This is a genomic window from Gardnerella vaginalis 1500E, assembly GCF_000263595.1.
Classification (GTDB): Bacteria; Actinomycetota; Actinomycetes; order Actinomycetales; family Bifidobacteriaceae; genus Bifidobacterium; species Bifidobacterium vaginale_E.
On record NZ_ADES01000014.1, the window covers coordinates 173,015 to 230,685 of the forward strand.

The window sequence follows — 57,671 nt, forward strand, 5'->3', positions numbered from 1 at the left end:
ATTTACAGAAGCGTCGTAAGAGAATGAAGAACGATCCATAATAAATTCATTAGGCGTGTACTTAACTAAATTAAGCTTATTTCGCCACTGGCACTTACCTTTTTGCGCAACACCATTATTAGCATTAATAGACGCAGCGCATGTACTGTCGTGCACAGCGTAACTTAAGCCACCTTTGACAACCATAGGGTATTCGCCATTCCATGCGTCAAATTGCTTATTATCCGCCGCACTCATAGGAGTTAGCGAAGGCTGCGGATTATTTTCATCTTTCGTATTGATACTAGGCGTACCTTTTACAAGCTTTAGCACATCCTGAAGGTTTAACGCCTTACCATTACCGCCCTTGCGGTATGAGTTTATGTTCCACTTGTACACAAAGTATTGCGTGCCAAACTTTTGATTTCCATGCAAGCCGTTTTGCGGTCCGTCAAATCCAGGGTCATCTCGCCCGTCAACACTTTTCTTGTTGTTATTGACTAATCCCCACGTATAGTCCTTGCGCATATCAACGAAGCGCGTCACCTTATGCTCAATCGGGTTAAGCGTAGTCTCGTCATCAGCTTCCAACTTTTTGAAAGAAAGCTTCTTTATAGCGTGCTGCATTTCTCTAAGATTCTCGCCTAGCTTGCCAATACCAGTAACGCCATCTAAGCACAGCTTCCACTGCTGATCCTTCTCAGTAGCGCATGAGTATTGATGCTTATCTTCACCATAAGCATACTTTGCTTGAGTAGTTTTTGCAGGATTAAAACCATTATCGTACTGGTCATAAGTATCGTACTTATCTTCACCTTTAACGCCAATTTCTTCCTTGCGGTAGCCAAAGATTCGCTCGTTTCGCTTATCGTGCCTCATCCAAGAAAGCATTGCAACAATTTCGTTATTATTAAGCTCAAACGGGTTCACTTGCACTAAGCCGTTTGGCCACGCGATATCGAGTGGAAGCGGGTCTGACTCTTCGCGATCCTGGAAATTGCTTGGATCCATAAGCTTCCAAAGTTTATCCTGACGCCAATCTGGATTATTTTCCGGCACAGAGTAAGCGTCTACGTAAATTCTTGAACCAATTTCCGCAAAGTATTCCGGAATCGTAATATTTCCAGTTACAGGATCAAAAGTTATTTCGCAACTATCATCGCCGTTAGCAGTGCAGCCCTTGATATGGTCTCCAAGATTTGCTGTAATAATACGCTTACTAAATTCTTCACGCCATTGATCGTTAGATTTTGTAGTAGAACGATCTTCGTCTTCAGACTCTCGATCCTGACCCTTAGAATCTTTCGACTCAGCGTCTTTAGCGTCTTTGGAGCCTTTATTATCTTTGCTATCCTTACTTGCACTACCATTTTCTTCGGTATTAGTAGCATCACTCTGCCTACCGTTACTTACTTCATTCTTATTTACTTCAGATTTTTGCGGAGTTTCTTTATTAGAAGAATCACCTTCGTTTAGCACTGCAAGCTTTACGCTTCCGCGCTTTCCAGGAACATTGCGCTTCTTAGCATTCTTCTTAGTCACTTTTGAAATCTTCAAAGAAGCAGGCTTGTTGCTAGTTTGAGGCTTATTAGTCTGCTGCTCCTGCTGCTTATTTTCTGACTTCTGCTGATTTTGCGGCTTTTGCTGATTTTGGGTAGAGTTCTCCCCAGGTTCGGCATTATCAGTTTTTTCATTATCAGCTTTAGTCTTGTTGTCAGCATTCTTGCTTTCAGATTTAGCTTTGTCACCAGCCGCCTTATCGTCAGCTTTAGCTTTGTCGTCAGCTTTATTCTTATCGTTAGCTTTAGCCTTTTCGTCAGCCGTATCTCTGTCTTCTGAAGCAAACCTATCTTCAGCAGACCTATACCCATTCGGGCTTGCAGCATCATTATTGTGGTTATACGTATTAACCTGATGCCAAAGATCAGTCTTCCTATTACCATCTCGCTGAATAACAATGCCGTAGCAACTGCCATCTTTTGGACACATACTAGAGTAATTATGATCCTTCTTAGGAGCTTCCTTACCGCGCGCCCAAATGCGTACCATAATTGAACGCACGCGCTTATCTTCATCCCAAGGATTCACTCGCCCAACATAATGTCCATTCGGATTCTTATCCCACCAAACGTTTGGCAAACCATAACCAGGAGATACAATAATCAGCTTAATTTTCTTTATTACGGAATTACCTGCAGCATCCCAACCATGGAATATCAAATCATGCACACCGTGATTTCTATTCTGATCGCCCACTAATACTGTAGGAGAACCATCATCTTTAGAATTTTTGCTGTTAGTAACCCAGCCAACTTGATCCGTCTTACTATCAAATTCACCATTTTTATGAATGAATTGATCGTAGCTTATAGTAGTAAAATCGCCGCAACCGCGATTATTGCAATCATTCTTCCTGTCACGCGCAGTAGTAATCATATCGAAATCATTGCGCACAACGACTTTTTTACTATCAAAGAATCTCTTATTTTTATCGTTAGTAAAGTAGTCTGTAGCTTCCTTCGGCTTTACGCCAAGCAAAATCCTCTTATCGTCATGACCTTTAACCCAGAACTTAATTTTGCTATTGACAGGAATCTTCAAACCATCAGCTGGAACATCAACAGGAGTTGCGTTATTCACACTCACTTTTACATCCAACGTTGGCTTCTCGTAATCAACATACGGGAATACAACCGGTATAACAGTAGTCGAATTATCCCAGAACGTAATCTTTACGTACTTTACAAACACATAATTTGGCAAAACTTTAGGGTTCTTGCCATCCTGCAGCTGAGCACTATACTTGTTGCGCATCCAAGTTCTGTAAAGACGGTTTATTTTAGCCAAGACTTTGTCCTGCAAGTCTTGCTTTACAGGATCGCCAGGCTTCAACGCCTTACCATCATCACCCGCCTTAGGAGCGTTACTTACAAACCAAACATTACGCTTAGTAGCATTTTGCGCTTTAGGCCAGCATTCAGGCATGCTGTCTTCACGATCCTCACCAAGAGCTGCACGGTCGTTGTTTACAGCAGAAGCATCGTCACTATCTACGGATCTAAACGAAACAGAAGACCTAGACTTACCGTTAATTTTATCCTTGTATTCGTCAAGAATCTTAGAATGGCCGCAAGGATTTACAACGCTGACAATAGGCACTTTAGCAGCAACGCTTAAATCAGCATCCTGAAGAGTATTCGAGCGAGGCTCATCACCCCACTTATCCGTCCACTCAGCTTTATAAACAGCAAGATTCTTAAGCGGAGTATTAGAATCTCCATCCGGATCAGTATTCAAATAGCCAGCATCAAACGGGTAAGGGTTTGTCTTGGAACCCTTCTTCTGTTTTATGGAACCATACCTATTCCTTGAACCATACTCATCCTGATTAACAGGTGGGAACAAGTTAGGGTCGAAAGCCATTACCTGCTTATACAAGTCAGAACGTTTGCCAACAAAATTCACAAACCCAGCATTATTATCACGATCATCAATAATAAGAGGATTAGGAAGCGGCTGATCGTAAGAATAATACTTAGGAGTCTTGTTATTTTCGTCATATTCCTCAGTTTGCAAAGGCTTAAACACGTCTGCTTGCGTAATAACCCTATACCACAAATCCTGAGTTTCGCTCATGTGATACGTTCTATCGTTATATCTAAGCTCAAGCTTATGTCTACCAGGCTCTGAATCCTTCGTATTATGGTCGTTTACACCAGGATTACGGAACCACTGATTACCTCGAGCATAGCCGTTATTAGGAGAATAATAATCAGGCAATAAGCGTATATCCTGATTCTCATTCATAAGAGTTGAAGATCCCAAAGGCTTATTTACTATTCCAAGCAACACACTAGAGAATGAAATATGCCTGTGTTCAAGATAATTACCGATGTCACTGTTGTACGGTCCTAAACCAGTACCCTTAAGGAAGTGGTATCTAGGAGCCTGAATATCTATGATTCGCGGCGCACCATACCACTGCTGATGCATTACAGTGTACATGTAGTAGTTAGCGTCACGACCAAAATTAGTCATGGAATATTTACTTGCTTTAGTAACACCAAACGGGTCAGTAGCACCATAAAAACCTCTGCTTTTTCTCTTACCGTAGTAAGATCCTGCAGCGTAGAAGAATGAAAAGTTTTCGCAACCCGTGCCATCACCCACGTTATTACGAGAGCAATATGAGTCGTTTTTATTCGTAGAAGTTGTAGTAGTGAAGTGAATCTTATACGTATAAGCAATCTCGCCGGACTTAATATTGTTCACAAAACTAAATACGCGTTGTGTGTCATCTTTTATAGATCTATAAAGATTTTGCACGAGAGCAATATAAGCAGGACTATATCCTCCGCTATAGCTTCCTTCAACTTTAGGAACAACTTTAAGATCGCCTTCATCCAAAGCACCATAGCTACTGGAATTAATGCAGTCCAAACCTGTGCCATCATGGCACCAACCAATAGCGTCAGTACTACTCAAATCATCAGTTGTTATAGCATCCGGAAGAATCCTAGAATAATTGCCATTCTTACCGTCGTCAGTGCCGCGCATCTTATTCCAAGCTGCAACTAAGTCGTCTCCAGAATCAAAATCGTTACCATCGGTTTTAATGCTGCATAAACCGTTAGGATTATCCCACGAGAATGAGCAGGTTTCGCGAGGAGGATTATTGTTGCCTTGCTTCTTCTTATACAAAGCAGTAGCTTCCCTGCCGCTGTAAAGAACACGCTGAATATACTGCCTTCCGCCTTCGCTACCCTTGTCCAGAATCTGACCTTTTGGAATCGTAAAGTAATCAAGAGCAGCACCAGCGCCTTGAGTACGACCGCCAGCGTTAAAAATAACATCCCACACGAAGCCGCCGCCGGAAAGCTTAGGAGTACGCTTTACAAACACGAAATCTGCAGTGTCGTCTATAGGCAAGTTCATTCTGTCAACGCCGGAACCCTTATGGTTAAAAGCCATGTTGCGTAAACGGCCCATAATAAAAGTGCCCTTAGGGTATGGAGTGAAGTAAGTTGCGCCGTAATGATCCGTGTTGGAAGGATCTTCAGGCACAGGACCGTTCTCGTAGTGGCCGCGAGGCCTCGTTGCTGCACCATCAAACTGGTCGCCAGATTCCATGTTGTAGCCAAGACTATTAACATCCAAATCGTGGCCGTTCGTAGCGCGCAAACCAGCTCCGTCGCCGTCAGTAGTAATGCATGCGCCGCGAGCATAATCCTTGTTGCACCCAGGGCGATACACTTCGTAAGAATCACGGTCATTTGCGTCGCGGTTTTGCGCTTTGGCTTGAGCTTCTTTGACTGCGCGCTCAAAAATCGACGATCTTGATTTGGAGCCGAACGGCGAAGCAGACGGCATACTTGTGCCAGAGCCTGAGTAAGAGTCAAAAGATCGAGAGAATGGATTTCTTGGATCCATAAATCCTTGTGAATTGCCAAAACTCTGTAATGCAGAAGACTGAGAGGAAGAAGAATCTTGGTAGGAAGATAAGTCTGTGCCTGTGGATTCAGATGAGTCTGGATTAGAACCTGGATTGCTGAAATCAAACTTTTGATCAGTTTTAGAATCAGACTTTGCGGAATTACTTGCGGAATTATTAGTACTATCCAAAGCAACTGCTGTTTCAGCACTCAAGCAAACAGGCAGCAACATTGCTACCGAAAGAAAACAAACAAGAACAGTTTTAAGAGCACTGGCAAAAGAACTGCTGAACGCACGATATGCAGAAACAGACTCGCGTTTAGATGAACGTTTACTTGAAAGTTCAAGCACACAATTAGCTATACGATTAGCCAAACGCTTAGTCACACTTTTAGCCACACGGCACATATGCTGAGTCGCACGTTTAGCCGCACGAGTTGCGCACTGGGTCAATTGACCTATGCGAACAAGAACGTTTAGCATAATCGTCCAAATACTCTTCATTGTTTTCACCTGTTTTGCATTGTTTTACACTGCTTTGCGTCGCCAACACGGCACCGCAAGTTTTGTTATTAAGTTTTGTTATTAAGTTTTTGTTGCCATACGCAATCGCTCATAAACCAAGAATGTCTATAAGCCAATCGGAAGTCTTTTCGCTGTTACCACTCCGCTTGCGTTTTTTGCGCGAACTAGACTTTTTGACCTTCGGTCGTTTTTTCAGGCGATTTTCAATCGCCTTAGCTTCCTCGCGCTCAAGATCTTCTCTTCGTGCAGAGCCAGTTACTGCACTATTCTCTTCCCTATCTTCCTCGCTATCTTCTTCCCTATCTTTCGCGCTATCTTTCGTGCTATCTTCTTTACTTTCCTCGCTACCTTCCTTATCTTCCTTCTTTTTCTTCTTAACAGGCAAACCAGCCCACCAAATGTAGCCACCAACAATACACAGGCTTCCAAAGCACGCAACAATCCACCACGGAAATCGCGGAACATCAGGCTTTTTACCACGAAGCGCTTTATCTGCCGCAGGCGTTGGCACCACGCGTTCGCCAGTAACCAAAATGCGCTGCGTGTTGATACCAAGCGGCGTACAAGTAATCAGCGTCACCAAATCTTTACCAGGAACGGCTGCAATCTTCTTCGTCTCATCAGGGTTTACAACGATCTTGTCAACAACCTTGTAAGTGAGAATCTCGTCGAAAACCTCAATGGTAAAAGTGTCACCTTTTCCAACTTCGTCCAGCCTGGTGAACATTTCCGCACTTGCCAAACCGCGATGTCCTGTAATCACAGATCGCGTTCCCTTACCGCCAACCGGAAGCGAAGTTCCACGCAAATGACCAAGACCTTTCAGAAGAGTGGCATCTTCTGTGCCGTGATACACAGGCAAATCAAGATCAATTTTTTTAATGCGCAAACGAGCCATCAGCCCGTCATCGTTTACTTTCAATTGATCCCAGTAATCCTGGCTCGCATCGGAAGTAGCTCCGTGAGAAGTTGGTATGTTCGTATTTGCCTCGTAAATAGCACCCGACGAAAGCTTACTGTTATACTCACGAGCGCGACGGAGCTGCTCGTGCGGAGCAGGAACCGCGTGTGTAATAAGCTTTGCATACTCGGCCGCCACTTCCGACATGTGATACTGGCTTAGCCACATGGCGGCATGCGGGTAAATAAGAGACGCAAACGACGCAAGCAACAGCAAAGCCGGAACTATGCACGATTTAGAGAATCGCCAGTTTTTTGCGTTGTTGCGCGAGTTTGAGTGGTTTTTTTGGTTATGATTTTGTTTGCGATATTCTTTTCGATATTCTTTAGTATCGTCTATGAGTTTTGTAACTGATTTAGTTTTTTGGTTTGGACGAGGCTGGAAAATTTGTGTTTGCGCAAGCTCCCGTCCTTCGTTGCTTTGGCTGTTAAAGGCTTCACTGTCTGCTTTGTTCTTAAAAGAACGTAGCTTACTCAGTCCTCTTTTATTGCTGAACACAATTTTTCCAGCCTCTCAACATACTAAACAACAACACAAAACTCATAGACTCGTGCAAAAGTTACGCAACTGCGTGGTTTACTAAGTGCAACTAGAGTCGCGAAACTAAGCTGCGGGTGGGTGCGTGGTTTGCGTGCTTGGTGTGGCGTGCGCAGCAGCACTAATGTTAGCGGTCACTAAGCAACAAATAGTCGCCGTTTGCAAAGCAATGGTGCAAAGCTTCTGGAACTTTGACGGAGAATGTCCGGCAATTGTTGTCGTTTTTGCTACTTTTGACCACAAACGCCGTGTAATTTCCCGGCAAATGTTGTCGTTTTTGCGTTGTTCGGAAACATTTGACGTAGATTTCCTGCGCTTGCGCTACACCTGACCGCGCAACTAATCTGCTCAAACCGGTTGCACAGCTTGTTTCGAAATCAAACTGTGCAACCGGCAAAGCAAATCAGCTGAACAATCATCAAAGCAACTAACCAGCCGATTGAGTTTTACTACTGCTCTTGCTCCTTGCGACGCTTCATTACAATGTAGAAGAACGTGCCGCCCAAACCAAGAACACCGCAAAGCGTCAAAATCACCAAGCCGCGAGCACCAGTCATAGGCAGCGCTTTAAGGATCTTTTCGAGAGAAGTAGACTTCTTGTTGTTGATCTTCAAAGTGTTAGCTTTATCTTCTGCACCAGCAGTAAGATTCACACAATGAAGTTTGTTATCAAGTTCAAATCCATCTGGAGCAGTAGTTTCAACTGCGCAATAAACGTGTGAAACTTTATCAGCATTACCCACGAAGAATGAATCAGAAGCATTACCTTTATCGTCAGTTGCAGCCATCGTGCGAACTTTGTCAGTAGTCGTTATTAAATCAGTACCAGCAGCTTCAACTGTCTTACCATTAAGATTGTCTACAGTCTTACCTGCAGCAGCTTCATACACATTGAAGATTGCACCCTTCAAAGGATTACCATTCTTATTAGTAATGTCATCACTCAATCCAACCTTATCAATGGTGAGCTTAGCAAAATTAGTGGTATCTCCACCTTCGTGAGGATGATCTGGGTCTTCCTTACATGGCTTATCTTTAGTTGGAACGCAGCTTGGAGTTTTATCTCCATCGCCGGTTGCTACACCATCTACATCAGTGTTTATATTGTTCTTAATATTTCCAGGAGCAATAACTGTTGTTACAACTGTTGCTGTAAGTTTGCCACCAACTTTTGCAGAAGCCTTAGCCAAACCAGTTTTAGTGAGCTTAACGCGAATCCACTTGACAGTCTTGAGTTTTTCAGCACTGGATAAATCAGTAACCTCAGTTGGATTATCACCAATTGAAGAATATGCTTTAACTTCGTAATCTGTTGCAGTTAGCGTATCAGCATTATTACCATCTTTATCAGTAACCTTCACATCTTTAACACTGTTATAGTTCAAGAAGTCTGTGTTAATCGGGTCAGTGAATGAAACATTGGTATATGTGCTGCCACCATCTTTGATAGCAGTAAGTGGAATGGAAATATCCCAGCCCATCGTTGTATTAGTTCCATCAATGAATGGCTTGTTTGGATCAGCCTGAGCTTTCTTCTCTACCTTGCTGGAGCTAACGTCGTTCTTTGGATAAATCTTTAAGTTGTAAAGCCAACTATGAGTCTGCGTATCAGGAAGAGGAACCGTTACAAGGAATGGATTAACTTGCTTAGTAACCTTAATAGGCTTTCCATCTTTCTTAGGCGCACTATTAGCCAAGTCTTCTTCTACCAGGTACAAGCCGTACGTAGTACCAAGATTGAATGTTGTAGAGCCATCTGCAGCAGTTTCTTGTTCTTTAATGTCTGCATCAGTCGTAGAAACCTTCAAACCAGCATCAGTCAAAGCCTGACTAGCAGTTTTATTTTCAGTCGTTAAATTCTTGATGGCTTCCCAACCAGATGTATTAGACAAATCAATCTTGTTGCTTTTAGAATCAAGAATTGGAGTAAGCTTGAACTTCACTCCTGAAATTGGTTTTTGTGTGGCTGGAATATTCTTATACGCTTTACCATTATTCCTATCCTTGGTCTCAGGACCTTCATATTTATAAATAGTGATAGAAGTTTTCTGCCCAGTTTTAATATTCGCGGTGTTTTCACCTTGAGCAGGAGTAGTAGTCGGCGTATTTTCAGCCCAGGCGACTGAGCCGGCGACGCAGCAGGTGCAGAGTGTGCAGGTTGCGGCAAGCATTGCCACAGCCTGTTTTAATGAAATTTTGTTTAGACGCATATTCCCTCTCTTCTTGTAGGAACGTCTTGTTTTGGTTTACATTTTGTTTTCGGCTTGCAAAAAGCTAATTATAACAATGTTATGATGTAATAACAAATTTTAAGAAAGTTACTGCAAAAACCTTGTTGTTTTTAGCAATTTGTAGCAAGTTGGACGCGAGCGCTCAACTATGAGTAAATACAAGTTTAATCGTAAACAAGACACAAAAATAGGCATATTGCGCATATAAACAAATGTTTATACTTTTAAGCACCCCCCCCCCCGCGACGAACAGAATCCCTGTATATCAATGCTTTTGATGGTGTCATCATGCAAGACGCTGCTTATTTATTTGCATTTTTTCTTTTCAAAATTTTCACAAACTTTCACAAATCAAAATTCGGCGTGTCGCATTAGAGTATCGAGAAGCAACACAGCGCGCTTCTCGATACACTAATGCGGCAGCGCTTGCTCAGCGTGGAAAGCCCAGTGGGCTTTCCACGCAAGCGCGCACACGATTACGCTTTCTTTATACTCTTAAGAAAGCGTAATCCGACGAGCAATAATCCAATAAAACACCAATATAATTGATTCGCTTTTCGCTTAAGCGTGGCGCGAAAAGCGACCCAATGCGGTAGCGACGACTCAATGCAGCGCTCAGGCAGGTCGTATGTTAATAAGGTGTGATTAATTGCGCATTATGATATAAAATTTCATATAAGACAACAGTTAACAAAACTTACGCAATATACTGCGCGCATAAGCAATACGAGGAGGAAGCAGAATGACAAATAATATTGCATCTTCTCATTCGCTTGCCACTGACACGTCCGAACTAACGCCAATTGTAGTTAAATCTGTGCGAAAAAATAGCGCGCAAATTAGGCATAGACGAGCTGTACCTTTTTGGCTCGGTCGCGCGAAACGCATCAAACCGCTATTCGGACGTTGACTTCATTTACCAAATTCACAACGATCCAAACCTGCCGTCGCCGCAATCGACTATCGAAGAAGCGAGAAAAAAGCAAGAATTGCGCTTAGCTCTGTCCGAATGTTTAGGAAGAAAAGTGGATCTTGTAAACAAAGATTACGTAACAAAACCACTTTGCAATGGCGGAGATGCAGAATTGCAAAGAAAAGCGTTCGTTACAGCAATCAACAAACAGCCAATCTACAAAATAATTTAACGAGAGAGCTAACGCAGGATTTGACGCATAAGAATAAGGTAAAAAATGAGACCCTAACGCAGCGCGCCAACTGCGCCAGTAACAAAAAAGCGACATTATCCGTTACTAACGCAGCGCGCGAAAACAGCTCTATAATTTGCTGCAATTAAAAAAAAAGACGATAGATTTTTACTTCTACCGCCTTGCTTGGAATCCATACAACTTTCTAGCCCATTCCCGTATATCAAATTTTCAAATTCTTATTGTTTAACATTCCCCCAAACATTGCATGATACATATCCTTCGATGATTCTTCTATCTTGGTAATACTCGATATTTTATTTCCAGCATCCTTTGATGATGCTCCACAAAGATAAAAGGCTTCATTTTCTGCCCCAAAGTCTATTGCAATATATCTATCGTGGTATTTTTTATCAGCTACCTTCAGATTCAAATCTACATTAGGATAATCTTTTCTAAAATCATCTAAAATATTTTTCGTAAGCATATCTTTATTTCTTACATTATCGCTAAAAACTATGATTCGCGTGTTATCTCTTGCAGCCCTTAAAAGTTCCAACGTTTTAAGCCCTATATAGTTATCTATAACATAAATGCTTTTCTTTGCTGACTTATATATTTTTGTGTAGGCAACGTCCGCTTCTATCTTATCCCCATTCAGCAAAAGAAAATGCTTGTAAGTGCTACTATCTATAAAATTATCCATCACTTTTTTCAAATCTTCTTTTGTTGCTAGGGTGATAATTTTATTATTCATATTTGCTATTTCTTTTGAATGCTGCATTATGTTATTTGTATTTTGATTTGTTTGCAATAACAGTTGCGACATTTCTTTTGAGCTAAGAAAGTCTCTATTCTCAATAATGAAGTCTTTCATCTGCTTAAACATTCGTATTAAAGCTCGACTTTGCCTAATCGCAAGTTCTCCCCTTAATACAGTCATAAGCATATAGATGCCCTGTTCCGTAAAAGCGTAGGGATTGTATTTAATGTTACTGCCTCTGCCTTGCACTTTGTTAAAGGTCGCAAAATGCGACCTTGAAAGTTCATATACTTGCCCATTGTTCAAGGTGCCAAAATGGCACCTTGAAAGTTCATATACTTCCTCATCGGTTAGCCGGAACATAAAATCATCCCCTTCAAATTTTTCAATATTCCTTTTAACCTGTTCGTTAAATCTTTTTGTAGAATATCCATAAATTTCAGCAAGTTCAAAATCAAGCATAACTTTTTGATTTCTTATATGGTAAATCTTACTTTTAAGCGTAGTTTCATCTATTATCGCAATCTCTTTATTCTCTTCTGCCATGGTGCCCTCCAAAATTATCTAAATCTCTTGCCAAAACAACCAACCAGCAACACTCACACAGAACGCCAACTGCACCAGTAACGAAAAAACGCATCTATCCGTTACGCACGCAGTACGCCGACTGCGTCAGTAACAAAAAAAACGGTAAAGCGTGCGCATTCTAAGCGCCCGCTCTCATCCAACGCGCATAATCCGCGGCACACCAGCCTCAACAAGCTTCCGCTCAAGATTCTTAACGCCAACAACATCCGCAAAATTAAAACGCACAATCTTACTCACGCCGCACTCCCTAAAAAGCACCGACTCACGCTCAGCCTGCCTATCAATATTGCGATTAATAGCGGCCTGATTGTAGGAATTACGCAACATTTGAGTATCAGCCGAAGAATTAAAGTTGATATTCGCATGCGTCGAATTAGTCGAATCAACAAAATACTTGTCATACCCATCAAGCTCGCCAACAATCAGGCCACCGCCTGAAACCCGCCACAAAAAATCACACCTATACTTAACCCTGGAATTAGACGCAACAAACTCATGCTGTAACGCAGGCACCATAAACCCAAGATCAATCATCGTGCCGCGCGCGAAAGACTCGCCACCATTCTCGCTTAAACCATTCTGAAAAAAGCAAAGGCGACGCAACCTAAAAATAGGATCCGCATTACTGCCGAAACCAGCTACACAGCTATACACAAAACCGTTGCCAACTACACCACTACCGCCAACACCAACAGCACCATCTCTTCCACCGTCTCTTCCGCCATCTCTTCTTTCGCAAATCTCAAGAACCTTGTTAAAGTTCACGTTATCGCGCGCAGCAGAATCAAAAATCGGCAAAGCAGCCCTAAAACTCAAACTGTTAGCAGCATCAAAAAGCAGAGTACTTTTGTCAACAACATGACTTCTAATCTCATAACTTACCCTGTCACTTGAATGCGGAAGCGTAATAAGCTGACCATCATATTTGCGACTCGGCTGCACAATACGCACGTCGTCGCTAGTAGCCATCCTGCTCCTTTCCAGTTGCGCCAATACGATGCAATTGCGGATTATCGTGCGTAGATTTGTTAGTTTTTGAGCGAATATAAATCTGCGTCGGAAGCGTTTGTAAATTCGTTTTCTGTAAATCATGTTTACTGCCAACAAGCAGCGTGTCATAATCTTCAACAACATCATAACCTAATAAAGCTGCCCCACTCGTAACAGTAAACTTCCAATCCGGATAAAGATCCATCAATGAAAGCGCTACGTGACGTATGCGTTCTGACGTATATAGCTTCTGCCAGTACTCAGTTCGCGCGTAAAGATTACGAAAAGTGCGCACAAAAGTGCCGCTTTTCACGCATCTATACGCATACTGTTTTTGAGCTGCGTTAATAGGTAGGATGCATCGATGCTCTATTTCGGCATCTCTTATCATGCGTATCGTTTCGTTGTTAGTTTTAGGCATACTACTGAGATTATTCGATAATACGATGAATAAACAATAAATTTACAGCATTGTGGTTAAAAGGTATTTAAGGACGATTCATGTGTTACTTGCGCAGAACGTCAACTGCACCAGTAACGAAAAAGCGACATTATACGTTACTAACGCAGAACACCAACTGCGTGAGTAACAAAAAAGCAACATTATACGTTACTAACGCAGAACACCAACTGCGCCAGTAACAAAAAAGGAGCTTCAAGCCAGAAAGCTTGAAGCCCCATTTATATCAGATTAGCGAAATCACTCAGCTTCGTCGCCGTAATCACCCTGACCACCCTGATCATCAAGGAAGTCATCTGGATTAAAGTCATCGCCGAGCTTCATATCGCCGAAATCAATGTTGGAGAAGTCAACATCCGCCATATCGCTTTCACCGAAGTTCGATGGCGTACCGTCAGCACCACCCAAACCGAAGTTAGGGTAAATGGAGTCACGCACCTGAGGATCCGGCTCCACGTTAGCGTTGCGATAACGCGCCAAACCGGTGCCAGCTGGGATGAGCTTACCGATAATAACGTTCTCCTTCAAGCCCTTAAGATCATCTTCCTTCTGGCTCAAGGCGGCCTCAGTAAGCACGCGCGTAGTCTCCTGGAAGGATGCTGCAGAAAGCCAAGAATCCGTAGCCAACGAAGCCTTGGTAATACCCATAAGCTCTGGTCGACCAGCAGCAGGCTTGCCACCGTTCTTAACAGCAGCCAAGTTTGCCTCGCGGAACTTCGCCTGATCCACAAGCTCACCAGGAAGAAGCTCAGTGTCACCAGAATCAATCACCGTAATACGGCGAAGCATCTGGTGCACAATAACCTCAATGTGCTTGTCGTGAATATCAACGCCCTGAGAACGGTAAACGTTGTGAACTTCTTCCACAATGTTCACCTGAGCCGCACGCGGACCAAGGATTCGAAGAATCTTCTTAGGATCCACAGAACCTTCAATCAGCTGCGTACCAACGTCAACATGCTCGCCATCCTTTACAAGCATTGGCGCACGACGCGTCACAGGGTAAACGATTGGGTCAACAGTTGTGTCGTCTGGAGTCAAAGTCACCTGACGGCCGTGGTCGGTATCCTCAACCTTCACAACGCCTGGGAACTCAGCGATTGGAGCCTCGCCCTTAGGAGTACGAGCCTCGAAAAGCTCCGTAACACGAGGAAGACCCTGCGTAATATCGGAAGCCGAAGCAACACCACCAGAGTGGAAGGAACGAAGCGTAAGCTGCGTACCAGGCTCACCAATGGACTGTGCTGCCACAATACCAACAGCCTCGCCAACATCCACGAGTCGGCTCGTAGCCAAGGACCAGCCGTAGCACTTTGCGCAAACGCCGCGCTTAGATTCGCAAGTAAGCACAGAACGCGCCTTAACTTCCTCAACGCCATGCGCAACCAAATCACGCAAAACGTCCATAGAAAGCGCATCTCCACACTTTGCCAAAACTGTTGTGCCGTCGGCAGGATCGAGAACATCTGCAGCAAGCAAGCGCGAGTATGGACCACCGTCAGCAGCCTTAACAAGCGTCAAATTGCCGTTTTCGTCGCGATCAGCAATTTTCATCATAAGACCGCGCTTAGTGCCGCAATCTTCTTCACGCACGATTACTTCCTGCGAAACGTCCACAAGACGACGAGTCAAGTAGCCAGATTCTGCCGTACGAAGTGCAGTATCTGCCAGACCCTTACGAGCGCCGTGCTGGGAGATGAAGTACTCCAACACGGACAGACCATCGCGGTAGTTTGACTTAACAGGTCGAGGAATAATCTCACCCTTAGGGTTTGCCACGAGGCCTCGCATACCAGCAATCTGGCGAATCTGCATCCAGTTACCACGTGCGCCTGACTGAACCATGATGTTCACGTTGTTGTCGTCGTGGAAGTTTTCGCGCATTGCGTCTGCAACCTTGTCGGTGCATTCAGTCCACAAGTTGATCAACTCTTGACGACGCTCTTCGTCAGTAAGAAGACCCATATCGTACTGGGAGTTGATTTTTGCAGCCTGATCCTCGTAATCTTGCGCAATTTGCTCGCGATTTGGAGGAAGCACAATGTCGGAGAATGCCATTGTTACGCCAGACCAAGGAGCACGAGTAAAGCCGAGATCCTTCAAAGCGTCGAGTGTTGCAGCAACTTGAGCTGTAGAATAGCGGGTTGCGATTTCGTCGACGATCTTAGAAAGTACGCCCTTCGGCACCTGCTCGTTTACGAACGGATAGTCGACTGGCAAAGTTCCGTTGAACAAAATGCGTCCGCAAGAAGTTGCAAACAGTACAGTTCCGTCCTTAAAACGCTCTTCGCGCACAACGTCTGGGCTGCCTGGCTCAGGATCAACAACCTTAAGCTCGGAAGGCTCCCAATTCTTTGGCAATACGAAGTCTGAAGGAACGCGAATCAGCACCTTAGCTTGCATGTCAATCTCATGCTTGTCGAGAGCCATTTCAGCTTCAGCAAGCGAGGAGAAGACTCGACCTTGACCCTTGGCTCCCTCAATTACGGTAGACAAGTAGTAAAGACCCAAAATCATATCCTGAGAAGGCATTGTAACGGTGTGACCGTCTGCTGGCTTCAAGATATTGTCGGAAGCCATCATCAAAGTGCGCGCTTCAGCCTGAGCTTCTGCAGAAAGCGGAAGATGCACTGCCATCTGGTCACCATCGAAGTCTGCGTTGAATGCTGCGCAGGCAAGTGGTGGCAGGTGGATTGCTTTACCTTCAACCAAAATTGGCTCGAATGCTTGAATACCCAAACGGTGAAGTGTAGGTGCGCGGTTAAGAAGCACAGGATGCTCGGAAATAACTTCCTCGAGCACGCCCCAAACTTCGGAGTCGCCGCGGTCAACCAAACGCTTTGCGCTCTTCATATTCTGAGCGAAGCCCTGATCTACCAAACGCTTAATAACGAACGGCTTGAAAAGCTCCAACGCCATTGGCTTCGGCAAACCGCACTGATGCATGCGAAGGCTTGGACCAACGACGATTACGGAACGGCCGGAATAATCAACACGCTTACCGAGCAAGTTCTGGCGGAATCGGCCTTGCTTACCCTTAAGCATGTCTGAAAGCGACTTTAATGGTCGGTTGGATGCGCCGGTTACTGGACGTCCGCGGCGACCATTGTCGAAGAGCGAGTCTACTGCTTCCTGAAGCATGCGCTTTTCGTTATTAAGCATGATTTCAGGCGCGCCAAGCTCAATAAGTCGCTTCAAACGGTTGTTACGGTTGATTACGCGACGGTACAAATCGTTCAAATCGGAAGTTGCGAAACGACCACCATCGAGCTGAACCATTGGTCGCAAATCTGGTGGGATTACTGGAATTACGTCCAAAACCATAGCTTCTGGCTTGTTTCCAGTAGTCAAGAATGCGTTTACAACCTTCAGTCGCTTCAAAGCGCGAGCCTTGCGCTGACCGGTTCCGTTGTCAATTTCTGCGCGAAGCTCTTCTGCGGCAGACTTCAAATCGAAGTCCTGCAAACGCTTCTTAATAGCTTCAGCACCCATGCAGCCTTCGAAGTAGTCGCCGTAGCGATCTTCCATCTCGCGCCACAAGTCAACGTCGCCTTCCATGTCTCCGGCACGCAAGCCCTTGAATCGGTCAAATACTGCGTTCAAACGCTGAATCTGCTCATCATAGCGAGTACGAATAGCAGACATTTCGCGCTCTGCACTGGCGCGCAACTTAGATTTTGCAGCACCCTTACCTTCGCCAGATTCTTCCAGCTCGTGCAAGTCTTCTTCAACTTTCTTAGCGCGCGCTTCGATTTCGTTATCGCGACGCTTGCGAAGATTGCCGATTTCGGTATCGAATTCGTCTTGCAAATCTGGAAGATCTTGGTGACGCTGCTCTTCGTCGACTTTCGTAACCATGTAGGCTGCGAAGTAGATTACTTTTTCAAGATCCTTAGGTGCAATGTCGAGCAAGTAGCCCAAACGGCTTGGCACACCTTTGAAGAACCAAATGTGTGTTACCGGAGCTGCAAGCTCAATATGACCCATGCGTTCGCGGCGAACGCGGCTGCGGGTAACTTCCACGCCGCATCGCTCGCACACGATTCCCTTAAAGCGCACGCGCTTATACTTGCCGCACGCGCACTCCCAGTCGCGAGTTGGACCGAAGATCTGCTCACCGAACAGACCGTCCTTCTCTGGCTTTAGGGTACGGTAATTAATGGTTTCTGGCTTCTTTACTTCGCCGTGGCTCCAGCTACGGATATCTTCGGCGGTGGCCAGTCCAATCCTCAGTTTGTCAAATGCGTTGACGTCCAGCACTCTTATCGTCCTGTCTCATGAAATTGTTTTCTAATGTTTCTTAATTTCTTAAAGTGTGTTCGTTACCGAATCGGTTACCGAATCACTGGTATTCAGGTTCAACAGCAATCTGGTCTTCCTTGGCGGACGAATCTGGTCGAGCGCCAATATTGAAGCCAAGATCGTCGGAAGATGAAACTGGGTCGTCCTCTTCATCCTTCATGTCGATTGCAACGCCTTCAGCGTTCAACACTTCAACATTAAGGGAAAGCGACTGCATTTCCTTAAGCAACACCTTGAAGGATTCAGGAATGCCTGCTGGTGGGAGGTTATCGCCCTTAACAATAGCGCCATACACTCGCACGCGACCGTCGACGTCATCAGACTTCGTGGTCATCATTTCGTGCAATGTGTAAGCAGCACCGTAAGCCTCGAGCGCCCACACTTCCATTTCGCCGAAGCGCTGGCCGCCGAACTGAGCCTTACCACCCAACGGCTGCTGGGTAATCATGGAGTAAGGACCAGTGGAACGAGCGTGAATCTTATCATCAACCAAGTGATGCAGCTTCAAAATGTACATGTAGCCCACAGAAATTGGCTTCGGGAATGGCTCGCCAGTGCGACCGTCGAACAAAGTTGCTTTGCCGTCAGAACCAACAAGCTTTTCACCATCGCGATTTGCGAGCGTTGTAGAAAGCAAGCCCTTCAAAGTTTCTGGGCGAACGCCGTCGAATACTGGGGTTGCAACTGGAGTGCATGGATCGCCATGCTCAGCGCCCTGCGGCACGTACTTCTTCCAAGCAGCCTCAAGATCTGGATCCAAGTTAATATCCCAGCCAGCGTGAGCAATCCAACCCAAGTGAAGCTCGAGCACCTGGCCCAAGTTCATTCGAGAAGGCACGCCCAACGGGTTAAGCATGATGTCAACTGGAGTACCATCAGCCAAGAATGGCATATCTTCTTCTGGCAAAATGCGGGAAATAACACCCTTGTTGCCGTGGCGGCCGGAAAGCTTATCGCCTTGCGTAATCTTACGATGCTGAGCGATGTAGACGCGAATCATTTGGTTCACGCCGTTTGGAAGCTCGTCGCCGTCGTCTTCAGCGTCTTCACGAGTGATTTCCTTAACTGCAATCACAGTACCGGTTTCGCCGTGTGGCACGCGCAAAGAAGTATCGCGCACTTCGCGGCTCTTTTCGCCGAAGATTGCACGAAGCAAACGCTCTTCTGGAGTAAGCTCGGTTTCACCCTTAGGAGTTACCTTACCAACCAAAATGTCGCCGGCTTCAACTTCAGCACCGATGCGAATAATGCCGCGCTCGTCAAGATTTGCAATCGCATCTTCGCCAACGTTTGGAAGATCGCGAGTAATCTCTTCGGAACCAAGCTTGGTTTCGCGAGCATCGATTTCGTATTCTTCAATATGAATAGAAGAAAGCGTATCGTCTTGCACAAGACGCTGGGAAATAATCACAGCATCCTCGTAGTTGTAACCATTCCAAGGCATGAATGCAACGAGCAAATTCTTACCCAATGCAAGTTCACCCTTTTCGGTTGCAGGACCATCTGCCAAAACAGTACCAGCTTCAACACGCTCGCCATCTTTAATAAGTGGCACCTGGTTGTAGCAAGTAGTCTGGTTAGAACGCTGGAACTTAGAAAGCTTGTAGCTGGACTGAGTTCCATCGTCGTTCATAACGCGAATAATATCTGCAGAAACGTAGGTTACAACACCTGGCTTTTCTGCCAAGATTACGTCGCCAGAATCAACTGCTGCACGCCATTCAGAGCCGGTACCAACAAGTGGTCGCTCGGACTTAATAAGCGGCACAGCCTGACGCTGCATGTTCGTACCCATCAAAGCACGGTGGCCTTCGTCGTGCTCCAAGAATGGAATCAAGGAAGCGCCGAGGGAAACCATCTGGCGTGGGGAAACGTCCATGTAGTCTACAGTGCTTACAGGCACATCGACTGCTTCTTCTTCGTCCACGCGGGCAAGTGCCTGAGTGCCAACGAAGTTGCCGTTTTCGTCGAGTTCCTGGTTTGCTTGAGCAATAACGTGCTCAGCTTCACGGTCTGCAGTCATGTATTCGACTTCGTTAGTTACGTGACCATTCACAACCTTGCGGTATGGGGTTTCGATGAAGCCGAATGGGTTGATGCGTCCGAAGGTTGCCAAAGAACCGATAAGACCGATGTTTGGACCTTCTGGGGATTCGATTGGGCACATACGTCCGAAGTGGGATGGGTGCACGTCTCGAACTTCCATGGAAGCGCGATCGCGAGAAAGACCACCAGGGCCGAGTGCGGAAAGACGACGCTTGTTCGTAACGCCTGCCAATGGATTGTTTTGATCCATAAACTGGCTGAGCTGGGAAGTTCCGAAGAATTCCTTAATAGTTGCGTTTACTGGGCGAATGTTAATCAAGGACTGTGGAGTAATTGCTTCCGCATCCTGAGTTGTCATACGTTCGCGCACAACGCGCTCCATGCGGCTTAAGCCGGTACGAAGCTGATTCTGCACAAGCTCGCCAACCTGACGAATACGACGGTTGCCGAAATGATCAATATCGTCAACGTCAACGCGCAACTGCACGTCTTGACCGTCGCGCTTACCTGGGAAGGTTTTTTCGCCTGCGTGTAAGGTTACCAAATACTTGATAGTGGCGATAATATCTTCGCGGTTCAAGCTGCGATCACTGTAGTCTGCTTCGAGACCAAGCTTGCGGTTGATCTTATAGCGACCAACGCGAGCCAAATCGTAACGCTTTGTGTTGAAGTAGAAGGAATCGAGAAGATTGCGGCCAGCTTCTGGAGTTGCAGTGTCAGCCGGGCGAATCTTACGATACAAGTCGGTAAGTGCATCGTCTTGCGTATCGATAGGCTCTTTTGCGAGCGCATCCAAAACAAGAGGATATCCTTGGAAAGCTTCGGCAATTTCGTCTTTCGTCATGCCGATTGCCATAAGGAATACGATTGCGGACTGCTTACGCTTGCGGTCTACGCGAACGCCTAAAACGTCGCGCTTGTCGATCTCAAATTCCAACCATGCGCCTCGGCTTGGAATAATCTTCGCACCGAAAACATCCTTGTCGGAAGTGCGATCTTGCGCACGGTCGAAGTACACGCCTGGGGAGCGCACAAGCTGAGAAACGATTACTCGCTCGGTTCCGCCAATAATGAAGGTGCCGTGAGGAGTTTGAAGTGGGAAATCACCCATGAAAACAGTCTGGCTCTTAATTTCGCCAGTTTCGCCGTTTTCAAACTCAGCGTTCACATAAAGTGGAGCAGAATAGGTGTAATCCTTTTCCTTGCACTCGAGCACAGTGTGGCGTGGCTCTTCAAAGTATGGGTCGGAGAATGTGAGGCTCATTGTCTCAGCAAAGTTCTCGATTGGGGAAATCTCCTGGAAGACTTCGTCAAGACCGGAAACATGAGGCACGGTGTGAGTTCCGTTTGCCTCGTCTTCAGCGACGCGCTTCTTCCAGCGCTCAGAGCCGATCAACCAATCAAAGCTGTCGGTTTGCACGCCGAGGAGGTATGGCACATCAATAGGCTCACAAATGGAGCCAAAATTCACACGATCTGACGCTTTGTGCAGTTTAATATCATGCTCGTCAGCACGTGCGATGACTTTCGTGGTGCTCGTCATAGCTTGTTCAGCAGCCAATGGACGTTCCTTTATCACTCGCTAGTTAATATCAATATTTGAAAACTGAAGAAAATCGCGGCAAATTTGGTGCTTATTTAAGCATATTTTGATTCGCGGGCGCCTTCTTCGGTTCCATGAGCATGCCCGCTATATGACACACCTTACACAGACTGTCTATTCTAGCGAAAGCTCCAGACTTTTCGCAGCTATCACCACGCCAATAAAAACCGACAACAAACGCCGGAAAAGTTGCGCGCGTTTGGAGCGATACGCAACCCCAAACCCTCCAAACGCGAGAAAACTACACGGCAAATGTTTCCCAAAACAATAAAACATAATGTGCAAGTTGCGAGTAAACTAAATACGTTACGATTACGAAGTTACGTAAGGAATACTTAAAAGCTAAGGAATAGAATGGATAACAGCGAGAATACGCAAGAAGCAGCGGCAAAAACCGAAGAACAAGCCGCATCGCAAATCGAATCGCACAAAGCCGCCGCAAGTCGCGTAGAGCAAATGTACGAGTACGGCTACCGCAAGTCAAACTACGGTCCGGACGAGCTTGTAACCGACGCTCATGGAAATCCGATTAGCGTTATGGACGCCATGCTCAGCGCAGACGATGCCGCGCGCGCAGAAACGCACACTCCTCATCTTTGCTTCTACTCCCCTCGTATTCCAGGCAATACTGGTTCTGCGATTCGTCTTTGCGCTGTAACTGGCACGATTTTGCACTTGGTTGAGCCGCTTGGTTTTAATTTGCACGATACTAAACTGCGTCGCGCAGGCTTGGATTATCACGATATGGCTCACGTTGTTTTGCATCCTAATTTTGAGAATTTAGTTGAGTCGATGCCTAATTCGCGAATTATTGCTTTTACAGCAAATGCTACGAAACTTTACACTGATATTGAGTACAAGCCGAACGATATTCTGCTTTTTGGACCAGAGCCTGGAGATATTCCGGATCCGATGGATGTTATGGCAGGCCCGCATGTGGCAGAGCAGGTTCGTCTTCCAATGCGACCTTCGCTTCGTAGCTTAAATCTTACGAATTGCGCTTCTATTGCAGTGTATGAAGCGTGGAGGCAGCTCGGTTTCGCCGGCGGCAAGTAAGCACATCAAACTATGCATTACAATGGATAATATGTTCACACCATCCGGAATACAGCGCAAAATAAAGCGACAGGTGCAGCGCAAAGCGAGCGCCATATTTAATCGCAGTAAATTGCGTAAATCCGGCAAAAAAATGAGCACGTCGCAGCAAAAAATGTATTTTCGCAGACGCGTTTTTGTGTGTGTAGTGCTTTTTTTGATTGTGTCGCTGGCAATATTTTGCGTTATTAGCTTAGGTAAGGGACTTGCTGCAGTTGGCGGAGCGATTACAGGGCATGAAGTTGATGTTTCTAGAAAATCCGTGCCTGATCCGCGCCCGGTTGGTCTCACTCCCCGATGCACTGCGCGCGATATTAATATTGAACTTTCTGTGAAATCTCAAAACGTTCCTATGGGCGGAAGCGTTGAGCTTACTGAGCGTTTTGTTTATGAGGGAAATACTTCGTGTCTTATTGATGCTTCCGATATGAATTCTGTGCTGTCTGTAAACAGTAGCGATGCTGTTAGTAAGGCGAATGATGATGCAAAAGATAGTAAAGATGGCAAAGATAACAAAGAAGTAAAAAGCGGCAAAAATACTAAAGATTCAAAAGACGCGAAAGACGCAAATAGCAGCAGCTACTTATCTAACGCAGTGTGGCGTTCAGACACTTGCGATACTGCTTTGAAACCGCTTCTTATGGCTAAGGGCGATCATTTTGAAAAGAAGATTACCTGGAATACCAATACGAATGCAGGAAAAGGCTGCACTGCAGACGAGGATTTGCCGAAGGTGAATCGCGGAACTTATGTTCTTAGAGTTGAGCATAAGCGCGTTGCGGGATTGCATAGCGAGCCGCTTTTTGTAAACGTGCGCTAGGCGTGAGTTAAGCAAAAAACGTATTCCAGCTTCGCGCAAAACTTCGCATCAGTTTTCGTCTGCAGAATTATGTGCTAAATCAAAATCCGCAGCATCTGCAGCAGAATTAAGAATCTCGCGATCGTCACCAACAGGCGCCAAAACCAAATCCTTAACAAGCTCGCGCGTACGAAGCTGCGAATCAGCGTCCAAACCATCGTCGGTAATAACAGTATCAACCTGATCAAAACGCGCAAATAGCGAAAGCGACGTGCAGCTCCACTTAGTGTGATCCGTCAAAATAATAGTGCGGTCAGCAATATCCATTAAAGCCATATCTGTAGCCGCTTCCAAAGAGTTCGGCATAAGGAATCCGCGAGGAAGAGACACCGAGTGCGTGCCAAGAAACACGGTATTCACGCGAAGAGAAGCCACAACTTTGTCTGCAATCGGGCCAACCAGCGAGTTGGAGCGCGTAATCACGCCGCCGGTTACAATAACCTCAACATCCTTGGACTCCAACGCCTGCACAAGCTCGGCAACAGGAATCGAATTAGTCAAAATCGTAATTCCGGAAGCCCTACGCGACTCCAGCAAATGCTGCGCAAACACGTAAGCTGTTGTGCCGCCGCCAATAGCAATAACATCTCCCGGAGAAACGTAGTCCACAGCCAAGCGCGCAATAGCATCCTTCAAACCAATGTCCATTTGCGACTTTACAGAAAACAGTGGCTCGGAAAGCAAAGTGTTGGTTGTTACAGCGCCGCCGTGAACACGCTTTAAAAGACCGCGATCGGAAAGCTCGGCAATATCCCTGCGAACTGTCATTGCAGAAACGTTCAGCTCTTTAGACAGCGCGGTAATGCGAACTGCACCGCGAGTACGAAGACGGCTTAAAATCAAATGTTGACGCTGCGAAGAAATCATACGAACATTATCGCACAAGTATACGCAAAAAACAAACGCGATTGAGCGTTTTGGGGTGTAAAAACGAAAAGAACGCACATTTACCCGCGTACAAATCTTATTTTTGTAATAAATCGCACAAAAACGAACGCGCATTCGGGTGGCAAACGCACAAATAATGCACTAGTATATAGATATGCATTACGTTTCTGAAAATTCATTGCACAATGTCGTCAATAAAGCCACGACTGATCTTTTCACTTTCTCCTACAAGCATGTAATAAAGCCTCATTTTGTGTTCAACATTCCACCTGATGAAGCTCACGAACGCATGATTGACTTCTGCAAATTCAGCGAAAACACGCCGGGACTTATGTGGCTTCTTCGCACAATGCTTAACTACACGGATCCAGTTCTTGAAACTAATGTTATGGGATTAGATTTTGCGAACCCGTTCGGCTTAAGCGCTGGATTAGATAAAAACTGCCAAATGGCAACCGTTCTAGACAATGCCGGCTTTGGTTTTGAAACAGTTGGCTCAACTACAAGCCGCCCTTGCGAAGGAAATCAGAAGCCTTGGTATCATCGTCTTCCGCAATACGACTCTATTTTGGTGCACGCAGGTTTGGCAAACGACGGCAGCGAAGCGGTTGTTGCGCGCGCAGAAAAAGCGTGGACTAAAGCTAAATCAATGAATATGTCTATTTCAATTGCTCGCACAAACGACGATTTAGTTGGCGACTTAAACGAAGGCATTGAAGATTATCACATTTCTATGGAGCGCGCGGCTGGACGCAGCTCGATTATTGAGGTGAATATTTCCTGCCCAAATACTCGCGTAGGTGAACCATTTAGTCAGCCGGAAGCGCTGGATAAGCTTTTTAGCGATCTTGATACTATTAAGCGACCGCAGCCAACTCTTGTTAAGATGCCGCTTAATTTGCCGGGAGGATGGGAGCAGTTTAAGTCACTTCTAGACGTTCTTGCAGAGCATAAGGTTGATGGCGTAAGTATTGCGAACTTGCAGAAGAACCGCTCCGGACTTGACGTTCCAGCAGATTGGCAAGGCGCACTTTCCGGAGGCCCTACCTACAGTGCAAGCAACGAACTTATTAGTCGCACGCGTAAGGCTTTTGGCAATCGTTTTGCTATTGCTGGAATTGGCGGCGTATTTACACCAAAGCAAGCATACGAGAAGATTCGCGCTGGTGCGGATTTGGTTATGTTTATTACGTCGCTTATGTACAGAGGACCGCAGCAGATTACGACGCTAAAGCGCGGACTTGCGGATCTTTTGAAGCGCGACGGATTCGAGCATGTTTCCGACGCTGTTGGAGCAGATTTAGACTAAAAGTGACATAAACTACTCAATCATGAGTAGTTTATGTCGTTTTCTTACGTAATTCCGACCAAAACAACTCAATCATGAGTAGTTTATGTCGTTTTCTTACGTAATTCCGACCAAAACAGAGCAACGTTGAGTAATTTATGCCGCCTACGCTGTTTAATCATCTAAAACTTAATACTCATCTCCTGTGGAAGTGCTGTAGTCATCACGACGAGCAGTTCCATACTGATCCTGTGTCTGCAGCTGCTTATTAGCCTCTTCCTGCTGTTCGTTAGCGGCCTGACGACGAGCGTCTTCATCTCGCTTCTCCTGCTCAGTTTGCGAAGGCTTCGTATAAAGCGAGTCTTGCTTTGAGGAAGCTCCAGCAGTGTACTTTGGATCAGGCTTTCCGTAATCGTTATCAACAGGAATATTAGCAGCCTTCAAATAGTCGTTCATAAACTGCTTCCACGCAGGCGTTGCAATATACATACCATACCAAGCTGCCATCGTGCGGCCGTTAATAGTCATGCCGTTGAAGCTTTTCTGCGATTCAGCATTGCCGACGGCAACAAACGAAGCAACCTGATACGGCACAAATCCTGCTGTTGTCATGTAGTACTGTTCGTTAGTACCAGTTTTTGCGAAGGTTTTACGTCCGCCGTCAAGCTGAGTTGTTGAAGCCTCACCACCAGGCTGAACAACACCCTGATTAAGTGCGTATGCGGCAGTTTGTGCAATACCCTTTGGAATAGCCTGATGGCAATGCGCACTAGGAACTCTTAAACGCTTACCATTCTTATCAATAACTCGCTTAATAGCAATCGGATCGCAAGCAACACCATCTGCACCCAAAGTTGCATACACATTAGCAACAGTCAAAGGCGAAGCCTGCACAGAACCAATGGTCATTGGCGGGTTCAAAGAATTGGCCGAATACACACTTTCCTGACCAAGAGGCGAGTTATGGTATCCAAGAATTTTAGCCGCGTCTGCAATAGAACACAGCTTAATTTGCTGAGCCATAGATGCCTGCGTAGTATTGTGAGAACGAACAAGACCTTGCAAAGGCGTTTCTGGGCTAACAGTGCCACCGCCGGAGTTTTGCACAAACCATGAGCCGAATCCGCGGAACTTATTGCAGTTAAAATCAGAATTATTGTATCGAATAGTCGTGCGAAGAGGCTGGTTGATTGACTTTCCAGCAAGCATCCACGCAACCATATTAATAGGCTTCCAAGTAGAACCAATCTGCCAGCCGAGACCACCGCCATCTCGCTCGTCAACAGCGTAGTTAAGAGCAGTATGAGTTGGATCAGACCTAGCAGCGTCGGACGCGTCATAAATACGATTGCTACCAAAGGCCAAAACTTCACCAGTTCCAGGCTTAATAGCAGCAATCGAAACTTCAAAACCGCTTTTATCGTTTACTGGAATCGTGTCACGAGCAGCTTTCATTGCAGCCTTACTTGCGCGCAAATCCATAGTGGTGTAAATATCGAGACCACCTTCAGTAAGAAGCTTTTCTCGCGCAGCAGCCGTCTTTCCAAATTCGCGAGAATGCAAAATTCGTTTGGTTACGTAATCGCAGAAGAATGCGGCGTCACCTGCAGCCTGGCAACCAATCTTAGACACTTCTCGCTGCACATTAAGAGTATTTTTTAGAGGGATTGCTACGGCAGAATCATGCTCCTTCTTATTTATAAAACCTTGACGAAGCATTAAATCAAGCACAATATTGCGCTGCTTTTGCGCTTCTGGCTGATTTTCTTCAATAGACGGATCGTAATGAGAAGGATTTTTTGTGATTGCGGCAATAGTTGCAGCCTGCACAAGATTAAGCTTTGCTGCGCTCGTATTAAAGTAACGGTGAGCCGCAGTTTCTACACCGTAAATATTATTGCTACCAAATTGCGCAATATTAAGATAGCCTTGCAAAATCTCAAGTTTTGAATACTTTTTTTCCATTTGAATTGCTATGAGCATTTCGCGAAGCTTACGCGCAATCGTACCTTCAGAAGCGTGATATTCCGCCAAAGGATCGTTGTTTTCGCGCGCTTTAATCATAAGCACATTTTTCACATACTGCTGGGTTAAAGAAGAGCCACCTTGCATATCTGACTTTTTAACGAATGTTTTCACAAACGCGCGCATAACGCCTTGAACATCAACGCCAGAATGCTCAAAGAATCGCCTATCTTCACGAGCAACCATTGCCTGCTGCATATATTGCGAAATACGTCTAAGCGGCACAACAGTGCGATTTTGCGCATAAAATGTTGCGATAATTGTTTTGCCATCAGCTGCATAAAGTCGCGATTTTTGTGGCAAAGCAGTTACGTCAAAATCAATGCCATCAACGCGAAGTGAAGGAACAACTGTTTTCACCACGCTATTCACACTCATAACACCAGGAACGAACATAATACTTGCAGCAACACCACCTGCAACACACAAAGTGATGTAGGTAAGAAACAGTGCTAGCACACGACGAGCAGTAAGTGAATTCTTTTTCGGCATGCGTACTATTCTAAAGGTTTGCCTCTACTTGAATAATCAGCGCTCTGCTCTTCGAATTAACATTCCCGGCTTATAAATAATAATCGAACGTCCTTTTCGCATAATCCACCCGCGATTTGCAAAATCCATAAGCGCCTTGTTCACAGTTTCCCTAGAAGAACCAACCAACTGAGCTAATTCCTCCTGAGTTAAATCATGCGGCACAAGTAAACCGTCACTCATTGGCTCACCAAATCTGGATGCCAAATTTAACAGAGTTTTTGCCAAACGAGCTGGAACATCCATAAAAACTAAATCTGAAATTCTCTCATTATTAGCTCTCATTCTCGCAGCCAAAACTTGCAGCATATCTACAGCAACTCGAGGATGATTATTTAGCCAAGCGAATAAAATATCGTTTTCCAGCCACAAAACTTTTGTTTTGCTTGTAATGGTGATTGCTGAAGCGGTACGAGGACCTCCCTTTGGATCAAAAACAGGAATTTCGCCCAAAATTTCACCAGAAGTATGAATACTAAGCAATTGCACGCGATTATCGTTAGAATGACGCACTAATTTTACGCGACCGCGCTCAAGAAGGTACATTCTATGATCAGTATCACCCTCATTAAAAATCGACTCACCTTTGTTAAAAATCGACTCCTGAAGATGCACCAAAAGTTCCTTCATTTGATCCGCAGGAACTTGCTTAAACAATGCAGTATGTTGCAGCGACAATCTATCACTATTTGTGATCACTGCACTAGTTTTGCTTATCACCATTGCTTTACCCTTCTCAAGCAAAGTAGATATATCGCCTTTGAGTTACCTACGTATACAGATGAACGTAAACGTATGCGTGTAAACGAACATCACTTCGAACTATAATATCACGGATGCTGGCACGTAGGCGACATAAACTACTCACAGCTGCGCAGTTTCGGTCGTTTTAGACTATTCGCTTATGCCCATAGCACCAAGACACCAAGCGTTTTCATACGCAAGCTCCTGCCACTGCCTATACCTGCCCGAAGTACCGCCGTGGCCGCCGTCAGTTTCAACACGCGCAATAGCATCCACCCCAGAAGCCTGCAATTTCGCAAGCCATTTCATAGGTTCAGTAACAAGTACGCGAGTATCGTGAATAGACGATGTGATTAAGATTTTCGGGAAATCAGCTAATTTTTTGCGCCCATCTTCACTACCAGCACAAGGCACGTTTTCGTAAGGAGTATACGACTTCATATAAGCGTAATCTTCAGCATTATTAAGCGGATTTCCCCACTCATCCCACTCGGTTACAGTAAGCGGCAAAGAAGAATCAAGCATAGAAGTAAGTGCGTCAACAAACGGCACATCCGCTTCAATTCCCGCATAACATTCCGGAGCCATATTTGCTATAGCACCCATAAGCAAGCCGCCTGCAGAACCGCCATTTGCAACAGTATGGCAAGCAGAAGCAAAACCAGCATTCTGCAATGCGCGCGTTGCATCAACAAAATCTTCAAAAGTGTGCTTTTTATTAACGCGCCTACCCTGCTCATACCACGCGCGACCCATTTCACCGCCGCCGCGCACATGCACTTGAGCATACAGCACTCCGCGATCTAGCAAACTCAAGCGTCCAACAGAAAAACTAGGGTCAGAACTTACTTCGTACGCGCCGTATCCTGTAATAAACATTGATTCGTTTTGCGAAATTTTATCCGGACGCCAAACAATAGACACCGGCACACGCTCGCCATCCCTAGCAGTAATCCATATGCGTTTTTCGGCGTAATTATGTTCGTCAAACTCGCCAAGAATCTTCCCGCGCTTAAGCAACACGTCTTCGCCGCTCGAAGGATCAAGCTCACGAAGCTGACCTAAAGTTGCGTAACTTCCAAAAGCGTAACGCATGCGAGGAGCTTCATAAGAAGGATTACCAGTCATAGAAATACTAAACAAGCGATTATTGTTGATTTCTTCTTTAGATATTTTGCAAAGACATTCACGAGAAGAAGATTTAGCTTGATTAGTTATACAAGATTGCAAATTATTAATACGCGAAATACTTACGTTTTGAACATTAACGCAAGTAGATTCGTGATCTAAAACAATTTGAGGCTGAACTTCGTAAAAACGCCACGGCTTTCCGCTTAAAAAGTCTTCTACAGCGCGCTTTTTGCTAACTACAGCCAGATGTGGCAATCCTTGAGCTCTATACGCCAACGCAACATAATTTTTATACATTGACAATCCGCTTATACTTAAGCCGACTGAGTTTCGCAATATTTCAGGATTTTGTTCGGAATTATAAGGCTGACAAATAGGCTTTTTTCTGGCAGAAGCTTCCCACAAATCTCCGTTTTCACAGCCGTAAGGAGAACCGGAAGCAACACAAACGCCATCGCCTAGTTTATAAGTCGCAATTTTAGATGAGACTGCGCTTGCATCTGCGTTCGCATCTGCACTTGGAAGATTTCGCATATCAATAACATCAATCTCAAAATTAGGATTTTTAGCATTGTGGCAAACAATAGCAACCGGAATATCCTCACCATTTTTACCAGCGCCTTCAAAACATGCGAAGGAAATGTCGTATTCAACGCCTTCAGACGGCTCAATCACCATGCGAAAATCACCTTCAGGCGTACTTAGCGGAAGCATAAGCACACGAGAGGTTGTTTTAGAGCTGCTACTAATCATCATGTAGCGTTCGTCAAAGCTTTCGTAAACGTCAACAAAAAAGCGCTCGTCTTTTTCTTCAAACACTTTTACGTCGCTGCTTGTTGGTGTTCCAACGCGGTGCCGCCAAACCTGGTAAGGACGCCATGCGCTGTCTATTTTTACATAAAACACCCATTTTCCATCCGGAGAAAGTGAAGCAGAAGAAAGATTCTCCCAAGACTCTTCCAAAGGCGACCAAGAACATGTGCTGGAAGAAAAATCGCGCATAAAATAGCTAAAACGTTCGTCACCTTGAGTATCAACTCCGTAAAGCATGCGGGAGCCGTCGGAGCTTAAATCCATTCCTCCAAGCCGGAAGAATTTACTTCCAGCAAGCTCTGCTTCTTTGTTTGCATCAAAAAGTATTTCTTCACCTACAGTTACGCCCGCCTCAGCGGACTCATCTATAGTAGGCGGATTCCAATTAGCTTCATCGCTAACTTTCATACGGCATTGAATAGCGTACTGTTTTCCTTCTTGCGTACGAACGTAATACCAGTAATTATTCATTCGCACAGGAACAGACATGTCTGTTTCTTGAACTCTAGAGCGCAATTCATTAAATAAGGTAGAACGCAAGTTTTCTAAATGCTTAACACGCTTAGCAGTGTACGCATTTTGAGAATTTATATATTCAAGAAGCTCGCTGCTGCTACGATTTTTCATCCAAGCGTAGTCGTCAATATAAGTATCGCCATGAAATTCGCGCTTTGAGGGTATTCGCTTAGCTTCTGCAGGTTTTTCAAAGACTGTTTGGGAAGTTGTTTTACAGCTTGTTTCACAAATCTTTTCGCTCATAAATATTTTTTACCTTACTCTGCTTTTAATAGCCTCTTTTATAAACGGAAGCATTACTTTAGACAATCCTTGACCTGTAGGCGCTGCAAAAAATGGCACTCCTTGCAATGTTCCAGCAGCACCTTTTGCTTCTACAACATTTATATTATCGTCAAGTTTTTCAAGTTCCGTTGTAGGAATTTCTGGAATACTTTCATCTGCAAAAATATAAGCGCGACGAGAAGCACTAAGAGCAACCGCAAAGTCGCGAGATAATTTACGTCGAAAATTGTCTACGGTATCTCGCTTATGAAGCTGACGAATACCAACAGCGAGCACTCGGCCAGGATTCTGACGAATAATATTCGCATAAGTGCTTGGATCTTTTTGGCCGTCGTCGCCAATAAGAACAAAACGCATACCTGGAAAATCATCCATAAGCTGGGTGGCAAACTCCAACTTATGCTGCGGACCGTTTGGAATAAAAGTCTTAGGACGCGGATCTAAATCTCGTAGCAAAAGAGGGCCTTCAGGAAACTTTTCGCGCTCAATAAAGTGACGAATTGAAGCCTCAACATTCCAAGGAGAAGTAGAAAGATAGAAAAATGGAATATCGTTACGCAAACTAGACAGCGACTGGAAAAACTCCGACATTCCAGCAACAGGCGAACGATGCGCCGGATTCATAATAAGCAGATTGTACGCGGCACGAATTGGAGAAGGCGCTTGAGTGACCATAATAGTGTCGTCAACGTCGGAAATAATTCCGATTGGCACGTTGTCATCAATAGCAAACAAGCTTGCTTTAACCGGCTCACGATTTTCAAGCGTGTAAGAAACAACATGACGACCCGGCAAAAGCGCGCGTTCTGTGATCAAATCCAAGTAGCCTGCGCGATCAGAAATACAATATTCAGCACTACCGCCACGAGCCTCTTCCGGCTTGTCATAAACTTCAGAATCACCGACTTGCGCGGTTTCTACAGGAATATTGTCTATTGATAGCGCAACACGAACACGGACGGCTGGAATCACAAGCATTGCGTAAATACCGCGCTTTAATACTGAACGGTGTCCGCGCTTTGGAGCATATACTGTGCGGCAAATTAAGCGAGCATAGCGATGTGTTCCATAGCCAATATACGGCTCTACGCTTGGATACCATCCTGACCGGCGAGCAATGCGAGATGCAAATCGCATCCATATTCCAACACAAGACGTAATAACACGTCTTACTACGCGCACAAACCAAGGTTTATTGCTGATTTTTTCGTCTTCAGACGGTGTGTCAAAAAGTGTGGCTGTAACGTGTACAGGAATTGGGGCGCTGCTAATTCGACGAGATGACGAAGGTGCTGCCGGTTTCGATTGCGCTGCCGGTTTTAACAGCGCTTCCGGTTTTTGCACAACAGCAGGCTTTGAGGGCGCTGCAGAAGTAGCTACATTCTCATCGAATGAGACAGTTTCATCCTCAGAACCTTCATCATACATGCTCATACGCTCATTTCTCGCGCACAGGACCATCCGGAGTAGTTCCTACAATCTGAACAATCGTGCCGCGCGGGCAATTCTCATAAATCCAACGCGCATCCTGCTCGTACATGTTGATACATCCGTGAGAACCGTGATTCGCAGCATCGCCAGTAGCAATACCATCATAATTCCAAGAAGCAGTGTGGAATCCTTCTCCAGCGTGATAATAGCTAACCCAGCGCACATTAGGCGAGAAGTAAGAAGAACCATCGCCATTTCGACCGCGCATATCTTGAGAAGCGTAACGCAAGTAGATGAAGAACGTGCCAGGAGTTGAATCATCCGCGCCAGTCCTACCGGTGCAAACAGGGAAAGTCTTCACAAGCTCGTCGTTTCTATAAACAGACGCAGTCTGAGTTGACTTATCAACAACAATGCGCATTTCTACAAGCTTTTTCTCAACCGTAAACTTAGTGATTTTTGCAGGAAGAGTCAGCTTAAAATCATTTCCCTTACGCAAAGCATCGACTGCTTTTTCTGCAGCAGTTTTTGCATAAGTGATTTCAACACCATTAGAACCCTTCATGGTTGTGAAAATAAACTTTCCGTCTTTATTAATTGCGTCTTCCTGATTAACCTTCTGCTGATTAAGCTCTTTAGGAAGTGCCTGAGACAAGAAATCGTCTGCTTTATCTGTATCAATAGTGTAGGAAAGCTTACGACGCGTAGTATCAGCTTTTACAGTAATCCAGGAAGCAAGAACTGTTTTAGGAACAGTAAAATCTTTTCCGTCGCCATTATTAAACGTAATTTTTTTCGACAGCAACTTATTTAATTCGTCAACAAGTTTCTGTGCAGCATCGCGCTTAATAGGAGCTTGAGTTTTGCGAGAAGTAACTGAAACTTTTAAGCTTTTACCAGGATGAGCCAGTATTTTTTTCACCGCTTCGCGCACGGACAAAGTTTCAATAGTGCGGCCAGGAATACCATCTTCTACAACGTAAGACTCGGAATTCTTGTCGAATTTTGCGCTGTAAGGAACGGCACGATCACGCTCGCGAACAAACCTAGTAAGCACATACGAATCCATTGCAGAATGATCAACCTTAGCTTGCAAACTAACAGACTGCTGAATCCAAGGCATAATGCGAGTGAATAAATTATCATGCTTAGCTTGCATAATTGCTCGCACAGTATTTGGCTGATTGATTTTTACACCAAGCTCACCCAAATCCGCAGTAATACTGTTTCCACGGTCGTCCTTAATAACCAAAGAAGAAGCATCCACGGCATCACTTACAACGCGCTTTACGGAATCCTCTTTATAACCCGTAAGATTACGCGCAACAGAAACATCGCCAAAATTAACGCCTGGAGATACGCGATCGTGGAAATACCACTGTAGCGCAAAGAATGCCACAGCTATCAAAATAACAAAAACTAGAAGAGAATAAAGCAATGCGAGCGCAGAACGATTGCCGTGATTGGCTGAGCCTGCCTTCGCTCCGTTAGCGCCACGACCGCCTCGCTTGCCATCTTTACTATTTCTGCTGCCGCCATTTTCGGGCGTAGATTTAGAATCAGGCGTTACAGCCTTAAAAGTGTCTGTTTCTGTAGAATCTGCAGAATTGTTAATAAGTATTTCTTGTACAGAAAGACCGCTGTCGAAAGAATCCTGATCTTCGTATTCGTCTGCAACTTCACCAAGATTTTCGGCAAGAGTTTTTTCATCATTATCGGCAGATTGATTATCTACCTGATTCTGCTCGACTTGCGCAAAAGCAACTGTGTCGTCGCTTGCGTCATCAGGCGTATGACCCGGCATTTGATTGAAGGAATCTTCGCCTTCAGGATTGTGCTGCATATCAGTCATATTAATAACCTCTGCTCAATAATTGTACGCAAAAACACGCTCGTACAGTTTATCACTAGCGACGCACGAAATTACAGATTGCTCTACAAACGCTGCACTGCCGACAATAAAGTCACCAAAGCAGAAGCAACCTCATACGGATGCTCAGTAGCGCTGAAATGTCCACAATCTTCAATAACCGTAAAATCAACATGCTTTGAAGAAGTCATTGCCTCGGCCATTGGTCGCATAATTTCAGGCGCACTAGAAGGATCCAAAGTGCCGCTAATAACCGCAGCCGGAGCTGTAATCAAAGGAAGCTGATCTTCCATATCTGGACGGCAAGCAGCCATGCGCTGACGCCATGCCAAACCTTCAGGCTTCTGGTCATGAATCCAATTTTCAAAAGTATGAATAAACTCAGGCGACTGTTTAACCGTAGAATCTTTTTCGGTTGCGTGAGCAAAATGCATAACAGGCTCAACCGTTTGGTCGCGCTCGCAAACATCTGCAATTTCAAGACGCTTAGCGCGTGCTTGAGGAGCGTCAACGCAGGCTCGAGTATCGCATAAAGCAATGCCGGCAACAGCTTTAGGAAGAAGACGCTGAACATCCAAAGCCACATAGCCGCCCATGGAAAGGCCAACCCACACAGCGCGATTAAAGCCCAAATCGTTAATAAGTTTTACATAAGATGCACTAAGAGCGTCGAGAGCGTGAGCGTAATCAGACTCGTTAAACTCGGAGCTTTCGGCTTTTGGAGTCTCGCTCAAGCCGGCACCAACCATATCCGGAGCAAAAATAGGAACGTCATGCTTTAACAAGCCGGATTCAAGAGCGGCATCAATTTGTGCGTTCAAAGAATCTGCACAAGCATCCCACATGCGGTGATCAACCGGAAAACCGTGGATTAAAACGATTGGAACAATATTGGAATTGTTTGAATCGTCAGAATTTTTTACATCTCTATAAACCGTATTGTGCAACTGAAAAAGTGAGCAATCCTTAAAAGAATCGCACTTATTATTTGCGTTATTAAAAGCTTCACACATAGTGCCTAATAATAGTCTTAGCCAATAACACAAATGTGTAAAAAACGTAAATATTCACAGTATTAAGCAAAATTTATCGTAGCAATAGAAATAATGTGCAAGAATAGAGAGTATGCCAATTATGCCTATTCAAGCAACCATTGCACTTATGGTGATTGTTTTTGCGCTAGTTATTGCGCCATTCGTCATCATGATTGTTACGCGCGCCATGAAACGGCATCATTTAGCGAAAAAACTCGCAAAACGACACGGCGACTCCGTGCATTACGCGTTTATTTTAAATCCTTCAAAGCCGCAGGCAGAATCTTACCGCGAAAGTATTCAAAATTATTGCAACGATCACAAGCTAACTTACGAAATAATCGACACGCAGCTAGATAAAGACGGACGCGAGTGCGCCTTAGAGGCACTTTCCAACGGAGCTAACGTTGTTGTGGCAGTTGGCGGAGACGGCACAGTTAGAACAGTTGCGAGCGCAGTAAGCGGCAAAGGGCATGCGATGGGAATTATTCCTATTGGCACCGGAAATCTTTTTGCAAGAAACATGGGCATACCTGTAAACGATGTGGAAGCTGCGTTGCGCGTGGCTACTTCGCACGGGTCCAGGCAGGTTGATGTTGGGCGAGTAACTATTCTGGACAATCCGAATGAAGACCATGGCCACGCGTTTTTGATTATTGCCGGAATTGGTTTCGATGCGCTTATGATTGACGACACAGACCCGAAGCTAAAGAAAAATATTAGTTGGCTTGCTTATTTTGTGGCCGGAGTTAAACATTTGTTTATGCCGAAGTATCGTGCAACCGTTACCTTACAAAGATCAAACGGCGACGAAAGCGTGCTAAAAGGACTCACCTTCCGAACCCTTATGGCAGGAAATTGCGGGCAAATTCCTATGTTCTCGCTAATGCCAGAAGCCGCTTACGACGACGGCGTGCTCGACTTTGAAATTATTGACACTTCAGGCGGATTAATCGGCTGGGCTAATTTATTCCGAGGAGTAGTACACCAAACCGTAACCGGTCACGCCCTGCAGCAGGAGTCGCTATCCGCAGGCTCCAGAATTGACCAAACGCAAGGATTTAGCGCGGAAGTGCAGTTAGAAAAAGCGGCTCCAGTGCAGGTGGACGGCGACATTTTGGGTTACACAAAGCATTTGCGCTTCACTGTTGACAAACAAGCCCTGTGCGTGCGCGTGCCAGCAAGCGTAAAAACTAGCGCTTCTGTGAGTGATAAGTAACTGTGGCGCGAGTTTGGGGGATTTCTCTCCTCGCACGTCCCGTCCTTCGGGCGCTCTGGCTGTTAAAGGCGTTTATTGTGTTCGCCTTTCTTTAAAGAATGTAGCTTCTCAGTCCTCTTTTAGTGCTCGTAAAGAAATCCCCCAAACTCTGCATGCTAATTCGTTAATAACCGTGCTAATCGCAGAGATTTTTCGATTTTTCTTCTTCGCTCGGCGAATCAGCAGCCTTCGGCTCTGACGTTCGCCTCGCTCAGTGCGAAAAATCTCAAATCTCACCACACGAATATCCACACGTATGTGAAACCAAAATGCGTGTGAAAATATAAAATACAAGCGCCGTGGCAAAATAAAAAATTATGGTAGCAAAAAATGCGGGAATGCCCGCCACCCCAGAAGATCTAGTCGACGTCGACGCTTTGGTTGGCGCTTACTATGATGAAGTTCCAAATTCCAACATTCCAGAACAGCGCGTGATTTTCGGCACGTCCGGTCACCGTGGTTCTGCTTTGAAAACTTCGTTTAACGAAGCTCATATTGTGGCTATTACACAAGCTATTGCTGAATATCGCAAGAAAGCTGGCGTAACTGGCCCTCTTTATATTGGTCGCGATACGCACGCTCTTTCTGAGCCTGCTCAAAAAACCGCTATTGAGGTTTTGGTTGCTAACGGCGTTCACGTTCGCGTGGATTCTCGCGGCGACTTCGTGCCAACTCCTGTTGTTTCTCAGGCTATTTTGACTCATAATCGCGCAGCCGACGGCACTCAGCGTTTTAGCGGCGACGGCTTGGCTGACGGCATCGTAGTCACCCCTTCGCACAATCCTCCAACCGACGGTGGTTTTAAGTACGATCCTGTAACCGGCGGCCCTGCACCTGCAGACGTAACTAATGCGATTGCAAACCGCGCAAACGAATTGCTCGACAACTACAAGTCCGTAAAGCGCGTGCCTTTCGAGGAAGCAATCAAGTCTGATTTGGTTGAAGGCTTCGATTACCGCGAACATTACGTAAGCGACTTGGCAAACGTAATCGACTTCGACGTGATTCGTTCCAGCGGCGTGCGTTTGGGAATTGACCCACTCGGCGGCGCAAGCGTAAACTACTGGCCACTTATGAACGAAAAGTACGGCCTGAACATTGGCGTTGTGCGCCCAGAAGTTGATCCAACTTGGCGATTCATGACTATTGACCACGATGGCAAGATTCGTATGGATCCAAGCTCCCCTTACGCAATGAAGGGCTTAGTTGATCAGCTTAACGCTGGCGCTTGGGATAAGTACGATTTGGTTGGCGGCACAGACCCTGATGCCGACCGCCACGGAATTGTGTGCCCTAACTGGGGCGTTATGAACCCGAACCACTACATTGCAGTATGCGTTGAGTACTTGTTCGGAGGCGCTCGCCCAGATTGGCCAAAGAATACTGCAATTGGCAAAACGCTTGTGTCTTCTTCCTTGATTGACCGCGTGGCTGCTTCTATTAACGCAAAGCTTGTGGAAGTACCAGTTGGCTTTAAGTGGTTCGTTGACCCACTCTTTAGCGGCGAAGTTGCTTTCGGCGGCGAAGAAAGCTCCGGCATGAGCTTCTTGCGCAAGGATGGTCGCGTTTGGACCACCGATAAGGATGGTTTGATTCCAGACTTGCTCGCGGCGGAAATCACTGCGAAGACTGGCAAGAACCCAGCTCAGCTTCACCAGGATCAGGTTGCTCGCTTTGGCGAAAGCTGGTATAAGCGCGTTGATACCCCAACCACTCTCGAGCAGAAGCAGAAGTTCGCAGCTTTGAGTGGTGACGATGTTGAAGCGACCAAGCTTGCTGGCGAGGACATTACCGCAAAGCTTACGGAAGCTCCTGGAAACGGTGCAAAGATTGGCGGCTTGAAGGTTACCACCAAGAATAATTGGTTCGCTGCTCGCCCATCTGGTACTGAAAATATTTACAAGGTTTACGCAGAATCCTTCGTTTCTCCAGAAGCACTAGACAAGGTGCTTGAAGAAGCCACTGCTGTAGTCGACAAGGCTTTAGCATAGTCAACAAGACTTTGGCTTAACGTGATAATCTTGCGTAAATAAAAAATACACTAATTGCGCTGGTTGCAATTTGCAGCCGGCGCATTTTTGAAAGGTTTGCCATGATAGTTGTTTCTACAGACGGTTCCGCATTAGGAAACCCAAACGGTTCAATGGGTTGGGCATGGGCAGATCACGGCTTCGAGGCTGGTAGCACTAGCGAGCACCATCACACTGGCAACGCGGACGCTGGAGGCGCAACTAACGGCACGAATCAAATTGGTGAATTATGCGCGGTTTTGGAAGCTTTGCGAGCGCACCCAGGAAGCGAGCCTCTTACAATCGAAACTGATTCACAATACGCAATCAACTGCTCAACTACGTGGATTCACGGCTGGAAAAAGAACGGTTGGAAAAATTCCAAAAACGAGCCTGTAAAAAACGCAGATTTGATTCGCGCTATTGATGCGGAAATTACTAAGCGCGAAGGTGCTGTAAAATTCGTGTGGGTTAAAGGGCACGCTGGAAACGCTGGAAACGAAAAAGTTGATACATTAGCGCGCACATATGCGGAAGATTGCCGAAATGGTTTGAAGGACGGTTACTTGCCTTTAGAAGGCTGGAAGTCGCTACTTTCTTCGCCATACGCAAGCGGAACTGACGTTCCTGAAGACGCAAAAGCGTTAATGGAAAATAAGATTTCTTGCGAAGAATACCATATTGGGCGCGCAGTTGGAGAAGACACAAACCCAGATTTCGTGAAAAATAGCAACACTCAAGACGCGTCTAAAATTGCCGAAAATATGCAAGATTCTACTCAAAAATCAAACGAAGCAGATGAATCAAACGAGGCGCACGAGTCAGAAATAAAGCCCGAAATAAAGCCGCAAATCACGCCCCAGCCAGTACCTGGTTTAAGTGTTTCTGGAGTGCTGCAGTTTACTCCCCCGCCAAACACAAGCCCAACTTTTAACGGCCAGGCGCGTTTTATTTCCGGCACAATTAACGTAAGCGGATACGTCGAACCCGACGGCACTTTGCGCTTATCTCCAACCGACTTCTACCTAAATCAAGCAAACAAATAAACCATAAAAATCTGCACACAGACTAATATGGAAATGTACGAAAATGAGGCACGCATAAAAGCGCAACAGCATAAAGCGTAAAAGCCTCTCCCGCAAATGCGATGGAAGTTCATCGACGAACTCGGGAATAACAAAAAACAAGAAAGCAGGAATAATGGATAAAGCACAACAAGACGCGCTTAAAAAGGCAGCAGGCATTGAGGCCGCAAAGATTGTAAAAAATGGGATGATGGTTGGCCTCGGCACCGGCTCTACAGTGCGATTCTTGGTTGACGAGCTTGGCCGCAGAGTTAAGGAAGAAGGCTTAAGCTTCACAGGAGTCACCACTTCTCGCCGCACGCAGGAGCAGGCAGAAGGCTACGGAATTAAGATTCTCGACATTAATGAAGTAGACCATATTGATGTTACGATTGATGGTTCTGACGAAGTTGATAAGAACTTCAACGGCATTAAAGGCGGCGGCGCGGCTCTGCTTTGGGAAAAGATTGTGGCCATTAACTCAGACCGCATTGTGTGGATTGTGGACGCAAGCAAGGTAGTTGACACAATTGGCAAATTCCCACTTCCAGTTGAGGTGATTCCGTTTGGCTCCGCACAGGTGATTCGTAAGTTCGAAAAGCGCGGATATAAACCAGTTTTGCGTCTTGACGCTAACGGCAAGGAAGTGCGCACCGACGAGAACAACTTCGTGGTTGATTTGCACATGGAGCGCATTGAGCATCCACAGGAGTTGGCTAAAGATTTGATTGAAACCGTCGGAGTCGTAGAACACGGCTTGTTCTTGAACATGGTTGACACAGTGATTGTTGGCGACCCAAACGGTCCTCGCACACTTACAAACCCAAATAAGTAGCCGCGAATAAATAGCGCAACTAAGCAATCGCAAATAGAGTCAGCATTTTACTGGCTCTATTTTTTATTGCAACGAGTTTTTATTTGCGATATTCTTGCGTTTCGTCTATGAGTTTTGTGACTGATTTAGTTTTTTGTTTTTGACGAGGCTAGAAAATTTGTGTTTGCGCAAGCCCCGTCCTTCGTCGCTTTAACTGTTAAAGTATTTTGCCGTGTTCGCCTATCTTTTAACAATGTCGCTTCCTCAGTCCTCTTTTATTGCTGAACACAATTTTTCCAGCCTCTCAACACACTAAACGACAACACAAAACTCATAGACTCGTGCAAAAAGTTACGCAAAGTGCGTGGTTTACTAAGTGCAACTAAAGTCGCGCAATTAAGCTGCGGGTGAGTGCAACTACCTACTTCATTGTTTTCTCAGTGCGAAAAATCTCAAATCTCACCACACGAATATTTGCAAGACAATCCGCGAAATATATAAATAAATAAAAAAGCGCCGGGAAAAACCGACGCTTTATAAAAAGTATTTACGTGCCTAAACGTTCAGACACGCATCAACGCATAAGCATAATTACTTGCGCTGGTGACGAGTCTTACGCAGCAGTTTGCGGTGCTTCTTCTTGCTCATCCGCTTGCGGCGCTTCTTGATGACAGAACCCATCTGAAGCCTCCATTCCTATGTAAAGTGTGCAACTTGCCTAATGTTACACCGTTTTGACGACTTTGGACAGTCCCGTCACAAAGAACAGTGCTTTTTGAAGAAATTTACATTGGGAAGCTGTGGTAAAAACGCTCTACAGACTGCTTCGAACCAGTTACTTCAAAAACAGCAGTGTCGTTTTGCCATAATGCGCTCGCCTGAGTTTTATCATTCTCATCAACGCGAAGCACGTAGCTGCCAACCGTTTTACCAGCAACTTGAATCTTACCGCTTGCAACGTCTGAACCCTTAAGACCGTCGAGCAATGCTTCGTATTGCTTATTTGCAGAATCACGATTCGACCATTGCGCAACAGTCAGCGAAACCTCACCATCGCTCTGACCTGTTGAATACTTTACGCTATATTCTTCCAAAGGCGACGATTCAGTCCAAGTTGCGCTAGGAATTGCGTCAACTCGCGCAAAATCAAGAACACTATCCGGCATAGACTTCAACAAAGCTGTTGAAGAAACCGGCAAAGTTTTAGCCGGTATAGATGGTGTTTTTTGCACAGCAACATGATTTTTATTTGCAGAATTATCGTGATTAAGCGCCCAACCTGGCCACACGAAAGCTGAAAGAAACGCTAAAATAACCACTACTGCTGCAGACGTAACTACAACTAATAATTTGCGATGTGTTGATCCATTAGCATTTGAAACATTCATATCCGACATACTTGCATTATCTCACAGCATGATGACGCGTAAGTCTGCAACACTGCTTTTTTGGGGCTTCATAAAGCACAGCGCGTCATTGTCTCTAAAGACATATAGCGTCTAAATATGGCTAGTAAATCTCCCCTGCACTATTTATGCTCCGAATGCGGCTGGAGCGGGTCAAAATGGTATGGACGCTGCCCAGAATGCGGAGAATGGGGCACAGTAAACGAGTTTAAAGAAGCGCGCGTTAGCGGACTTTCAAAAACTACTCGCACCTCTAGGATGACGCGCTCTGGAAATGCTAGAAATACGGCAGCAAACGCAGGATACCTGTCAGCGAACTCAGCAAAAACAGCAAACTTTGCAAACGCAACAAACGCATCAATATCAGCTCAACCTATGAGCGAAATTGAAGCCGACGATGCACTTCGTATTCACACAGGCTTTGGCGAATTTGATCGCGTTTTAGGCGGCGGTCTTGTGCCTGGTTCAGTAACTCTTATTGCAGGTGAGCCTGGAATCGGAAAATCAACTCTTCTTTTAGAAGCTGCGTCAAATATTGCAAAACAGGCGAAATTAAATGGAAATCCTCCTGTTTTATACATTTCCGGCGAAGAATCAGCCGCCCAAGTAAAGTTGCGCGCATCTAGAATTAACGCTGTAAACGACTACTTGCTTCTTGCAACAACCGGAGACTTAGACACTGTTCTTGATCTTATTGAAGCACACAGGCCAACGCTTGCTATTGTTGATTCTGCTCAAACAATTGTTGCCCGAGACGTTGAAGGCATTACCGGCGGCTCCACTCAGGTGCGCGAAGTTGCGAGCGCTCTTATTGACGTTGCTAAAACGAATAATATTCCAGTTATGCTGGTTGGTCATGTTACTAAAGACGGCTCTATTGCAGGCCCTCGCACTCTTGAGCATTTAGTTGATACAGTTTGCCAGTTTGAGGGAGATTCGCAGACGGCTTTGCGCATGCTTAGGGCTGTTAAGAATCGTTTTGGACCAACTGACGAAGTTGGCTGCTTCGATATGAGCGGCGAAGGAATTGAGGAAGTGCCAGATCCTTCCGGACTGTTTTTGTCTTCTACAGAAAACGATAATCAAGGTAAAAATTCGCAAGATGGCGCAAACGACGGCACTTGCGTTACTTTTACGCTAGAAGGACACCGAAGCTTACCGATTGAAATACAGGCGCTTGTAACGCAATCTGCACTACCAACACCTCGTCGCGCAGTTTCTGGGGTTGACGCAAACCGTATTGCAATGCTTACGGCTGTTTTGTATCGTCATGGAAGAGTTAATTTACTAGCAAAAGACCTGTATGTTTCTACGATTGCCGGCGCGCTTGCAAAAGAGCCTTCGTGCGATGTTGCAATTGTTGCTGCTTTGGCAAGCGCTGCCAGCGGAAAAGCCGTAGCTAAAAAAACGTGCGCAATTGGCGAAATAAGCTTAACTGGTCAAGTGCGTCCTGTTCCTAGAATGGAGCCACGCTTGCGCGAGGCGGCCAGAATAGGATACAAGCGCGTTGTTGTGTGCCCGCTTCGAAAGAAAATTAATATTCCAGGATTGCAGATTGTTGAAGTGCGCAACGTTCGAGATGCGTTGCAAGCGCTTGGGTTGTAAGACAGTAAGTAAATTTAGTCTTCAGCCTCAGCGTCAGTAATTGCACGCACCTCTTCAACATTGGCTTTAAGCATATTTTTTAGCTCATCAACAGAATCGAAAGCCTGCTGTGGGCGCAAGAAACTAGCAAACTCAATGCAAACGCGATGTCCGTACAAATCCTTCCAATCGTCGAACAATCCGTAAGCTTCAACTGTGCGCTCAGCTTCGTCCTCACCATCTTTATTAAACGTTGGCTTTGTGCCGATTGAAATCGCAGCTGGCCAACGCCATGGAGAATGTACGCCTAAATGAAGCTCATCTCGGCGCAAAACGCTAACATCCGGCACAGTGCTCTTTGTTGGGCGCATTTCATTCTTATTATCTGAATCTAAATCAACAACCCAACCAGCGTATACGCCGTCAACTGGAATATATCCTTCAATTTTTTCGCCAAGATTCACTGTTGGGAAACCAATCTCACGACCGCGCTCATCTCCATGAACCACTGTTCCTTCAACGCGATGCGGTTGATCCAAAATTTCGCGAGCCGCCTTAACGCGCCCAGTTGCAAGCATCCAACGAACATTCGTAGAGCTCCAAGCACGCACCTTCTTATTCGGCATACTCTTACTCCAAGCGCGATATTCCGCCTTATTCATGCCTTCAGCAGGATCTTCCGGCTCTCCAGAACCCTTAGGAACTTCGCGCACAATAGGATCCGGCACGCGAACATCCTCCGGACCTAAATCTTCTACCTCAATAAGCTCAAAAACACCCGTTGCTTTAGATAATTCGCGAATCGCTTGAATATTTCCAGCCCTACGAGCACCAAGAGCAGCGTCAGAACCAAGAACCAAAGCTCTCATACCAAGCTTTCCTACGAGCTGACCTAAGAAGAAACGGTACGATTTTGCAGCAAAAGCAAGGCTGTAACGCACAATAACAACGTGATCAACATCTAGCTCAGAAAGCACGCGCAAGCGTTGACGAACGCTGGTAAGCGCATCCGAATCTTCTGGAAGATCCGTGTTGCAATCGCCAAAATCGTCGTATAAATCAGGGTTTGCATGCACTACACTTGGGCGCGGATCGAACATAATAACAACAGAAAACGCGCCGTGACGGTGCGCAAGTTCCACAGTGCGGCGAACAACCTCACGATGCCCCTTGTGCATACCGTCGAACACACCAATTGTAACAACTGCTTTACGCTCTGCACTTAGCGTTGGCCAATTAATCATGCCGTTGGCATCTGGTCGAATGTCGATGACCTTCATGATATCCTTACTATCCGCGTTGAAGCTTTACGTACGCAATACGTCTTGCGTAATTCCTTATTTTCAATCCTTAATACAGTTTACCAGTCTTCTGGCTTGCCGGAAATACCACAATTGGTTTGATTTGATTAGTTTTGCTATTTTTTGCTTGCTCAACTACAGCAACAACGTCATTTTGCGCATTGTTTGAGGATTTAACGTAGGCTATTGCAGGATATTGTTGAGAATTTTCTTCTGATTCAAAACTAAGCCAGCGCCCAAAACGCAAGTCTCGAGCTTGAGTTTCGTCAATTTGTAGCATTGGTAAAGTATGCTCGGCTGCTTCAAACATGTTTAAGCAGGTTTTAGAAAGACAAATATCGGCGTCAAAATCTTTTTCCAGCACAGCTTTTGAACGTTTTTGTAAAACACCTTCCCTATCGGTAAATTCGCGAGTTTCCGTGCGAAGTTTAAGAACGCGAGGATCTGTTACTGAAAAATCGCCGATGCTTGTGCGTCGAAGCGAAATAAGATGCCCACCAACTCCAAGAATACGGCCTAAATCGCGCGCTAAAGCACGAATATATGTGCCACTACTGCAAGAAACAGTTGCAGTAATATCGCATACTTTTCTTCCGCTTTTGCCGCGCAAAATACAAGGATTAGCAACATAAAAATCGCTAATAGTTACTTCGCGAGACGGAATTTCTACAGTTTTTCCTTCGCGAGCTAAATCGTATGCTCGCTGACCGTTAATTTTAATTGCAGAAAAAGCGGTTGGAGCTTGCATAATTTTGCCAGTTAAGTTTTCTTTAATAACTTGCTTAATGCGCTCAAAAGCTTGGTTTATGAGCTCACTATTACAAGAATCGCTTTCAAGAAGAAGCTTCAAAAGCAAATCGTCTGCAGCTTTAGTAACAACTCCCGGACCTAATTGCAGATTGTTTTGTTGCAAAATCTCACCGTCTGCATCATCTGTAGTCGTAGACTCACCCAAGCGAATTACCGCCTCATAGGTTTTGTTGTGACCTAGCATGTAGTTAAGCAAGCGCGTTGCGTTACCAAAACCTACGATTAGCAAACCTGTTGCCATAGGATCTAGCGTTCCTGCGTGACCTACACGTTTTGTGTGCAAAAGGTGACGAGCGCAGGCTACAACGTCGTGACTTGTAACTCCCTGCGGCTTGTCTACAAGTAAAATGCCGGAAGATGGTGTGAATTGCGTCATATGCAAATTAAGATTTTTTCGCGCTATTCTGCAGATTCATAAGGTTCTGAAGATTCTGCAGGTTCGTCATCTTCAAAGTCGTCATCTTCAAAATCGTCGTCAGACTCATCATCTTCATGCGGTTTCTTATACGGATCAGATTCGCCAGCATACTTAGCGTTTTCGCGCATTTTAGCTAACTCTTCGTCACGATGACGAGCAGCAACCAAAATATCCTCAATTTCGTGCGCTTCCGTAGGCACTTCGTCGTAAACGAATTGCAATTGCGGAGTTAAACGCAAGCCAGCTTTTGCACCAACCAAGGATCGCAAACGTCCGTGAGCCTGCTGTAAAGCCTGGGCTGCACGTTGACGCTCACCCTGCTCTTTTCCAGCATGACCAAGCTGAGTCCAATAAACTTTTGCAATTTGCAAATCGTTAGTAACTCGAACTTCCGTAATAGTTACACTAGCAAGACGCTTATCGTGCAACTGCGACTCCATATTAGAGGCGATTACGCGCTGAATTAACGCTGCAATACGAGCAGCTCTAGGATTTGTTCCTGCCATATTACTTGCGCTCAATCTGCTTCATTTCAAAGGTTTCGATTACGTCGCCAAGCTCAATGTCGTTGAAGCTTCCAAGGTTAATACCTGCTTCATAACCTTCGCTAACGGACTGCACGTCATCCTTAAACCTACGCAAGCTGGAGATTTCCAGGTCGTTGACTGTAGCAACGCCGTCGCGCAAAATACGGCACTTCGTACCGCGCTTGACTTCGCCGTCTTGAACCATAACACCAGCAATATTGCCGAACTTGGAAGAACGGAAGATTTCGCGAATTTCGGAATGCGAAGTAACAACTTCTTCAAACTCCGGCTTAAGCATACCCTTCAAAGCAGCTTCAATATCTTCAATTGCCTTGTAAATAACAGAGTAGTACTTAACTTCCACGCCCTCGCGATCTGCCAAATCTGCAACCTGGCGGTTTGGACGCACGTTGAAGCCAATAATCACAGCCTTGTCAACAGTTGCCAAGTTCACATCGTTCTGAGTAATTGCACCAACACCGCGGTGAATAACCTGGATTCCAACTTCTTCAGAAACCTCAATCTTCATCAAGGAATCTTCCAAAGCCTCAACAGAACCGGAAGAATCACCCTTAATAACAATGTTCAGCATGTCAACTTCAGACTTAGCGAACTGTTCCTTAAGGCTTTCAAGAGACACAACCTTGCGGCGCTTAGCAAGCTGAGCTGCACGCTCTGTAGCTGCACGCTTCTCCGCAATCTGACGAGCAGAACGGTCGTCCGAAGTAACCAAGAACAGATCGCCTGCGGTTGGAACAGAAGTTAAACCAAGCACCTGAACAGGAGTGGAAGGAGCCGCGTCCTGCAAGTGGTTTCCGTTTTCGTCGAGCATAGCGCGAACACGGCCGTAAGAAGTGCCTGCAACAATAGAATCACCAACATGAAGAGTACCCTGCTGCACCAAAACAGTTGCAACAGCACCGCGACCTTTGTCGAGTCGAGCTTCAATAGTTGCGCCGCGAGCGTCCATATTTGGATTTGCTTTAGGATCAAGCTCTGCGTCTGCAGTAAGAAGCACAGCTTCAAGAAGCTTATTAACGTTCGTACCCTGCTTTGCGGAAATATCCACAAACATGGTGTCGCCGCCGTACTCTTCAGCAACCAAACCGTATTCTGTAAGCTGACCACGAACCTTGTCTGGGTTAGCGCCTTCAACATCAATCTTGTTCACAGCCACAACAATTGGCACGTGAGCCGCTTGAGCGTGGTTAATTGCTTCAACAGTCTGAGGCATCACGCCGTCGTCTGCTGCAACAACAAGAATAGCAACGTCTGTAAGCTCAGCACCGCGAGCACGCATAGCAGTAAACGCTTCGTGACCTGGGGTATCGAGGAATGTAATCTTGCGAGGCTTACCCTCAAGATTTACAGTTACCTGATAAGCGCCAATTCGCTGCGTAATACCGCCAGCTTCGCGATCAATAACATTCGACTTGCGTATGGTGTCGAGCAAGCGAGTTTTACCGTGATCAACGTGACCCATAACGGTAACAACAGGTGGACGAGATTGCAAATCGTCATCTTCCTGCAACTCTTCTTCATCTAAATCAATATCGAATTGCTGCAAAAGCTCTTTATCTTCTTCTTCAGCAGAAACAATATTGATATTCCAGCCGATTTCTTCACCCAAAATCTGGAATGTCGACTCATCCAAAGACTGCGTAGCAGTTGCCATTTCTCCCAAGTGGAAGAGCACAGTTACCAAAGCTGCTGGATTGACATCAATTTTTTCTGCCAAGTCAGAAAGAGTTGCACCCTGACGCAAACGAATAGTAGCGCCATTACCAGAAGGAATGCGCACGCCGCCAATAACTGGTGCTTTAAGCTCTTCGTATTCACGACGCTTCGCTAAACGGTTCTTACGAGCCTTAGAAGACTTACCTCCCTGACGGCCGAATGCGCCTGCAGCACCAGCCCTACCGCGACCGCCGCCGCGAGATGGACCACCATTAGGAGCACCAGCAGCCGCAGCCTGGAAAGTTGCAGCTTGATTAGCATTAAAACGCGATTCTGCAGAAGGCCTGCTATTTGAAGAGCCAGAACCATTACCTGCGCCACCGCGACGCTGGCCTGACCACTGAGAACGCCCAGCTCCTTGGTTAGAGCGACCGCCGCGAGAACGATTCCCGCCACGTTCACCGCGAGCACCATTTGCATTACCTGCTCCACCCTGGCCTGGACGACCACCGCGGCCATCTTGAGCGCCTGGACGAGACATTGGGTGAGGACGAGGAATATCTCCAGGGGTAGGAGAACGCATGCCCTGCTTACGGCTAAACGGATTATTCCCAGGACGAGGTGTTGCATTACCTGCTCCCTGAGCACCCTGATGCGGGCGCGGACGAGGAGGCATTTGCGCACGATTTTCGTGATTTTCTCGATTTTCACCACGACGCTCTGCATGCTTTGATTCGCCAGAAGAAGATGGACGAGGATTATGATTCGTGCGAGAGTGATTTGCTTCAGACTTTGGTGATGGCTTAGAAGCTGCAGAACGTTCGGATTGCTCCGAATTTTGATTGCCTGCAGAGTGCTTCTGAGATTCAGCCTGAGACTTAGCTTTTGGTGCAGAAGGTTTTGCAGACTGATTTACAGACTGATTTGCAGCTTGCTTTGAAGCTATAGTTGAAGCTGTAGTTGAAGCAGGATTTGCCGCAGCCTTAGCAGGCTTGCTACCTGACTTACTGCCTGCTTGATTTCCTTCAGCTGCCAGCGCCGCCTGCAAACGACGCACTACTGGAGCCTCAACTGTTGAAGAAGCGGACTTAACAAATTCGCCCATGCCTTTCAAACGCTCCAACACGGTTTTACTGTCTACACCAAATTCTTTGGCCAGTTCATACACGCGCTTTTTAACCACTCAGTGTTCTCCTCTGTCTGTGGCAGCGCTAGCGCGCGCGGCCACTTTACATTATTGCGAGCTTATTATTTATTATCGTGCGATATATCATCGTGCGACCATGATCTTGTACCTCGTCTTGTGCAGGACGATGCTACTGCCTTTTCGCCCAGATTCCAGCTTTCAGCATACTCGAAACGTTGGATTGGTGCGAGTGTCGCCACTACTAAAGATTATGCGTTTTGAGCTTGAGCTGCAGCAACTTTCTTATCATGCTCTTCTTGCGACTCAATGCCAATCTTCCAACCAGTCAGCTTTGCAGCCAAACGAGCATTCTGACCTTCCTTGCCAATAGCAAGTGAAAGCTGAGCATCATGAATAAACGCAACTGCAGTCTGACTTTTTTCGCTAACTACCTGCACCTGTGTAGCAGTTGCTGGAGAAAGCGCTGCGGCAACAAACTTTGCTGGGTCATCCGACCAATCGACAATATCAATCTTTTCTTGACCCAAGTTTTCCATTACAGCACGAACCCTAGAACCGCCAGGACCGATCAAAGCGCCCTTTGGATTAACGCCCTCAGAGTTAGCACGTACAGCAATCTTTGTGCGAGCTCCAGCCTCTCGAGCAATCGCCATAATCGAAACAGCACCAGAAACAAGTTCTGGAACCTCACGCTCAAAAAGACGACGAACAAGCTCAGGATGCGACCTAGAAACCACAATTTCTGGTCCGCGAAGACCACGCGCAACATTAACAACATACACGCGAATACGCTCGCCATGACGGTAACGTTCACCTGGAACCTGCTCGCGGCGAGGCAAAATCGCTTCAACATCCCCAACAGCAACATGAATATTAGTAGTATCTTTGGCGTCCTGCTGAATAATTCCATTAATCAGCTTGCCTTTTTGACCAGAAAAAGCACCAAATACGCGATCATCTTCAGCCTTACGGAAGATTTGGCTAATAACTTGACGGGCTGTTGCCGCAGCAAGACGGCCAAAATCGCGAGGAGTATCATCATACTCTTCACCCAGCGTTGGAGCCGGATACGGGTTATCTTCAGTAGGCTTACCAGGAATTTCATCCCTAGCCCACACAGTGAACGAACCTGCACGTTCGTCCAATTCAACTCGCACATGCTTTGCAGGATGAGCGGTTTTCATATACGCAAGACGCAAGGCCTCGGCGAGCGCCTCGTCCAGCTCCTCGGCATTAATCCCCTGCTGTGCCGCAAGCTGATGCATTCCCGCCAAATCCAATTCCATCGCGCACGTCCTCTCGTTATAACGCATTCATTTATGATTATTATTTTTTGCAACTGTTCTGCCTTCTGATATAGCTTTTATAATCAGATTTGCTTTAAGTTGCAGACAAGCCAATATCTTACTGAATTAACACAGTCGATATTGGTCACAGTCAGTGGCTATTTTAGTAGATTATGCAGACACTTTATGTTTTGTTAAAAGCCGTACGCACTAACGCAATGCGCAGCATAAAAATTGCGCTTAAGATTTTCGTTTGTGCTTTATTGACACCTACGCTAGTTTTTACTCTAGCATCTTGCGGCACATTGCAAAACATTCACGTAGATCATACTGTAAAATCTACTTCTGGCGAAAATATTTGCGCAAAAGCCTACCGTTTAGCGCAAAAAAATCAACAATTTATTGAAAACAACGCAAATAATATATCTGCTTCAGACTTGGAATCTTCTGCAAAAGAATGGGAAACTGTAGCACAGCAATGTCCAGGAAGATTAAGCGAAAGTATTGTTTATAGCGCGCAAGCAAAATGGGAAATATTATCTAAAGAATCTGAAAATAATAAGTCAAAAATTGCTGAAGAAATTGCTGAAGAAATTTCTGGCACAAGCGATGAAGAAAATACTTACAAAAGCACAGAAAACACAGCTACACCAGAAAACGCAGAATCTTCAATAACTCATCAACTAGAGCGTAACGCTTATATACAATTTACAAAAACAGTAAAGCATTACAACAATTTTCAATGGACACATCACCCTTTGGCCAGCGCAGCAGCTGCAGAAGACCAGCTAGCGTTTATACTACAAACTTTAGCCGCAAAAAAAGTTCCAGGACTGCCTTTGGAATATAGCGATATGGCATCAACAAATGCTCAAACTTTTATGAACGCATCCGGAAAAGGCGATGATTTGCGCAAAAAAATATATGAGATTCCATCCGACGCTCTTGAAAGTGGAAAAGCGCAAGATAAGGCAAGCGGAAAAGATTTGCCGATTGCAGCCATAGCTTATATGGATTGCGCGCGAGCTGAGCTTACTGCTTTTAATCAAATAATAGTTATTGAAGAAAATAAAACTAAAAGCGCGTCAAAAAACAATCGCGACGAAACAAGCTACGAATACTCTGCTGTTCAAGCGCATAAGGATTTTAAAGATGCTGTAATAAAGCTGATTACTTCCAGATTATTGCGCGCCTACGCTCTAGGCTACCCAACAGATACAAATTTGGTTTTGAAATAGTATAATTTGGTATGGTCTCCAATAGAGGTATAACTAATGTCGTTACTACATTATTTTAAACATACACTATCTAATCGCTTATCAGAGCAAGCTAAAAAACGTATTCGTAAATATATTACTGTTTTTATTGCTTCGTATATGATTTTACTTTTGTTATCATATATACTTCTTGAACATGAGGAATCAGTTTGTGAATATGCTGTAGTAAATGCAAATTCCACTGCATCTGTTGTCGAAGATATAGAAGAATCTAAATCATTGCAAAAATACGTTAAATTAGTTAGAAAGAGAAAAACACCTAATTTTGATGAAAAAAATACTTGTCCAAGAAGTATTTTTATTTGGGATGTAATTGGACGATGGCTATATCTTCGTAGATATACCAATGAATTGCAGATATCTACTATGGACGACTTAGATTGGATTAGTTCCGTATTAGAGAAAGAATCACAAGCAAATGAAAATAAAGTTTATTAAACTAAATGTCGTTATAATCTAAAAATGCAGCAACACAAACCTAACACACTACGCTAACACACTAGCCTGCCCTGCCTTCGCCAATCGAGACGAAGGCAGACCTCGCTTTCACTGAAAGTGAAGTGCACTTTCAGTTTTGAGAAAGCTCGACGAATTAAAAAAGCCTAAAGCAATTTACATGCTTTAGGCTTGGTTAATTCGCGGATGAAGCGAGATTCGAACTCGCGGAGGATTTTACCCTCACACGCTTTCGAGGCGTGCTCCTTAGACCGCTCGGACATTCATCCACTTGCAATTTGGCGCAACAAAAGCGCGCACAAACGCAACTTTTCAATTGTAAACCATGGCGCGAATATAAAATTCTGGCGAGTTGAAACGCTATAACTCAGCGGAATCACGGCGAGCACGAATCTGCTCCGCACGAGAAGCAAGCTCATCATCCGGCGGATAAGCTACATATTCCAAAGTCAACCCTTGCGGCGCAATCGGCCCAGTAGAACCTTCTCGAAGCGGCGTATTAATCTTCTCAGCAAACCAATCAAGAGAACGTTTTCCACGCCCAATCTGCACGCAAGCCTGCACAAGCGAGCGCACCATATTGTGAGCGAAAGCGTCAGCAACAATAGTAAACTCAAGCAAACCCTGCTCAACAGGCGGCACGCATCCAGTTTTAAGCTTAACGCGCACGTCATTAGCGCGCTCCCCAACACGTTCCCAACAAGCACTCTTTACATCGCGAATAGTGGTGCCGCCAGGATTAGGACGCGCAAAAGATCCAAAATCGTGAAGGCCAATCATAAGCCCAGCAGCCTGATTCATTGCATCAACATCCAAAACATCGTCAAGCTTCAAAACAAAACCACGCATACGAGGATCGTAATCACAATAATCAGAAGCGTCGCAAATACGATACACATACGTGCGCTCCAACGCAGAAAAGCGTGCATCAAAACCAAGTGGAGCAACACTTACCTTATTCAACGAAATATCTTGCGGCAAAACATGCTTAAGCCGGTACTCGAGCGCGCAAACACCGTTCAATCCGGTATGCCCTACGCATCGCAGCAAAGTTTCTTCACAAACATCAAGATGACAAACCTGATGCGACGCATGCACGCCCGTATCCGTACGACCAGCCACAGTAAGGCGCAGCGGCTCAGCAGCATCCCCTTCTGGCACACGCAATACTGTGTGCAAAGCCCCCTCAATTTCACCCTGCACAGTTCGCAAAGTAGGCTGCTTAGCCCAACCGTAAAATCCGCCACCATCGTAAGCTAAATCTAAGCGAAGTCGCATTCAAAACCTTTCCAAACAGACTTTCCACTAGCTTTTCTTATCCGAAGAGCTGCCGCCCGCAAGCGCAAAAGCACTCATAACACTACGAATAAGCTCATAAGTTTTTGAATCCATATGCATTGCAATCTTCAATAATTTAGGAACAACCTCCGACCAATGAGAAGACATTTCATCAAAAGTTGGGTAACCCAAACTGCTAAAAATGCTGTAAACGCTGTCAATTCTGCGCTTTCGCTCCTCGAATGGCAGATTCATCATCCACTCGTTTGCAGCCTTAGAAACGGCCAGAGCGCGCGGAGTTACGCAATCACAGTAGTCAAAATCACCATTTTTAATCTGCCAATACATGCCAAAATGTTGCATTAATCCAATCGAATCGGCAAATGTAACCTTATACGGCACTCCCGTATCCATAATCAATCCAATAAAGGCAGACTGCGGAACTACTTTTTCAATACGACTTGAAACATTCGCAAAAACGCTTGTATCCACTACATCAGACGCAAAACCAGGTCCGTCCATAGAATAAATTTTTGATACAAGATCACCTAGTTTTTGACTTGTAGCATCTAAGCGCATAGCCGCATAAGCAGCCATGTTCCCACCTTTTGAATGACCGACAACAATAATATTTGGATTATTATTTTGCAAGTCTACGGAAGATTTTGAAAAGCGGGCAAAAATTTTGTTCGCACAAAGTTTATTAAAGAAGTTTTTATTAAAGAAGTTTTTATTAGAATAACGCTTGCTATATCTTTGCGCTACAGAAGTCAAATATTCAGCAGCAGATTCTTGCGCTGGCACTGGGCAGCGGAAAGCCATGTTGAAATCTTCTTTCCACCCAACAAGCGTACTGTCAGTGCCGCGATACGCAACAACAAGAGTATGAGGATTATCAATCCCCTCGCAATTGCTAAGATCAAAAGTAACTCCAGCAAACTGCTGCTCTAATGATTCGTCAATATTTGATTCATCAAACCTCTCAAGATACTCCCCTACGCGAATTCCCCTATACCTAGGGCTGGAAGCGACAGCAAGAAGCAGCTTCCTGCGGAATTTATCTACTTTGGGAGATCCAGAAGAAAACATTGACGAATATTCTTCTATTCTAAGCAATTCGTTAATAGATACAGTAGAAATATTCTTTGGATTATCGCAATATTTTGGCACGTACGTTGGCATATTTATATAAGATAGCTCGCACAAAATCAGCGCATCTACGGCATTAAACTTGCGCTGAGCGAAGGTAGAGAAATCGTTGCGCAACAAATCAATAACATTCGACATAATTCAATAATAATACAAATAAAAAACGAGCCGAGGAAATCCTCGACTCGTTTTAGCAATTCTTCAAGAAGCGATTTTACGCTTAACTTTAAGATTTACTTTACCGATGCGTAAAGCTGAAATGCTGACTACTCGGCAGCTTCTTCTTTAGCTGCTACCTTAGTAGCTGCTTCAGCTTCCTTCACAACAGCCTTCTTTGGGCTTACTGGCTCAGTTACAAGCTCAATAATTGCCTGAGGAGCGGTATCGCCACGACGTGGAGCAATCTTCACGATGCGGGTGTAGCCGCCTTCACGCTGCTTCATCTGCTCAGCAATCTGAGTGAAAAGAACGTGAACCACGGACTTGTTGCGAATCACGCGCAACACGCGACGACGCGAATGCAAATCGCCACGCTTAGCGAATGAAATCAAACGCTCAGCAAGCGGACGAAGACGCTTTGCCTTTGGCAACGTCGTCACAATACGACCGTGCTGGAAGAGGCTGGTCGCCATGTTGGCCAGCATCAGGCGCTCATGAGCCGGGCTAGAAGCCAGACGAGGGCCTTGTTTCGGTGTAGGCATTATTACTCCTTATTGTCGCAATTGCCGAAAACTCAGGTGGGCATCAACCCGAACATCCGAATTTACGACGATTGCAGGTGAATTCTACTCGTCTTCAGGCGAGAAGAAAGTGCCACCTTCGAGATTATTGGCGTCGAAGCCAATCGGCGAAGCCTTCAAAGACAGACCCATGGTCTGCAACTTCTCTTTGACCTCATCGATGGATTTCATGCCGAAATTACGAATATCGAGCAAATCCTGCTCAGTGTGAACTACCAATTCGCCGACTGTATGAATACCCTCGCGCTTCAAGCAGTTGTAGCTGCGCTGGGTAAGATTCATTTCTTCAATCGGTGTAGCCAGCTGGGAATCAGATTCCTCACGCATTGGCGCTGGACCAACTTCAACACCTTCGGCTTCAAGATTAAGCTCACGGCAAAGGCCGAAAAGCTCAACCAAGGTTGAACCTGCGGACGCAACAGCATCGCGCGGTGTAATAGCTGGCTTGGTTTCCACATCCAGGATGAGCTTATCGAAGTCCGTGCGCTGTTCCACGCGGGTAGCTTCGACCTTATAGCTCACCTTCAAAACTGGCGAGTAGATCGAATCCACAGGAATGCGGCCGATTTCGCTGTTCTCCTGCTTGTTCATCTGAGCTGGTACGTAGCCGCGACCGCGTTCAACAGTAAACTCAATCTCAAGTTCACCATCTTCAGCAAGTGTAGCAATATGCAATTCAGGGTTGGCAATAGTAACGCCAGCCGGAGGAGTAATGTCTCCAGCGGTTGCTTCACCTTTACCATTCTTGCGCAGATACATCACTACAGGCTCGTCGTACTCACTAGTGAGCACGATGCCCTTGATGTTCAGCAGAATTTCAGTGACATCTTCTTCAACACCTGGCAGAGTCGTAAACTCATGCAAAGCTCCGGAAATGCGTACCGAAGTAACGGCAGCACCTGGAATGGAGCTCAACAAGGTACGACGCAGCGAATTGCCGAGAGTGTAGCCAAAACCTGGTTCCAACGGCTCAATAGTAAAGCGAGAACGCTGGGGATTCAGTGATTCCTCGGTAAGTGTCGGACGCTGTGCGATAAGCACTTTGGTATCCTTTCAGCTTCTGGTCGGTGGTGCACTCGCCGCCCATAAGCGGGTTGGATGGATGGATTCGTAAGAGTGCTCAGACGCGGCGACGCTTTGGTGGGCGTACGCCGTTATGCGCTTGCGGGGTAACGTCGGTAATAGAACCAACTTCGAGACCCGCGGACTGGAGGGAACGGATAGCGGTTTCACGACCGGAACCTGGACCCTTAACAAACACGTCGACCTTCTTAAGGCCATGCTCCATTGCCTTACGAGCGGCAGACTCAGCAGCCATACCTGCAGCGTAAGGAGTCGACTTACGGGAACCCTTAAAGCCGACGTCACCACCGGAAGCCCAGGAAAGGACTGCACCG

Annotated in this window: 37 protein-coding genes, 1 tRNA gene and 1 pseudogene (2 of these 39 running past the window's edge); 12 read left to right on the forward strand and 27 right to left on the reverse strand. The window is 45.6% G+C overall.

The annotated features are described in order from the left end of the window. Window positions 1-5,916: the 5' portion of a hypothetical protein gene (locus CGSMWGV1500E_RS01505; protein ID WP_004128936.1), read on the reverse strand. 3,654 nt of this gene lie to the left of the window's left edge; only the first 5,916 of its 9,570 coding nucleotides appear in the window; the start codon lies at window positions 5,914-5,916; its stop codon lies beyond the left edge, outside the window. Window positions 5,917-6,025: 109 nt separating this feature from the next. After that, the gene (locus CGSMWGV1500E_RS0106135) at window positions 6,026-7,126 is read right to left on the reverse strand and encodes a class C sortase (protein ID WP_419185105.1); all 1,101 of its coding nucleotides are present in this window, start codon (window positions 7,124-7,126) and stop codon (window positions 6,026-6,028) included. Window positions 7,127-7,559: 433 nt separating this feature from the next. Between CGSMWGV1500E_RS0106135 and CGSMWGV1500E_RS06415 the strand changes: the two genes are divergently transcribed. Next, window positions 7,560-7,766, forward strand: coding sequence for a hypothetical protein (locus CGSMWGV1500E_RS06415; RefSeq protein WP_155114879.1), 207 nt, complete (start codon window positions 7,560-7,562; stop codon window positions 7,764-7,766). Between the two features lie 118 nt (window positions 7,767-7,884). Here the strand turns inward: CGSMWGV1500E_RS06415 and CGSMWGV1500E_RS01500 are convergent, their stop codons facing one another. Continuing rightward, a complete protein-coding gene (locus CGSMWGV1500E_RS01500) occupies window positions 7,885-9,645 on the reverse strand; it encodes a SpaH/EbpB family LPXTG-anchored major pilin (protein WP_004128940.1) in 1,761 nt (586 codons plus the stop codon). Window positions 9,646-10,520: 875 nt separating this feature from the next. Here CGSMWGV1500E_RS01500 and CGSMWGV1500E_RS06320 point away from each other — a divergent pair. Then, a complete protein-coding gene (locus tag CGSMWGV1500E_RS06320; RefSeq protein WP_230455197.1) occupies window positions 10,521-10,811 on the forward strand; it encodes a nucleotidyltransferase family protein in 291 nt (96 codons plus the stop codon). Between the two features lie 223 nt (window positions 10,812-11,034). On the opposite strand, the gene CGSMWGV1500E_RS01495 is transcribed toward CGSMWGV1500E_RS06320, so the two are convergent. The 4 genes and pseudogenes from CGSMWGV1500E_RS01495 to rpoB all read right to left on the reverse strand — a co-directional run bounded on the left by CGSMWGV1500E_RS01495 (window position 11,035) and on the right by rpoB (window position 21,503). Then, window positions 11,035-12,120, reverse strand: a complete 1,086-nt coding sequence (locus tag CGSMWGV1500E_RS01495) for an ORF6N domain-containing protein (protein ID WP_004128948.1) — start codon at window positions 12,118-12,120, stop codon at window positions 11,035-11,037. Window positions 12,121-12,294: 174 nt separating this feature from the next. Further along, window positions 12,295-13,543, reverse strand: a pseudogene (locus CGSMWGV1500E_RS0106145) (AMP-dependent synthetase). A gap of 309 nt (window positions 13,544-13,852) precedes the next feature. After that, the gene (locus tag CGSMWGV1500E_RS01490) at window positions 13,853-17,872 is read right to left on the reverse strand and encodes a DNA-directed RNA polymerase subunit beta' (protein WP_004128956.1); all 4,020 of its coding nucleotides are present in this window, start codon (window positions 17,870-17,872) and stop codon (window positions 13,853-13,855) included. An 82-nt stretch (window positions 17,873-17,954) separates the two neighbouring features. Then, window positions 17,955-21,503 (reverse strand): DNA-directed RNA polymerase subunit beta, encoded by a 3,549-nt coding sequence (rpoB, locus tag CGSMWGV1500E_RS01485; protein WP_032841565.1) that lies wholly within the window; start codon window positions 21,501-21,503, stop codon window positions 17,955-17,957. 414 nt (window positions 21,504-21,917) lie between these two features. Between rpoB and CGSMWGV1500E_RS0106150 the strand changes: the two genes are divergently transcribed. Together CGSMWGV1500E_RS0106150 and CGSMWGV1500E_RS01480 are read left to right on the forward strand one after the other, a co-directional pair. Beyond that, window positions 21,918-22,619 carry a tRNA (cytidine(34)-2'-O)-methyltransferase gene (locus tag CGSMWGV1500E_RS0106150; protein ID WP_004128961.1) on the forward strand — a complete coding sequence of 234 codons (702 nt, stop codon included), beginning with the start codon at window positions 21,918-21,920 and terminating at the stop codon, window positions 22,617-22,619. Window positions 22,620-22,650: 31 nt separating this feature from the next. Further along, window positions 22,651-23,478, forward strand: coding sequence for a hypothetical protein (locus tag CGSMWGV1500E_RS01480; RefSeq protein ID WP_004128962.1), 828 nt, complete (start codon window positions 22,651-22,653; stop codon window positions 23,476-23,478). A gap of 48 nt (window positions 23,479-23,526) precedes the next feature. Here the strand turns inward: CGSMWGV1500E_RS01480 and CGSMWGV1500E_RS01475 are convergent, their stop codons facing one another. Beyond that, window positions 23,527-24,384 carry a DeoR/GlpR family DNA-binding transcription regulator gene (locus CGSMWGV1500E_RS01475; protein WP_032843628.1) on the reverse strand — a complete coding sequence of 286 codons (858 nt, stop codon included), beginning with the start codon at window positions 24,382-24,384 and terminating at the stop codon, window positions 23,527-23,529. 175 nt (window positions 24,385-24,559) lie between these two features. Here CGSMWGV1500E_RS01475 and CGSMWGV1500E_RS01470 point away from each other — a divergent pair, with 175 nt between their 5' ends. Further along, the gene (locus CGSMWGV1500E_RS01470; RefSeq protein WP_004128965.1) at window positions 24,560-25,714 is read left to right on the forward strand and encodes a quinone-dependent dihydroorotate dehydrogenase; all 1,155 of its coding nucleotides are present in this window, start codon (window positions 24,560-24,562) and stop codon (window positions 25,712-25,714) included. Window positions 25,715-25,882: 168 nt separating this feature from the next. Here the strand turns inward: CGSMWGV1500E_RS01470 and CGSMWGV1500E_RS01465 are convergent, their stop codons facing one another. The 6 genes from CGSMWGV1500E_RS01465 to CGSMWGV1500E_RS01440 all read right to left on the reverse strand — a co-directional run bounded on the left by CGSMWGV1500E_RS01465 (window position 25,883) and on the right by CGSMWGV1500E_RS01440 (window position 36,052). Continuing rightward, window positions 25,883-28,210, reverse strand: a complete 2,328-nt coding sequence (locus tag CGSMWGV1500E_RS01465) for a transglycosylase domain-containing protein (RefSeq protein ID WP_004128967.1) — start codon at window positions 28,208-28,210, stop codon at window positions 25,883-25,885. 36 nt (window positions 28,211-28,246) lie between these two features. After that, window positions 28,247-28,972: a Crp/Fnr family transcriptional regulator gene (locus tag CGSMWGV1500E_RS01460; protein WP_004128969.1), complete on the reverse strand. Its 726-nt coding sequence runs from the start codon at window positions 28,970-28,972 to the stop codon at window positions 28,247-28,249. A 171-nt stretch (window positions 28,973-29,143) separates the two neighbouring features. Further along, a complete protein-coding gene (locus CGSMWGV1500E_RS01455; RefSeq protein ID WP_004128971.1) occupies window positions 29,144-31,696 on the reverse strand; it encodes a S9 family peptidase in 2,553 nt (850 codons plus the stop codon). 9 nt (window positions 31,697-31,705) lie between these two features. Continuing rightward, window positions 31,706-33,166: an App1 family protein gene (locus CGSMWGV1500E_RS01450; RefSeq protein WP_004128973.1), complete on the reverse strand. Its 1,461-nt coding sequence runs from the start codon at window positions 33,164-33,166 to the stop codon at window positions 31,706-31,708. Window positions 33,167-33,176: 10 nt separating this feature from the next. Then, window positions 33,177-35,021 carry a L,D-transpeptidase gene (locus CGSMWGV1500E_RS01445; protein ID WP_004128975.1) on the reverse strand — a complete coding sequence of 615 codons (1,845 nt, stop codon included), beginning with the start codon at window positions 35,019-35,021 and terminating at the stop codon, window positions 33,177-33,179. An 83-nt stretch (window positions 35,022-35,104) separates the two neighbouring features. Further along, window positions 35,105-36,052 carry an alpha/beta fold hydrolase gene (locus tag CGSMWGV1500E_RS01440; protein WP_004128977.1) on the reverse strand — a complete coding sequence of 316 codons (948 nt, stop codon included), beginning with the start codon at window positions 36,050-36,052 and terminating at the stop codon, window positions 35,105-35,107. A 112-nt stretch (window positions 36,053-36,164) separates the two neighbouring features. Between CGSMWGV1500E_RS01440 and CGSMWGV1500E_RS01435 the strand changes: the two genes are divergently transcribed. From CGSMWGV1500E_RS01435 to rpiA, 4 genes are all read left to right on the forward strand, one after another. Next, entirely contained in the window at window positions 36,165-37,292 is a 1,128-nt protein-coding gene (locus CGSMWGV1500E_RS01435; RefSeq protein ID WP_004128979.1) for a diacylglycerol/lipid kinase family protein, read from the forward strand. 356 nt (window positions 37,293-37,648) lie between these two features. Next, window positions 37,649-39,322: a phosphoglucomutase (alpha-D-glucose-1,6-bisphosphate-dependent) gene (gene pgm / locus CGSMWGV1500E_RS01430; RefSeq protein ID WP_004121470.1), complete on the forward strand. Its 1,674-nt coding sequence runs from the start codon at window positions 37,649-37,651 to the stop codon at window positions 39,320-39,322. Between the two features lie 101 nt (window positions 39,323-39,423). Continuing rightward, on the forward strand, window positions 39,424-40,386 hold the full coding sequence (locus CGSMWGV1500E_RS01425) for a ribonuclease H family protein (RefSeq protein ID WP_004128981.1): 963 nt from the start codon (window positions 39,424-39,426) through the stop codon (window positions 40,384-40,386). 154 nt (window positions 40,387-40,540) lie between these two features. Continuing rightward, the gene (gene rpiA, locus CGSMWGV1500E_RS01420; RefSeq protein WP_004128983.1) at window positions 40,541-41,239 is read left to right on the forward strand and encodes a ribose-5-phosphate isomerase RpiA; all 699 of its coding nucleotides are present in this window, start codon (window positions 40,541-40,543) and stop codon (window positions 41,237-41,239) included. A 570-nt stretch (window positions 41,240-41,809) separates the two neighbouring features. On the opposite strand, the gene CGSMWGV1500E_RS06325 is transcribed toward rpiA, so the two are convergent. Next, the gene (locus tag CGSMWGV1500E_RS06325) at window positions 41,810-41,899 is read right to left on the reverse strand and encodes a 30S ribosomal protein bS22 (RefSeq protein WP_004268639.1); all 90 of its coding nucleotides are present in this window, start codon (window positions 41,897-41,899) and stop codon (window positions 41,810-41,812) included. Window positions 41,900-42,003: 104 nt separating this feature from the next. Beyond that, the gene (locus CGSMWGV1500E_RS01415) at window positions 42,004-42,606 is read right to left on the reverse strand and encodes a hypothetical protein (protein ID WP_004128990.1); all 603 of its coding nucleotides are present in this window, start codon (window positions 42,604-42,606) and stop codon (window positions 42,004-42,006) included. Window positions 42,607-42,723: 117 nt separating this feature from the next. Here CGSMWGV1500E_RS01415 and radA point away from each other — a divergent pair, with 117 nt between their 5' ends. Further along, complete coding sequence (gene radA / locus CGSMWGV1500E_RS01410) at window positions 42,724-44,229, forward strand: DNA repair protein RadA (protein ID WP_004128993.1); 1,506 nt, start codon at window positions 42,724-42,726, stop codon at window positions 44,227-44,229. Window positions 44,230-44,243: 14 nt separating this feature from the next. On the opposite strand, the gene ribF is transcribed toward radA, so the two are convergent. From ribF to nusA, 5 genes are all read right to left on the reverse strand, one after another. Further along, window positions 44,244-45,488: a bifunctional riboflavin kinase/FMN adenylyltransferase gene (gene ribF, locus CGSMWGV1500E_RS01405; RefSeq protein WP_004128996.1), complete on the reverse strand. Its 1,245-nt coding sequence runs from the start codon at window positions 45,486-45,488 to the stop codon at window positions 44,244-44,246. Window positions 45,489-45,558: 70 nt separating this feature from the next. Beyond that, window positions 45,559-46,695, reverse strand: a complete 1,137-nt coding sequence (locus CGSMWGV1500E_RS01400) for a tRNA pseudouridine synthase B (RefSeq protein ID WP_004128998.1) — start codon at window positions 46,693-46,695, stop codon at window positions 45,559-45,561. A 23-nt stretch (window positions 46,696-46,718) separates the two neighbouring features. Further along, window positions 46,719-47,243 carry a 30S ribosome-binding factor RbfA gene (rbfA, locus tag CGSMWGV1500E_RS01395; RefSeq protein ID WP_004129000.1) on the reverse strand — a complete coding sequence of 175 codons (525 nt, stop codon included), beginning with the start codon at window positions 47,241-47,243 and terminating at the stop codon, window positions 46,719-46,721. A gap of 1 nt (window position 47,244) precedes the next feature. Beyond that, window positions 47,245-50,124, reverse strand: coding sequence for a translation initiation factor IF-2 (infB, locus tag CGSMWGV1500E_RS01390; RefSeq protein WP_004129002.1), 2,880 nt, complete (start codon window positions 50,122-50,124; stop codon window positions 47,245-47,247). 212 nt (window positions 50,125-50,336) lie between these two features. Continuing rightward, entirely contained in the window at window positions 50,337-51,374 is a 1,038-nt protein-coding gene (gene nusA, locus CGSMWGV1500E_RS01385; RefSeq protein WP_004129004.1) for a transcription termination factor NusA, read from the reverse strand. A gap of 173 nt (window positions 51,375-51,547) precedes the next feature. Between nusA and CGSMWGV1500E_RS01380 the strand changes: the two genes are divergently transcribed. Together CGSMWGV1500E_RS01380 and CGSMWGV1500E_RS01375 are read left to right on the forward strand one after the other, a co-directional pair. Continuing rightward, window positions 51,548-52,612 carry a hypothetical protein gene (locus tag CGSMWGV1500E_RS01380; RefSeq protein WP_004129005.1) on the forward strand — a complete coding sequence of 355 codons (1,065 nt, stop codon included), beginning with the start codon at window positions 51,548-51,550 and terminating at the stop codon, window positions 52,610-52,612. 36 nt (window positions 52,613-52,648) lie between these two features. Then, window positions 52,649-53,089, forward strand: a complete 441-nt coding sequence (locus CGSMWGV1500E_RS01375) for a hypothetical protein (RefSeq protein ID WP_004129008.1) — start codon at window positions 52,649-52,651, stop codon at window positions 53,087-53,089. A 201-nt stretch (window positions 53,090-53,290) separates the two neighbouring features. Here the strand turns inward: CGSMWGV1500E_RS01375 and CGSMWGV1500E_RS01370 are convergent. From CGSMWGV1500E_RS01370 to rpsK, 6 genes are all read right to left on the reverse strand, one after another. After that, window positions 53,291-53,376, reverse strand: a tRNA-Ser gene (locus tag CGSMWGV1500E_RS01370). A 91-nt stretch (window positions 53,377-53,467) separates the two neighbouring features. After that, window positions 53,468-54,385, reverse strand: coding sequence for a tRNA pseudouridine(38-40) synthase TruA (truA, locus tag CGSMWGV1500E_RS01365; RefSeq protein WP_004129010.1), 918 nt, complete (start codon window positions 54,383-54,385; stop codon window positions 53,468-53,470). A 27-nt stretch (window positions 54,386-54,412) separates the two neighbouring features. Continuing rightward, window positions 54,413-55,672 carry an Mbeg1-like protein gene (locus CGSMWGV1500E_RS01360; protein WP_004129012.1) on the reverse strand — a complete coding sequence of 420 codons (1,260 nt, stop codon included), beginning with the start codon at window positions 55,670-55,672 and terminating at the stop codon, window positions 54,413-54,415. A 128-nt stretch (window positions 55,673-55,800) separates the two neighbouring features. After that, window positions 55,801-56,235 carry a 50S ribosomal protein L17 gene (gene rplQ / locus CGSMWGV1500E_RS01355; protein WP_004129014.1) on the reverse strand — a complete coding sequence of 145 codons (435 nt, stop codon included), beginning with the start codon at window positions 56,233-56,235 and terminating at the stop codon, window positions 55,801-55,803. An 84-nt stretch (window positions 56,236-56,319) separates the two neighbouring features. Beyond that, entirely contained in the window at window positions 56,320-57,315 is a 996-nt protein-coding gene (locus tag CGSMWGV1500E_RS01350) for a DNA-directed RNA polymerase subunit alpha (RefSeq protein ID WP_004129016.1), read from the reverse strand. 79 nt (window positions 57,316-57,394) lie between these two features. Further along, window positions 57,395-57,671: the 3' portion of a 30S ribosomal protein S11 gene (gene rpsK / locus CGSMWGV1500E_RS01345; RefSeq protein ID WP_004105468.1), read on the reverse strand. Its footprint extends 122 nt past the window's final position; the window shows 277 of its 399 coding nt (coding positions 123-399); its start codon lies off the right edge, out of view; it ends in the stop codon at window positions 57,395-57,397.

What these genes read in the sequence shown, in the direction of transcription:
- CGSMWGV1500E_RS06415 (WP_155114879.1), top strand. Translation starts at nt 7,560, where the DNA reads ATGTTAGCGGTCACTAAGCAACAAATAGTCGCCGTTTGCAAAGCAATG.
- CGSMWGV1500E_RS01500 (WP_004128940.1), bottom strand. Translation starts at nt 9,645, where the DNA reads ATGCGTCTAAACAAAATTTCATTAAAACAGGCTGTGGCAATGCTTGCC.
- CGSMWGV1500E_RS01495 (WP_004128948.1), bottom strand. Translation starts at nt 12,120, where the DNA reads ATGGCAGAAGAGAATAAAGAGATTGCGATAATAGATGAAACTACGCTT.
- rpoB (WP_032841565.1), bottom strand. Translation starts at nt 21,503, where the DNA reads ATGACGAGCACCACGAAAGTCATCGCACGTGCTGACGAGCATGATATT.
- CGSMWGV1500E_RS0106150 (WP_004128961.1), top strand. Translation starts at nt 21,918, where the DNA reads ATGGATAACAGCGAGAATACGCAAGAAGCAGCGGCAAAAACCGAAGAA.
- CGSMWGV1500E_RS01480 (WP_004128962.1), top strand. Translation starts at nt 22,651, where the DNA reads ATGTTCACACCATCCGGAATACAGCGCAAAATAAAGCGACAGGTGCAG.
- CGSMWGV1500E_RS01475 (WP_032843628.1), bottom strand. Translation starts at nt 24,384, where the DNA reads ATGATTTCTTCGCAGCGTCAACATTTGATTTTAAGCCGTCTTCGTACT.
- CGSMWGV1500E_RS01470 (WP_004128965.1), top strand. Translation starts at nt 24,560, where the DNA reads ATGCATTACGTTTCTGAAAATTCATTGCACAATGTCGTCAATAAAGCC.
- CGSMWGV1500E_RS01465 (WP_004128967.1), bottom strand. Translation starts at nt 28,210, where the DNA reads ATGCCGAAAAAGAATTCACTTACTGCTCGTCGTGTGCTAGCACTGTTT.
- CGSMWGV1500E_RS01460 (WP_004128969.1), bottom strand. Translation starts at nt 28,972, where the DNA reads ATGGTGATAAGCAAAACTAGTGCAGTGATCACAAATAGTGATAGATTG.
- CGSMWGV1500E_RS01455 (WP_004128971.1), bottom strand. Translation starts at nt 31,696, where the DNA reads ATGAGCGAAAAGATTTGTGAAACAAGCTGTAAAACAACTTCCCAAACA.
- CGSMWGV1500E_RS01450 (WP_004128973.1), bottom strand. Translation starts at nt 33,166, where the DNA reads ATGTATGATGAAGGTTCTGAGGATGAAACTGTCTCATTCGATGAGAAT.
- CGSMWGV1500E_RS01445 (WP_004128975.1), bottom strand. Translation starts at nt 35,021, where the DNA reads ATGACTGATATGCAGCACAATCCTGAAGGCGAAGATTCCTTCAATCAA.
- CGSMWGV1500E_RS01440 (WP_004128977.1), bottom strand. Translation starts at nt 36,052, where the DNA reads ATGTGTGAAGCTTTTAATAACGCAAATAATAAGTGCGATTCTTTTAAG.
- CGSMWGV1500E_RS01435 (WP_004128979.1), top strand. Translation starts at nt 36,165, where the DNA reads ATGCCAATTATGCCTATTCAAGCAACCATTGCACTTATGGTGATTGTT.
- pgm (WP_004121470.1), top strand. Translation starts at nt 37,649, where the DNA reads ATGGTAGCAAAAAATGCGGGAATGCCCGCCACCCCAGAAGATCTAGTC.
- CGSMWGV1500E_RS01425 (WP_004128981.1), top strand. Translation starts at nt 39,424, where the DNA reads ATGATAGTTGTTTCTACAGACGGTTCCGCATTAGGAAACCCAAACGGT.
- rpiA (WP_004128983.1), top strand. Translation starts at nt 40,541, where the DNA reads ATGGATAAAGCACAACAAGACGCGCTTAAAAAGGCAGCAGGCATTGAG.
- CGSMWGV1500E_RS06325 (WP_004268639.1), bottom strand. Translation starts at nt 41,899, where the DNA reads ATGGGTTCTGTCATCAAGAAGCGCCGCAAGCGGATGAGCAAGAAGAAG.
- CGSMWGV1500E_RS01415 (WP_004128990.1), bottom strand. Translation starts at nt 42,606, where the DNA reads ATGAATGTTTCAAATGCTAATGGATCAACACATCGCAAATTATTAGTT.
- radA (WP_004128993.1), top strand. Translation starts at nt 42,724, where the DNA reads ATGGCTAGTAAATCTCCCCTGCACTATTTATGCTCCGAATGCGGCTGG.
- ribF (WP_004128996.1), bottom strand. Translation starts at nt 45,488, where the DNA reads ATGAAGGTCATCGACATTCGACCAGATGCCAACGGCATGATTAATTGG.
- CGSMWGV1500E_RS01400 (WP_004128998.1), bottom strand. Translation starts at nt 46,695, where the DNA reads ATGACGCAATTCACACCATCTTCCGGCATTTTACTTGTAGACAAGCCG.
- rbfA (WP_004129000.1), bottom strand. Translation starts at nt 47,243, where the DNA reads ATGGCAGGAACAAATCCTAGAGCTGCTCGTATTGCAGCGTTAATTCAG.
- nusA (WP_004129004.1), bottom strand. Translation starts at nt 51,374, where the DNA reads ATGGAATTGGATTTGGCGGGAATGCATCAGCTTGCGGCACAGCAGGGG.
- CGSMWGV1500E_RS01380 (WP_004129005.1), top strand. Translation starts at nt 51,548, where the DNA reads ATGCAGACACTTTATGTTTTGTTAAAAGCCGTACGCACTAACGCAATG.
- CGSMWGV1500E_RS01375 (WP_004129008.1), top strand. Translation starts at nt 52,649, where the DNA reads ATGTCGTTACTACATTATTTTAAACATACACTATCTAATCGCTTATCA.
- truA (WP_004129010.1), bottom strand. Translation starts at nt 54,385, where the DNA reads ATGCGACTTCGCTTAGATTTAGCTTACGATGGTGGCGGATTTTACGGT.
- CGSMWGV1500E_RS01360 (WP_004129012.1), bottom strand. Translation starts at nt 55,672, where the DNA reads ATGTCGAATGTTATTGATTTGTTGCGCAACGATTTCTCTACCTTCGCT.
- rplQ (WP_004129014.1), bottom strand. Translation starts at nt 56,235, where the DNA reads ATGCCTACACCGAAACAAGGCCCTCGTCTGGCTTCTAGCCCGGCTCAT.